The organism is Bacteroides sp. 1_1_14 (genome assembly GCF_000162515.1).
In the GTDB taxonomy this organism is placed as follows: Bacteria; Bacteroidota; Bacteroidia; order Bacteroidales; family Bacteroidaceae; genus Bacteroides; species Bacteroides thetaiotaomicron.
This window is the reverse complement of sequence record NZ_GG774705.1, coordinates 524,447-566,614: the sequence shown is the minus strand read 5'-3', so window position 1 is coordinate 566,614 and position 42,168 is coordinate 524,447. Positions and strand designations below refer to the sequence as shown.

The 42,168-nt window shown below is 42.1% G+C and carries 33 protein-coding genes and 2 pseudogenes; 28 read left to right on the top strand and 7 right to left on the bottom strand.

Translation table 11 applies throughout. The annotated features are described in order from the left end of the window. The 11 genes from HMPREF9007_RS12700 to HMPREF9007_RS12740 all read left to right on the top strand — a co-directional run. Positions 1 to 591 (top strand): HAMP domain-containing sensor histidine kinase (locus HMPREF9007_RS12700; RefSeq protein WP_032850397.1); only part of this gene is annotated, 591 nt, incomplete at its 5' end. A gap of 120 nt (positions 592 to 711) precedes the next feature. Then, a complete protein-coding gene (gene mgtA / locus HMPREF9007_RS12705; RefSeq protein WP_008761636.1) occupies positions 712 to 3,363 on the top strand; it encodes a magnesium-translocating P-type ATPase in 2,652 nt (883 codons plus the stop codon). A 164-nt stretch (positions 3,364 to 3,527) separates the two neighbouring features. Next, positions 3,528 to 5,051 carry a TlpA disulfide reductase family protein gene (locus HMPREF9007_RS12710; protein WP_008761635.1) on the top strand — a complete coding sequence of 508 codons (1,524 nt, stop codon included), beginning with the start codon at positions 3,528 to 3,530 and terminating at the stop codon, positions 5,049 to 5,051. Between the two features lie 956 nt (positions 5,052 to 6,007). Further along, complete coding sequence (locus HMPREF9007_RS27695; RefSeq protein WP_008761634.1) at positions 6,008 to 6,856, top strand: phage integrase N-terminal SAM-like domain-containing protein; 849 nt, start codon at positions 6,008 to 6,010, stop codon at positions 6,854 to 6,856. Between the two features lie 61 nt (positions 6,857 to 6,917). Then, the gene (locus tag HMPREF9007_RS26170) at positions 6,918 to 7,790 is read left to right on the top strand and encodes a hypothetical protein (protein ID WP_128567834.1); all 873 of its coding nucleotides are present in this window, start codon (positions 6,918 to 6,920) and stop codon (positions 7,788 to 7,790) included. A gap of 68 nt (positions 7,791 to 7,858) precedes the next feature. Continuing rightward, a complete protein-coding gene (locus HMPREF9007_RS12715) occupies positions 7,859 to 8,173 on the top strand; it encodes a hypothetical protein (RefSeq protein ID WP_008761633.1) in 315 nt (104 codons plus the stop codon). Between the two features lie 71 nt (positions 8,174 to 8,244). Next, complete coding sequence (locus HMPREF9007_RS12720) at positions 8,245 to 8,565, top strand: hypothetical protein (protein ID WP_008761632.1); 321 nt, start codon at positions 8,245 to 8,247, stop codon at positions 8,563 to 8,565. 51 nt (positions 8,566 to 8,616) lie between these two features. Next, positions 8,617 to 9,144 carry a hypothetical protein gene (locus HMPREF9007_RS12725; protein ID WP_008761631.1) on the top strand — a complete coding sequence of 176 codons (528 nt, stop codon included), beginning with the start codon at positions 8,617 to 8,619 and terminating at the stop codon, positions 9,142 to 9,144. 80 nt (positions 9,145 to 9,224) lie between these two features. After that, complete coding sequence (locus HMPREF9007_RS12730; RefSeq protein WP_008761630.1) at positions 9,225 to 9,602, top strand: Imm10 family immunity protein; 378 nt, start codon at positions 9,225 to 9,227, stop codon at positions 9,600 to 9,602. 63 nt (positions 9,603 to 9,665) lie between these two features. Beyond that, entirely contained in the window at positions 9,666 to 10,292 is a 627-nt protein-coding gene (locus HMPREF9007_RS12735) for a hypothetical protein (RefSeq protein WP_008761629.1), read from the top strand. Between the two features lie 69 nt (positions 10,293 to 10,361). Next, the gene (locus HMPREF9007_RS12740; RefSeq protein WP_008761628.1) at positions 10,362 to 10,793 is read left to right on the top strand and encodes a hypothetical protein; all 432 of its coding nucleotides are present in this window, start codon (positions 10,362 to 10,364) and stop codon (positions 10,791 to 10,793) included. A 169-nt stretch (positions 10,794 to 10,962) separates the two neighbouring features. Here the strand turns inward: HMPREF9007_RS12740 and HMPREF9007_RS26165 are convergent, their stop codons facing one another. Then, positions 10,963 to 11,184 carry a hypothetical protein gene (locus tag HMPREF9007_RS26165; protein WP_008761627.1) on the bottom strand — a complete coding sequence of 74 codons (222 nt, stop codon included), beginning with the start codon at positions 11,182 to 11,184 and terminating at the stop codon, positions 10,963 to 10,965. Positions 11,185 to 11,313: 129 nt separating this feature from the next. On the opposite strand from HMPREF9007_RS26165, the gene HMPREF9007_RS12745 reads away from it, so the two are divergent. Both HMPREF9007_RS12745 and HMPREF9007_RS12750 read left to right on the top strand, forming a co-directional pair. Then, entirely contained in the window at positions 11,314 to 11,748 is a 435-nt protein-coding gene (locus HMPREF9007_RS12745; RefSeq protein ID WP_008761626.1) for a hypothetical protein, read from the top strand. A gap of 6 nt (positions 11,749 to 11,754) precedes the next feature. After that, the gene (locus tag HMPREF9007_RS12750; RefSeq protein ID WP_008761625.1) at positions 11,755 to 12,243 is read left to right on the top strand and encodes a hypothetical protein; all 489 of its coding nucleotides are present in this window, start codon (positions 11,755 to 11,757) and stop codon (positions 12,241 to 12,243) included. On the opposite strand, the gene HMPREF9007_RS12755 is transcribed toward HMPREF9007_RS12750, so the two are convergent. The 3 genes from HMPREF9007_RS12755 to HMPREF9007_RS12765 are packed head-to-tail and all read right to left on the bottom strand — an operon-like array spanning position 12,226 to position 13,734. After that, positions 12,226 to 12,771, bottom strand: a complete 546-nt coding sequence (locus HMPREF9007_RS12755) for a hypothetical protein (RefSeq protein WP_032850373.1) — start codon at positions 12,769 to 12,771, stop codon at positions 12,226 to 12,228. The two genes, HMPREF9007_RS12750 and HMPREF9007_RS12755, sit on opposite strands and share 18 nt — an antisense overlap. A 6-nt stretch (positions 12,772 to 12,777) precedes the next feature. Next, complete coding sequence (locus tag HMPREF9007_RS12760) at positions 12,778 to 13,164, bottom strand: hypothetical protein (protein WP_008761623.1); 387 nt, start codon at positions 13,162 to 13,164, stop codon at positions 12,778 to 12,780. 15 nt (positions 13,165 to 13,179) lie between these two features. Next, positions 13,180 to 13,734 carry a hypothetical protein gene (locus tag HMPREF9007_RS12765; RefSeq protein WP_008761622.1) on the bottom strand — a complete coding sequence of 185 codons (555 nt, stop codon included), beginning with the start codon at positions 13,732 to 13,734 and terminating at the stop codon, positions 13,180 to 13,182. Positions 13,735 to 13,991: 257 nt separating this feature from the next. Here HMPREF9007_RS12765 and HMPREF9007_RS12770 point away from each other — a divergent pair, with 257 nt between their 5' ends. From HMPREF9007_RS12770 to HMPREF9007_RS12815, 10 genes and pseudogenes are all read left to right on the top strand, one after another. Continuing rightward, entirely contained in the window at positions 13,992 to 14,231 is a 240-nt protein-coding gene (locus tag HMPREF9007_RS12770) for a hypothetical protein (protein ID WP_008761621.1), read from the top strand. A gap of 125 nt (positions 14,232 to 14,356) precedes the next feature. Further along, entirely contained in the window at positions 14,357 to 17,674 is a 3,318-nt protein-coding gene (locus HMPREF9007_RS12775; protein WP_008761620.1) for a glycosyl hydrolase, read from the top strand. A gap of 2 nt (positions 17,675 to 17,676) precedes the next feature. After that, positions 17,677 to 19,110, top strand: coding sequence for a sialate O-acetylesterase (locus HMPREF9007_RS12780; RefSeq protein WP_008761619.1), 1,434 nt, complete (start codon positions 17,677 to 17,679; stop codon positions 19,108 to 19,110). Between the two features lie 9 nt (positions 19,111 to 19,119). Beyond that, a complete protein-coding gene (locus HMPREF9007_RS12785) occupies positions 19,120 to 21,531 on the top strand; it encodes a DUF5703 domain-containing protein (RefSeq protein WP_032850371.1) in 2,412 nt (803 codons plus the stop codon). A gap of 35 nt (positions 21,532 to 21,566) precedes the next feature. Beyond that, a complete protein-coding gene (locus tag HMPREF9007_RS12790) occupies positions 21,567 to 24,215 on the top strand; it encodes a glycoside hydrolase family 2 (RefSeq protein ID WP_008761617.1) in 2,649 nt (882 codons plus the stop codon). A 135-nt stretch (positions 24,216 to 24,350) separates the two neighbouring features. After that, positions 24,351 to 28,768, top strand: a pseudogene (locus HMPREF9007_RS12795) (two-component regulator propeller domain-containing protein). Positions 28,769 to 28,831: 63 nt separating this feature from the next. Then, the gene (locus HMPREF9007_RS12800) at positions 28,832 to 30,514 is read left to right on the top strand and encodes a polysaccharide lyase (protein ID WP_008761616.1); all 1,683 of its coding nucleotides are present in this window, start codon (positions 28,832 to 28,834) and stop codon (positions 30,512 to 30,514) included. Positions 30,515 to 30,580: 66 nt separating this feature from the next. Beyond that, positions 30,581 to 33,676 (top strand): DUF6298 domain-containing protein, encoded by a 3,096-nt coding sequence (locus HMPREF9007_RS12805; protein WP_008761615.1) that lies wholly within the window; start codon positions 30,581 to 30,583, stop codon positions 33,674 to 33,676. A 176-nt stretch (positions 33,677 to 33,852) separates the two neighbouring features. Further along, a complete protein-coding gene (locus tag HMPREF9007_RS12810) occupies positions 33,853 to 34,404 on the top strand; it encodes an RNA polymerase sigma factor (RefSeq protein WP_008761614.1) in 552 nt (183 codons plus the stop codon). An 82-nt stretch (positions 34,405 to 34,486) separates the two neighbouring features. Then, positions 34,487 to 34,738: a hypothetical protein gene (locus HMPREF9007_RS12815; protein ID WP_008761613.1), complete on the top strand. Its 252-nt coding sequence runs from the start codon at positions 34,487 to 34,489 to the stop codon at positions 34,736 to 34,738. Positions 34,739 to 34,844: 106 nt separating this feature from the next. Here HMPREF9007_RS12815 and HMPREF9007_RS12820 read toward each other — a convergent pair. Continuing rightward, positions 34,845 to 36,097, bottom strand: a pseudogene (locus HMPREF9007_RS12820) (MFS transporter). A 105-nt stretch (positions 36,098 to 36,202) separates the two neighbouring features. Here HMPREF9007_RS12820 and HMPREF9007_RS12825 point away from each other — a divergent pair. From HMPREF9007_RS12825 to HMPREF9007_RS12835, 3 genes are read left to right on the top strand one after another with little or no spacing between them, the layout of a single operon-like run. Further along, entirely contained in the window at positions 36,203 to 36,970 is a 768-nt protein-coding gene (locus HMPREF9007_RS12825; RefSeq protein WP_008761612.1) for a threonine/serine exporter family protein, read from the top strand. A gap of 1 nt (position 36,971) precedes the next feature. Next, complete coding sequence (locus HMPREF9007_RS12830; protein WP_008761611.1) at positions 36,972 to 37,466, top strand: threonine/serine exporter family protein; 495 nt, start codon at positions 36,972 to 36,974, stop codon at positions 37,464 to 37,466. 13 nt (positions 37,467 to 37,479) lie between these two features. Beyond that, entirely contained in the window at positions 37,480 to 38,208 is a 729-nt protein-coding gene (locus tag HMPREF9007_RS12835) for a DUF6064 family protein (RefSeq protein ID WP_008761610.1), read from the top strand. A gap of 113 nt (positions 38,209 to 38,321) precedes the next feature. Here the strand turns inward: HMPREF9007_RS12835 and HMPREF9007_RS12840 are convergent, their stop codons facing one another. Further along, on the bottom strand, positions 38,322 to 39,131 hold the full coding sequence (locus tag HMPREF9007_RS12840; protein ID WP_008761609.1) for an SDR family oxidoreductase: 810 nt from the start codon (positions 39,129 to 39,131) through the stop codon (positions 38,322 to 38,324). A 146-nt stretch (positions 39,132 to 39,277) separates the two neighbouring features. Here HMPREF9007_RS12840 and HMPREF9007_RS12845 point away from each other — a divergent pair, with 146 nt between their 5' ends. Next, positions 39,278 to 40,075 carry a DUF4846 domain-containing protein gene (locus HMPREF9007_RS12845; RefSeq protein WP_008761608.1) on the top strand — a complete coding sequence of 266 codons (798 nt, stop codon included), beginning with the start codon at positions 39,278 to 39,280 and terminating at the stop codon, positions 40,073 to 40,075. Between the two features lie 72 nt (positions 40,076 to 40,147). Here the strand turns inward: HMPREF9007_RS12845 and HMPREF9007_RS12850 are convergent, their stop codons facing one another. Then, on the bottom strand, positions 40,148 to 40,768 hold the full coding sequence (locus tag HMPREF9007_RS12850; RefSeq protein WP_008761607.1) for an HAD family phosphatase: 621 nt from the start codon (positions 40,766 to 40,768) through the stop codon (positions 40,148 to 40,150). Positions 40,769 to 41,069: 301 nt separating this feature from the next. Between HMPREF9007_RS12850 and HMPREF9007_RS12855 the strand changes: the two genes are divergently transcribed. Next, positions 41,070 to 42,158 (top strand): hypothetical protein, encoded by a 1,089-nt coding sequence (locus HMPREF9007_RS12855; RefSeq protein WP_008761606.1) that lies wholly within the window; start codon positions 41,070 to 41,072, stop codon positions 42,156 to 42,158. Positions 42,159 to 42,168: the final 10 nt, after the last annotated feature.

Genomic DNA, 42,168 nt, shown 5'->3' with positions numbered 1-42,168 from the left:
TTGAAAGAACGAACCTCCGGACAATATCAGGTAGCCATCAGCAATGCACTGCAAGATTCCCGACGGATCATAAACCTGATCGACGGATTGCTGAATCTTGCAAAAGCCGACTATCAGTCGGAACAGATTACAATGGAAGAGGTCCGGTTGGATGAACTGTTGCTGGATGCCAGAGAACTAGTCCTAAAAGCCCATCCGGATTATCATATCGAATTAGTATTTGAGCAGGAAGCCGAGGAAGATAACGTGCTGACCGTAATCGGAAACAGCTATCTGTTGACTACTGCCTTTGTGAATCTGGTAGAGAACAACTGCAAGTACTCTTCCAACCGGACTTCATCCGTCCTGATAGCTTATTGGGAACAATGGGCTATTATCCGCTTGTCTGATAATGGCGTAGGAATGTCCGATGCAGACAAAGAAAACCTGTTTAAACTGTTTTATCGGGGAGAAAACAAGAATATAGCTCCCGGAAATGGTATAGGTATGGTTTTGACACAGAAAATCATCCACCTTCATAAAGGCGAACTTACCGTAGCTTCTCATAAGGACGAGGGAACTACCTTTGTGGTAAAACTTCCGCATATCTAAAAAATTCTAATAGTTTTCTAATACCACTCTAATCATTCTCTAACGGTTTCCTCCCGAAGTCCTCTTTACTTTTGCATCGAATTAATAAATGCAGTTAGTAACTTAAAAAAATTAGAGAGTATGGTATGGAAGAAAAAACTGCGTTCATCACAGTACACATTCAATTCAGAGAGAGTATTTTTGGTTGCCACGCAACCCGGTAAGTCAATTTATTCCTGTTTGCAGACTACAAAGCTTGGACTAACGCTGAGAGAAGTACAGGAGCGACAATCCATTTATGGAAAAAACGAAGTCATCCACGAACAGAAAAAGAATCCGTTTATACTGTTTGTCAGAACGTTTATCAATCCTTTCATAGGCGTTCTGACAGGACTTGCCATTATATCCTTGTTTCTGGATGTATTGATGGCTGAACCCGGAGAGCAAGAATGGGCAGGGGTAATCATTATTTCGTCCATGGTATTATTCAGTGCTATCCTTCGTTTCTGGCAGGAATGGAGAGCAAGTGAAGCTACAGATTCTTTAATGAAGATGGTAAAAAACACTTGTCTGGCAAAACGTGCCGGAGAACAGGAAGAAGAGATCGATATAACAGAACTCGTTCCGGGAGATATTGTGTACCTGGCAGCCGGTGATATGGTTCCTGCCGATATACGTATCATCGATTCAAAAGACTTGTTTATCAGTCAGGCTTCACTGACGGGTGAGTCCGAACCGATAGAAAAGTTTCCGGAAGTACAGGGACAACAGTTTCGTAAAGGAAGTGTCATAGAGTTGGACAATATCTGCTATATGGGTTCCAATGTGATTAGCGGTGCGGCAAAAGGAATTGTTTTTGAGACGGGAAATAAAACCTATCTAGGTACAATAGCCAAAAGTCTGGTCGGACATCGTGCCACTACAGCCTTTGATAAAGGTATCAGCAAAGTCAGCTTTTTATTGATTCGTTTTATGCTGGTTATGGTTCCATTCGTGTTTTTCGTGAATGGTTTTACGAAAGGTGACTGGTTCGAAGCCTTCATTTTTGCCGTATCTGTGGCGGTCGGTCTTACTCCCGAAATGTTACCTATGATTGTGACGGCTAACCTGTCTAAAGGAGCAATCGCCATGTCCAAAAAGAAAACAATCGTAAAGAACCTCAATGCCATTCAGAATTTTGGAGCAATGGATATACTTTGTACTGATAAAACCGGTACATTGACTTGCGATAAAATTGTGTTGGAGAAGTATATCAATGCAGATGGCAGTGATGACAACAGTAAACGTATTCTTCGTCACGCGTACTTCAACAGTTATTTTCAGACCGGCTTGAGAAACCTGATGGATAAGGCAATCCTCTCTCATGTAAGAGAGTTGAATCTGGAACATTTGAAGAATGCCTATACCAAAGTCGATGAAATTCCTTTCGATTTTACACGCAGAAGGATGTCTGTCGTTATAGAAGACAGGCAAGGGAAGCGGCAAATTATTACCAAAGGAGCGGTAGAAGAGATTCTTGATGTCTGTTCGTATGCCGAGTTCGACGGAGAGATACATCCTTTGACTGACTCCTTGAAAATAAAAGCGCAAAAGATCAGTGAGGAAATGAACCGGCAAGGTATGAGAGTATTGGCGGTTTCCCAGAAAAGTTTCATCGAAAAGGACTGTAATTTTGCCATCGAAGATGAAAAGGAAATGGTGTTGATCGGATATCTTGCTTTTCTTGATCCTCCCAAACCTTCTGCCGCCGAAGCCATCGAACAATTATATATGCATGGAGTAGCGGTCAAAATATTGTCGGGAGACAATGATACCGTAGTGAAAGCTATTGCCCGTCAGGTGGGGATTGATACCGGGCACTCCCTTACCGGAATAGAAATGGAGGAAATGGATGAAACAACATTGAAAGAAGCAGTAAAAGACACTACGTTATTCTCCAAACTCACTCCCTTGCAAAAGACCCAAATCATCTCTCTATTGCAGGAGCAAGGTAATACAGTTGGTTTTCTGGGAGATGGCATCAATGATGCAGGCGCCTTGCGTCAGTCAGATATTGGCATATCTGTCGATTCGGCGGTAGATATAGCAAAAGAAAGTGCGGATATCATCTTGCTGGAGAAGGATTTGATGGTATTGGAAGACGGCGTACTTGAAGGTAGAAAGACATTTGGTAATATCAATAAGTATATAAAGATGACTGCCAGTTCCAATTTTGGCAATATGTTCAGCGTGATGTTTGCAAGCGCCTTTCTGCCATTCCTGCCCATGATGCCGATACATTTGCTGATTCAGAACCTATTATATGATATATCACAGACAACCATACCATTCGACCGTATGGACCCGGAATTTCTGAAGAAACCGCGCAAATGGGATGCATCTGACCTGAGTCGCTTTATGATTTATATAGGACCTATCAGTTCTATCTTTGATATTGCTACCTATCTGGTCATGTGGTATGTGTTCAGTTGTAACAGTCCCGAACATCAGACTTTGTTTCAGACCGGATGGTTTGTAGAAGGTTTGTTATCCCAGACATTGATTGTCCACATGATACGTACCCGTAAAATACCATTTATACAAAGCCGGGCCACGTGGCCTGTTATGGGACTGACGTTCTTAATTATGGCAGTAGGCATTCTTATTCCTTTCACAGCTTTCGGACGTTCCATCGGCCTGACAGCTCTTCCTTTGGGTTATTTCCCCTGGCTGATTGGCATTTTGCTTTCCTATTGTATCCTGACGCAATTGGTAAAGAACTGGTATATCAGGAAGTTTGTACGTTGGCTATAGCATTCGGCCTGTTTTATCCCATAAATTAATTATATATAATGTGAAATATCTAAAATTGAGACAGATAACCTGTCAAAAGTTCTTGCCTCTAAAAATAATTTCATACATTTAGAGGCAAGAACTCTTAAATGTTAGATTTACGAACATACTAATATTCAAACACAATGAAACACAGTTTATCCTTTCTGATAATAATTACCTTGTTGTTTGCCGGATGCCGTCAAAAAGCCCAGAGTAATTTCCAGTCTGAATCTTCTGTACAAACAGAGGAGAGTAATCCCTCATTGGAAGAGTATGCTGAAGAAGCAGTCATCACAGGCAAAGTTCTAAACCGGGATTTCTATCCTCAGGAAAAGGAACTGACTCTCATTATCCCATTTTTCAGAGATATGGGAAATCAGTATCGTTCGCCCATACAAAAAGATGGTTCATTCTCTTTCCGCTTTCCGGTTTATGCCAAATTAAGGGAGGTTTCTATCCGCAACTATGCAGAACATCTTTATATCCACCCGGGAGACAGCATACATATAGAAATAGACTTCAAAGATCTTTTTCATCCTAAAGTGACAGGTGATGCCGAAAAGCTTAATCAAGAGATATTAGCGTTCACTGAAAGTGCATATTACTATATACAGAATTACAATATGAAACCGGAATCAGACGTTAAGGATTTTGAGGCTGAATTAAAAAAGGATTATAATTTTCGTTTGGAACGTAGGAATGAGTATCTAGTAAAGTACAAGCCAATGGAAGATGTAGTACTATTTACTGAAGAATTGCTGAAGCAGGATTATTATTATGCGCTGTTATTCAATGGTATGTCATACTTGTTTAAAACGAGAAAAGAGATGGACCGTTATCATACACTTTTACCTGAAATCAATAAACTATATACTAAAGGCATACTCTCGGCACGCTTATACGATGTTGCTGATGAAGCAGAAAGATATATTGCTTATGGGATCGCTTTCAGAGATAAAAAGAATCCTTCGATAGAAGAGATCATGGCTGCAATGGGGGAGAGTGAGATGAATCAGTATTTATATACTAAGTTGATAGCCGGTTCTTTGTGTACTAACGACACACTTGCTTTTCACGAAAAACGTACACAGTTTGACTCAATCGTTATAATGTCGCATCTACGTGCACAGGTGATGCAGATCTATAATCAGACCAAATCATATCTAAAAAATCCACAGCCTGTTTCCGACAATTTATTATATGGCGAATTCCATGAGAACTCAAAGCATACAACACGTATGCCATACATGAAACCTGTCTATGATGTGCTCGAAAAGAATCGTGGAAAAGTGATTTATTTCGATTTTTGGGCCAGATGGTGTCCTCCTTGTCTGGCAGAAATGGAACCTTTAAAACAATTGCGCAGCAAATTCTCTACGGATGATTTGATTATATATTCCATTTGTGTGAGTGAACCCAAAGAACAATGGGAGGAATGTCTGAATGAGTATTCATTGAGAAACCGGGGAATTGAATGTGTTCATGTGACTGATTATTTGGGAATAGATAACTATCAGAAAATTCGTAAGCAATGGAAAATAGACAGGATGCCTTACTATATATTAATAAATAGACAGGGGCAGATTATTGATTTCGGAACTGCGGCACGTCCCAGTAATCCGCAGTTAGTATCCCGAATAGAAGAAGCGGTGAAAAGGAGAGAGTAATGTGGATGATACGATATTCATAAGGTAATGGTAACCTAACTGCAATCATATAATTTGTAAATAAATAGCACATCCATCGAACCGCTTCGAATCATGAATTTTGTTTTGTTTGTTAAAAAAAATATCCGCAAATGATAGGGATGGGAATCTGCTTTTACAAGAAGTTGAAATTCAATCAGTTACAAATGCCTATTTTTGGTTTAAAACCAAAGCGTCATTCCTTTAAAACCAACGCCCTGTTTCTTTAAAACCAAGAGGGTATTTCTCGGTGAAAAACGGAAACATTAGTTAAAACCAAGGTGTAAACTAGGGTGAATATTTGCATTTTTCAAAAAAACAAAAAACTCATTCAATAATTACATGTAAGGAAATGAGACTTATTCATTAGCAATTAGATTTGCGCGTATATACGTAGAAAGCGATGTCAATGCATTGCACGAATATTCCAAACTAAAAAAATGAACAGATGAAAACAATCAAACTAGGTTATGAGGGTGATGAAACCGCCCTCCTGCACCAGCCTTTTCAACTGCTATATAATTGAGGTGATTTGCAGGAATTGGGGACGGTTATAGTTACAATAGGTAGCAATGGGAAGGTTGGTACATTCTGGTGCGGTATCTATACCTGCCAGTTTAAGTTTACGAGCAATCTCTAATCCTTATTATAGCTGTACAGTAATACATTTCGTAGTTACAAATCATGTAACAGATCATTGTGCGATTGACTGTAAGGGATGCTTTTTTATAGGATAGAGGAAAAAACTAACAGATTCCTTTGTGGGTGATTAGACAAAACCGTATTTTTAGAGGCATAATACTAATATTGATGAATTATCAGAATGTATGTGATAAAAATCAGAATAGAGGATAGAAGGAAATAGCGTAAATTTGCCCAATGTTGTCATTAAGTAGATAAGAAAATGAATTTGTAATCGCCATCTAACATAAGACATTATGCCTGACGAAATAAAGAATATAAAAACATACCGGAAAAAAGAACGAATGATTCTCTCCCGCTCCATACGGAGAAGGAGAAGGTATATTGAGGTAGCTTTCGGAAATAACGATGCTGCAAGGCTATTGTTGTCAATGGAGAAGGGGGTGCTGTTTGAAAGCAACAAGGCATACCTGCCAGCAGAAGACTTTGTTTTGGCAGAGTTCTTCGACCGTTATGTGAATCTTGCATTTATTGACTATTCCAAAGTAACAGACACTACAAATAAACCGGAGAAAGAAAAGACCATCCGCCCGGAACTGCCTGCGGGCTTTTTGGAAAAGCTGAAACAGATGCGTTACAGCGATCATACAATACGGGTATATACTACCTATATCGGAGATTTTCAACAGTATTTTGCCGGAAGCAACCTGAAAAGGATTTCGCCTGACGAAATAAATGCCTACCTGCTTTATCTGATAGACAAGAAAAATATCTCTTCCTGCCAACAGAACCAACGTATCAACGCGATCAATATGATTTGCAAAAGACCTAAGATGTATTTTGAAAATCCAACCATAAACAATATGTTTCGTTTTTTGGATGGCTATTATATGTCTGAAGTCATTCACACTCCAGAAGAAGAAAGAATGAAGTGCGAAAAACGAGAGGAATTGTTTTGGAATAGTTTCTACAAATTTCTTGCCAATAAATATAATAAAGAAATAGTAAATAAAAATATATCCTCATATTACATCATCGAAGACATGTTAAAAGAAATCTCAGCAAATAAAGAGGATAATTTTGAGTTATTTGTAGATAACTTCAATGAATTTTATCGCAAGAACATCAATCTAAGAGAAATATAATGCTAACACCCACTTGCGCCGCCTAATAGCGGCAAACTGCAACCCATTAGTTATTAAGGAAATGATTGAAATTTATAACATAGAGAATCTTGATGAACTGTCTGTTCATTTAAGTAAACAGGAACAGGGAAAAGCCAGAAATTGGCTTTTTAGTCAGTTTGATAAGTTATACCACTACGCAAACATTAAAGAATGGAATGAACTTGTGAGAGTATGTGAGGCTTTAAAAATTATTGGCTGGGGAGATAGAGAACCTTTGGAAGCGAAAGTTCAACGCTGGATAAATGGTAGTTTCTATACTTCATTGATGAACCAATATTTTGAAATTAAGGATGAGCAAGGATGGAGTAAATTAAAAGATTCCTATGTTTTGGAAAATGGTAGTGATAAAACCTATTATACTGGTTATAAATTTCAGTCGCAACGAAATTTATTGCCCAAATCACCTATTCGGTGGCAGAAGTCAGGAAACTATCAAAAATCAGTTCAACCGTTCTATGAAAGTCTTGATAGACTAAAAAATTTGGTCGTGCATGAACTTCGACCGGAAGAATATGGCGATAGCTTTTCTTATCTTGGCATTTCAATGTTTTTCAGTCATCACGATGACGAAAATGAATCTGTCAGGTATGAATACTTTCATTCTCAAAATGAAGTGCCAGAAGGATTTAATGGTAAATATTATATTCGTCCTAAGTATAAATGGGGGCGTTTGGTAAATCAAAACGGAGTGTATCATATAAAGGTCGAATGTCATTTTAGCCGTAAATTCGGTGAATTACCGCTGTTGGAGCAGAAGAAAATAATCATAAGCGATTTCTTGTATTATATACAATATGTTTCTGATAAATTGCAGAAAAAGAAAATCGAATATGATTGCAACCTCTTAAAAAGCGATTTGGAACTAATTTTAATGAAATGGGAAGATAGCTAACAAATGAATAAACAGCTTAAAAAGACAGTTATTCACAACACCATTAGCAATCACTAAACAAATTATGAATGAAAGTAAAACAACAGATAATAAACTTCTATCAGATACTTAAAGAGTTACCTGATAATGAAGAATATAATGTAGAAGGTATTAGAAATAGAATTTCGATGAAAGCTGATAATCTATTATTTGCTTTGGATAACAAGGATAATCAAGGTATAGATATAGATGCAGAAATATTCTCTTTCTTATCTTTTGTAAAAGGCTATGATATGCCAAGATTTGAGGACAATTATTACCTATTCACAAAAGAAGATTTGGACAGGGAATATAAAGCATTAGGAGATATAGAATTATTAAACGGAAATGAATTAGATTGCTAACAAACAGATAAAGTACCTTAATAGTCGATTATCTGCCGGACATTACCAGCTATCAGAAATAAGTTAAGAACATGAACGTGATTGAACTAATAAGAATGATAAAAGACAGACCTGCAATGCATATAGGAAGACATAGCATATTCTGTTTGAAAGCCTTTATAGATGGTTGGCACTCTCGCAATATGGATGAAGATGTTCAAATGCAAATATTGAACGACTTTAGTCTATGGATAGATACTTCGTTCTTTAATAGTAGTGAACGTACTTGTAGTTGGTGTGAATTTCTATATTGGATGTCTGCCAACGATGAAAGCAAGGCTTTAGATAAGTTCTTTATCTTATTTGAGCAATTCTTAACTGAAAAAGCTGATAACAACCACCTAAACTGCTAAATGTAGTTAGTTGCAAACCCATTATCGGTCAAAGAATAAAAACAAGAAATTATGAAACTAAGAGAAGAAATAAAACCTAAGATTGTTCAAGCAGAAGAAATATATCCGCAAGTGTTGAATCTGATACATGAGTATGATGATGCTTGTGATAATGAAGATGATGATAAGTGCGAGGAAATTGCCCGGCAATTATCTGAATTGACTGGCAAAGAAATTACAGAAGATGATTTGTTTGAGCATTGGGAGGTAGATGGTGACGACCAGATAGCCTTTGGTTTCTCACTTGCAGAACCAGCAATTCTCTCCATCCCTTTATCGAAAGATGAGTTGTTTGAGATTATTCAGAGAATAAAAAATCCCAAACATGATGATTTGAAAGATATAGATGAAAATGCTCCATTTCCAAAAGAATTGATATGGTGGAGACTGAACGATTACTATTTAGATTTATTGGAGTTGAATTTAAAACTACCTAAGAAGTTTTCTATTGCAAGCCTATTCAATAGGCAAAAGGTAAATGGGAAATATATAGAATTTACATCAGAGGAAATACTTGAAAAGATATTAGGTGCAATTTAATAGACCGATAACAAGCGAATTAGCTGCCTTAAAATTCAGCTATTCGCGCAACATTAGCAACTGAGTAAAACAAGTCAAATATGGAAATAAATTTTATAGCAAATGACGTAGTATATGAAGTAACAGTCGACAATTCTTATTTAATTGGTTTCGCAGATAATAAGAATGAACCCAATGAATATGTAATTATCGAAAGAGCATTAGAGTTTGATGAACAGGATATTAAATTGGGAATGGATTCATACTATTTTGAATATTCAGACCAATCTAATTCTGGTTATGGCTTATGCAGCAAAGTCGTCTTACGTCAAAATGAAATTGTCTTTTCGATAAAACATAAACGAATGGATGATATTACTTCAATAATTGTATCATATAAGGAACATATAATTGAAGACATAAAAGAGTATAGAAAAATACTTTCAAATATCTTCGGAGATATTTTGGTTATTGAATAAGTTGCTAACAAACAGCACTATCGCTTAAAGCGGAACGCTGCCGAACATTATTCGCAATAACAAATGGAGAAAGAAGAAAACTACATATCAAATCTTGATTGCTCGCTTTGGCGAGTTGATGATTTGGGGCTATATGCCGCCAAATCCCCTATCCATATCAATTCTTTGGGCGGTAACTTCGATGCGTGGTTTGATATGGATGGCGAGAGTTTTCCTACCGACAAACAGCTTACTGCATGGACGGAATTTTGCAATGTAAATTCAATGGATATGAAAGAAATGATAATGAATGGTCTTATAAAATTGGCAGATAAAATGGATGCTCTGCCCAATGATGTAGAACTGGAGTATGGTCCAATATATAAGCCAATAGTAATTTCAAGAAATGTCAAACGCTCTGTTGAAGTCATTAAGCATAGTGAAAGACCATTAGGAAAAATGGCAAAATCCACCTTAAAATGCAGTTCGGTTGTTGTGCCGTTACAAGATAAAGCACCAGTTAGATTCATTGTAATGAACTTTGAAATTGGTCATCGTCCTTATGAAATGGAAGCTGTTTTTTGTAATGAAAAGATGCTTATGGTTGGTGAAAACTCTGGCGTTTGGACTCGCCTTGAATGGATAAATGAGTTTAATATTCCAAAGTTTAATATTGAAACGGCATTACATCCATATTGGCGACCTGAATAATATGCGAATAACAAGCACCTGTTCCGCCTACGGCGGCAAGCTGCAAACCATTATCAACAGAGTAAAAAAATGAAAGTATTTAGAATAGCAATAAATATGATTAAGCAAACCAAGATTTTAAAATTTATAATCCTTATTGTAGTATTCATTCTATTGTATGCTGTCTCAACAATTAGAAACAACAATGTAAAAAAGGATGGCATATATTCTATCGTAACTCTTATTAAATACGGTTCTGCTTATAGAGGGCAAAGTGCAAAATATGAGTTTGTATATAATAAGACTTTATATGAAGGAAGTTTTTTTATATCATTTGCCGAGAGTAAAAACACTCCAATCGGAACCCGTTACTTTGTAACATTCTTAGCCAAAGCCCCCGACCGACATCTTATATTAGACAGCGTACCATCTTGGTTTACTCTAAAAGCGCCAGATAAAGGGTGGAAAACATTACCTACACAAAAACAACTACGAATAATGATGAAAGATAGCTTGAATTAAAATGCTGCCACCGGACATTAACTTGATAAATAAACGGAAAATGAAACAGAAATACTATATAATCAAACTATTATTGAAAATATGGTTTGGAATATTATGTATTAGCCTATTGTGTACTACGGGTATTCTTTGGCTAAGGACTCAAAATATAAAACCTGTACCAGACTTCTTATAGAGGTATGGCATTGGCTTGGTCAATTTTGGGAATTTTGGCATTATCTACCGGAGCAATCACTTTGTTCTTGAACTGCTTTGCAAGAGTTAGAAATAGCATACTGTATAGTTCCCTATCATTTTTTCTTATTCCTATTTTGATGATTTTATTTTCTGGAGAAATGTGCTTGTATGATACTACAATACCATTTTTACTTTGTTTATTGGTGTCATACATATTGTTTAGAAATAAAAGAATAATGATAAAATGAGAGATAAGGATTCCGGGAAAAAGACATTCTGGATTTACCCTACAAATAAGTTTGTTTGGGCAGGAGTTGTCATATGTAGTATATTCTGTGCATTTATGATCTACTTTTTATGTGTAGCCAATTTAGGTGAGAATAAAGTCCTCCTTATTTTCCTGTTGCCCATATCTTTGTCTATCCTGTTAATCTGTTGGGCACTACCCAGTAAAATTTTGCTTGGTGAGGATAGAATAGAAGCACGAAGCCTGTTCGGGAAAAGAAGCATCCGGGTGGATGAGATTAATTCGTGGGGAGTTGTGCAAATGTATAAACCTTACCGTTGTAAAGAGGGTATTTATTCTTACATACCTGCCAAGTCATTCAAACCTTCCCGTAAAATAGTGGAGAACATGATTTTCTCGTATAGCCTGTTTTTATCCAATATTCCGCACTATGACGGGAAAAAGAAAAGTTCGTCCCAAACAGATAAAACTATTTTTGTCAGTTATCGGAAAGAAGTGTATATTGCATTGGAAAAGCATCTGAAAAAATAAAAGACAATGAATAAAAGAATCATTTCATTTATATATGCAGGATTGGTCGCAATAAGTTGCGTATCCTCACTCTGTTTCTATGATTATTTTGCCAACGATGGCACTACCAGCAATCTCATCTATTGGATTTTCGACTTTTTCCAGTTATCCATACTGCTGGGACAAGCCGGAATAGGCGTTTATGCTATCAATGCGCTTCTACGGCAGAGGAAAGAAGCCGTTTCTTCTCTGGGATATTTTGCGGCTCACGTATTTCTGCAAAATATAACTCCTTTGCTCCAAGCATGGTCTGCGGCTGTCATAACGGAATATCCGCAATGGTTGCTGATGAGTCAGGTCGGTTTTAGCATTGCTCTTTTTATTACTTTGTTAATCATCCAGCCTGCCTCTTTATTCAGGAAGTCTGAATATATCCCCCGGCTGTTGATGGCTGCATTTTATATCAACTGCATATATACGGCGCTTACCGTCATCGGATTAATTATTACCTTGTAACGATTGCATATAAACAGAATCCAACACAGCACCTTCCCAATGAATAGCAGGCGGGTATTGTTTCCAACCTTTTTCCGGTGGGGACAGTACCCATGTGGGGACAAACTCGTCCCCGAAAGCCTTATTGTATTCAGGGTTGTTGACGGCATACCTCACTATGATGCGCAAAGGATTGCTAACACCCAAGAATTTGGGGTATGTCGTCGTAGTATTATATTTCACCCCATCCACATAAAAACCGAACTGGCGTACCTTGTGCCCCCCTTTAATGACACCCGACACTTTTTCATAAGTGGCTAAAGTGTATCGGTTGCCTTCCGCCAACGCACGGGCTTTGTGTATGCTATCATACCATGTCCAGCCGGAACCTGCCATTGCAATCAGGCATAAAAGATAAGTGAATAGCGAAGTCTTTTTCCCCTCCGTAGCCCATTGCATTTTCAATAGCGAGCCTACTATCATGGCAAAGGCTCCCGCACCCAACAGGGAGACACAGACCAAAGCCGGAATGTTCATGTACTCTATCATACTGCCTTAGGATATTCTTTTCTTCAAATAATATACCCAGAAATCAACAGCTTTGCCGATAGCGACACCAAAAACACTGAGTGCCAACGCTATGTAAGCAGCGACGATGAACGGTTGTTCGTCTATCCACCTATTGACAAGTGCAGACATCCGGGCAAAGACGCCCCCCGCAACAGTCATGACGATGGTCAGGACAATATGTATCTCCAGCAGCTTGTCCTGCCTGTCTGAATCCATCCTGTCATCTTTTAAATATCTGACAAGCCACAGGCACGGAACAAACAGAAATAACATGAAAAATGCCATAACAGCCACTTCGTCTCCGGGAATGTCGTGCAATCCCCTGCCGAAAAAGCGAAAACCGGATATTCTTATCAAATAGGGAGTTATCATTTATATCGTTCTCTTTTAATTCTTATTTTTAATCGCCCATTCTTTCTCGATAGCCCGGCGGATCGTTTCCCGGTTATCCCAATTCCTGCCACCGGAAGCGTGCCAACGGCGAGTGGGATTACACCGGCTATTGTAAGCCATATCCGGATTTCCGTAAATGACGGTTACACGCACACGCCAGCGCATACAAATGTCATCGGCTACGAATTGCTGTTTGTTGCACAGTATTATTTCCCACTGATTTTCCTTAGCCAGCCGTATCAGGACTTTTTGCTGCTCTTGGGGGGGGAGTGCCGTACTGATGTAATGCAGTTTGAGCGTGTTCTTCTTGTTCAGATAGGTAATGTAACCCACCGTAGCGGAAATAACCGGAAACAATACGACAGTCCATACAAATTCCGGTTCTATCAGTTCACTCTTAATCTTTGCCATCACAAGACAAAACAGTAAGGCGGCAGAAGTAAACAGAAGCATGAAAAGAGGTTCTTTAGGATAGTAATCCTTTTTCTCCTGCTCCGTCAGTTCTATGCTGCGGTTCTTTAGCGTGCGCTTTAATAATTCCTGATTCATATCGGATTCTTTGATTTACAAAGTTACGGATATGACGGGGAAAGGGCAAATTTCAATCGGGAAAAGATAATGGACGGAGCTTGTTTTTACCCTTAACGTGTTAAACTGACGTTAATAAACAAGACGGGAACTGGTTTTCCGCATAATTGATAACAATAAACAGGCGGATATGCGGCATTGATAGCAATAGCAAACAGCATAAAGCAGAACAGAATGAAATAAAGTCCATATTACTTTTTCCATTTAAAACCGAATATATGAAAAAGACTTTGAATCAGATTTTAATGGATGAAGCCCGACAAACAGAGTTGCACGAGTGGATGAAAACGGTACAGGTCGCCGTGCGGCAGACGGATATAAAGAATCCGGCTACGTGGACGGCACTGGAAAAATTGTCTTGGGACGAGGATAATATGCCCTGTCTGGTGAATCTGTTGAAGGAATATTGCCCTTGCCCTTCGTTAAAAACACCGGAAGAAGCGGCTTACCTGATATAGACAGGCTTATCAATTCAAGTCTGCCTGACAAATTAAATTGCTTAATTTAATTTGAGCAAGGAGAATACAGTGAGTACAAAACAGGCCGTTTTTCGTCTTATCTATAAGTAAAAATATAGATTAGAATGAAAAGCCGACTGAAACAACAAATATTTGCAATCTCATTATTGGCGTGTACTGCTATATCTCCTGCCAATGCTCTGCAAACACATTCACTTCGCGAACAATTCCAAAATCCGTCTAACGAAGCAAAGCCTTGGACTTTTTGGTACTGGATGTTTGGAGCCGTATCCAAAGAAGGGATTACGGCTGATTTGGAAGCAATGAAACGTGCTGGGCTGGGAGGCACTTATCTGATGCCTATCAAAGGTATCAAAGAAGGACCACAATACAATGGAAAGGCGCAACAACTAACACCCGAATGGTGGGAAATGGTTCGTTTCAGCATGGAAGAAGCCGACCGCTTGGGATTAAAGTTAGGAATGCATATTTGTGATGGTTTTGCATTGGCTGGTGGTCCGTGGATGACTCCGAAAGAATCGATGCAAAAGGTAGTCTGGAGTGATACAATCGTTGATGGTGGCAAAATCAAAGGACTACACTTGCCGCAACCGGAGGCATACGAAGGTTTTTATGAAGATATTTCTTTATTTGCCCTGCCTGTAAAAGAGGAAGCGGCAGACGTTATGCCGGCCCAAATAACCTGTGCCAATATAGCCACAGGAAATCATATTGACATCAAGAAGACTGTGAACATGGATGATGCCGGAGTAATCCGTTCATCATATCCCTGCTATATCCAATATGAATACGAACAGCCTTTCACCTGCCGCAATATTGAAATCATTCTGAGTGGCAATAATTATCAGGCGCACCGCTTGAAAGTGATGGCAAGTGATGATGGGGTTAACTACCGTTTGGTGAAACAGCTCGTCCCTGCACGTCAGGGATGGCAGAATACAGATGAAAATTCCACTCATGCAATTCCTGCTACAACTGCCCGTTATTTCCGCTTCTACTGGACACCCGAAGGCAGTGAACCGGGAAGTGAAGACATGGATGCCGCAAAATGGAAACCAAATCTGAAAATCAAGGAACTGCGTCTGCACCGGGAAGCCCGACTGGATCAGTGGGAAGGCAAAGCCGGACTGGTATGGCGTGTAGCTTCCTCCACGAAGAAGGAGGAAATAGGGGAGCAAGATTGCTATGCCCTTTCACAGATTATCAACCTGACAGATCCCTTTAAAAATAGTTCGAGCGACAATTTTAAAGAGAGAACACTGACAGCTACTCTCCCCAAAGGAAAGTGGAAACTACTCCGCATGGGACATACCGCCACCGGACATACGAACGCAACTGCCGGAGGAGGAAAAGGACTGGAATGTGATAAATTTAATCCAAAAGCTGTTCGCAAGCAGTTCGACAACTGGTTTGCGCAAGCATTTGTAAAGACAAATCCAGACGTTGCCCGCCGCGTATTAAAATACATGCACGTGGATAGTTGGGAATGCGGAAGCCAGAACTGGAGCGATACTTTTGCCGCAGAATTCCGGAAACGCCGTGGATACGACCTGATGCCTTATTTACCATTGTTGGCAGGTATTCCGATGGAGAGTGCCGAACGAAGCGAAAAGATTCTGCGTGATGTCCGCACAACGATAGGTGAACTGGTCGTCGATGTTTTCTATCAAGTCTTGGCCGACTGTGCGAAAGAATATGATTGCCAGTTCTCAGCCGAATGCGTAGCGCCTACCATGGTAAGTGACGGATTACTGCATTATCAGAAAGTAGACCTTCCCATGGGAGAATTCTGGCTGAACAGCCCAACCCACGACAAACCGAATGATATGCTGGATGCTATCAGCGGAGCGCATATCTACGGCAAGAATATCATCCAGGCAGAAGGTTTCACAGAAGTACGCGGAACATGGGACGAACATCCGGGAATGTTGAAAGCCTTACTGGACCGCAACTATGCTTTAGGCATCAACCGCCTTTTCTTCCATGTATATGTCCATAATCCTTGGCTGGACCGCAAACCGGGAATGACTCTGGATGGTATCGGCCTTTTCTTCCAGCGTGACCAGACGTGGTGGAATAAAGGTGCAAAGGCTTTCTGTGAATACATCACCCGTTGCCAGTCATTGCTGCAATACGGGCATCCAGTGGTAGATATTGCAGTTTTTACAGGAGAAGAGATGCCAAGACGTTCGATATTGCCGGAACGTTTAGTTCCTTCTTTACCGGGCATCTTCGGTACAGAGCGGGTGGAAAGCGAACGAATCCGCTTGGCAAACGAAGGACAACCCTTACGTGTGCGTCCTGTAGGCGTAACACATTCTGCCAATATGGCCGATCCTGAAAAGTGGGTAAATCCACTTCGAGGATATGCCTATGACAGCTTTAACAAAGACGCGTTACTCCGTTTGGCGAAAGCTGAAAATGGTAGGATGACATTACCGGGTGGAGCCAGTTACAAAGTATTAGTATTGCCACTTCCACGTCCGATGAATCCAGACCCCACAGAACTATCTCCGGAAGTAAAACAAAAGATAAATGAACTGAAAGAAGCAGGCATACTAATTCCTTCTCTTCCATATAATGAAGATGATTTCTCCTCATACGGTCTGGAACGTGATCTGATCGTACCGGAAGACATTGCATGGACACATCGGCAAGGAGAACAGGGGGACATTTATTTTATCGCCAACCAACAGGAGGAAACACGTACATTTACCGCCAGTATGCGCATCGACGGCAGAAAGCCGGAATGCTGGAATCCGGTGACGGGTGAGATTAACGCTGACATTCCTTACGAACAAAAAAGCCATCGTACGGAAATCACTTTAACGTTGGCTCCGAATGAGTCTGTCTTCATCGTATACTCTGCAGAAGAAGATGATAAGGAAACTTCGGAAAAAGAGCGCAAGGAAAAGAAGGATTCGGTAAAAGAACCTTCGGAGACAGGCTTGGAAGCAACAGAATATACCGTGACTTTTACAGCAAACGGTAAGACTATCCAAAGACAGGAACTCTTTGACTGGAGCAAAGAAGAAGATGAGCAAATACGCTATTACTCCGGAACAGCAGTGTATAAAACAACATTCCGCTGGAAAAGTAAAGTGAAAGAAGGCCAACAAGTATATCTGAATCTGGGAAAAGTATGTGATCTGGCTACTGTCCGTGTGAACGGCATAGATTGCGGAACGATATGGACAGCACCTCATCGGGCTGATATTACGGCAGCCTTAAAGAAAGGTGTGAATGAACTGGAAATCGAAGTGACCAATACTTGGGCGAATGCACTCAAAGGAGCCGATGAAGGAAAAGCTCCTTTCGATGGAATATGGACGAATGCCAAATACCGGAAAGCAGAAAACACCCTGCTTCCTGCAGGATTGCTCGGACCTTTGAATTTTGAAGTAGCGAATAAAAACAAATAAGAATGAAAAGTTCAAGAATTAAAACAAGCACAGTATTAGCAAGCTTTCTGCTCGCTGCCTGCCTGTCAATGCGTGCGGAAGTGAAACTTCCCGCTATTTTCTCTGACGGCATGGTGATGCAGCAACAAACCAATGCCAACCTTTGGGGAACGGCAACTCCGAATAAGAAAGTAACAGTCACTACCGGCTGGAACGGAAAACAATATGCAGTAACAGCAGACAAGAACGGCTCATGGAAACTTTCAGTCTCCACTCCGGAAGCCGGCGGACCGTATACTGTCACTTTCGACGATGGAACCCAAAAGACACTGAATAATATTCTGATAGGCGAATTATGGCTGTGCTCCGGTCAAAGCAACATGGAAATGCCGATGAAAGGATTCAAGAACCAACCTGTAGAGAATGCCAATATGGATATTCTTCGCAGCAAAAATCCTCATATCCGCCTGTTTACGGTAAAACGAACTTCTACCATTACCCCTCAGAACGACGTAGTCGGTTCATGGAAAGAAGCGGCTCCGGTCAGTGTCCGTGATTTCAGTGCGACGGCCTATTATTTCGGAAGACTGGTCAATGAAATATTAGAAGTTCCGGTAGGACTCGTAGTAGCAGCATGGGGCGGTTCTGCTTGTGAGGCATGGATGACTGCCGATTGGCTGAAAGCATTTCCGGATGCAAAGATACCTCAATCGGAAGCTGATATCAAATCGAAAAACCGTACCCCGACCGTACTCTATAATGGTATGTTGCATCCATTGATCGGCATGACCATGAAAGGAGTGATCTGGTATCAGGGAGAAGATAACTGGAATCGTGCCCATACCTATGCGGATATGTTTACCACATTGATTAACGGTTGGCGTGCCGAATGGAAACAAGGTGATTTTCCTTTCTACTATTGTCAGATAGCTCCTTATGACTATGGTATTATCACTGAAAAAGGTAAAGAGGTGATTAATTCTGCTTATCTACGGGAAGCACAGGCAAAGGTTGAACATCGTGTGTCTAACAGCGGCATGGCTGTACTGCTGGATGCTGGAATGGAAAAGGGAATTCATCCCGCAAAGAAACAGGCTGCCGGAGAACGTCTGGCACTCCTTGCACTGACAAAGACGTACGGAGTAGAGGGGGTGAACGGAGAAAGTCCTTATTACAAAAGTATTGAAATCAAGAATGATACTGTCGTCGTCAGCTTTGAACGTGCGAATATGTGGATCAGCGGTAAAAACTGTTTTGAATCGAAAAACTTTCAGGTGGCAGGTGAAGACAAGGTGTTTTATCCGGCGAAAGCATGGATCGAACGCAGCAAAATGCTAGTAAAAAGTGATAAAGTTCCGCATCCGGTAGCTGTCCGCTATGGATTTGAGAATTATGTGGAAGGAGATGTATATTGTGATGGGCTACCGTTGGGGTCTTTCCGTTCGGACGATTGGTAATTTGAAAATATGAAGAGATTTTATCTGGCTATAGCAATGATATTCGTTGGCGTGTCGGTTCTTTGGAGCCAGCATGCCAATGTCGTTTGGGATACTCCCAGCCGGAATTCCTCCGAATCGATGCCATGCGGCGGGGGAGATATCGGCATGAACATATGGGTAGAAGAGGGGGATATACTATTTTATCTGAGCAGAAGCGGTACGTTCGATGAAAACAACTGTCAGTTGAAACAGGGACGTTTTCGTCTCCGGTTATCTCCCAATCCTTTTGGAGACGCAAAGGATTTCCGGCAGGAATTAAAGTTGAACGACGGCTATGTTGAAATCTCCGCCGGAGGGACACAAGTACAACTCTGGGCGGATGTTTTTCATCCGGTTGTACACATTGAAGTGGTTAATGACCGGCCTTTGCAGGCGGAAATATTTTATGAAAACTGGAGATACCAGGATCGGCTGATCAGAAAAGGAGAGGGGCAGCAATGTTCCTATAAGTGGGCTCCTCCGAAAGGTACGGTAACATATGCCGACTTCATTTCATTAGAGAATTTATCCGAAAAGGACAGCAAACGCCTTTTGTTTTATCATCGTAATGCGGAAGAGACAGTATTTGACATAGCAGTTGCCCAACAAGGGATGAATGAAGTGAAGTCGCAGATGATGAATCCTCTTAAAAATCTGACTTTCGGAGGGTATCTGTCAGGAGAGAATCTGGAATATACAGGCACTTCAGACAGTGTATATGCCGGGACCGATTACCGCACTTGGGGATTTCGTTCTTTGAAAGCTTCTAAAAAGCATCATTTCTCAGTTGTGTTACACACAGAACAGACGGAAACCGTCACCCAATGGGAGCAAGGTCTGAAAACAGCCTGGCAACGAATTGCCCCACAAGGAAAGATATCGTCTAAAGTGGTATCACAGGATAAAAAACAAACCCGCCTGTGGTGGAATGCTTTCTGGCAACGGAGTTTTATCGAAACGATCGGTGAAACCGAAAACAAGGAGAACAGCAAAGTAGAAAAAGAAGCCGGAAATAAAGAAAAGAGCGATGCGAAAGATGCATTGAAAGAAATCACCCGAAACTACACTCTTTTCCGTTATATGCTGGGCTGCAATGCTTACGGCAGTGTCCCCACCAAGTTCAACGGTGGTTTGTTCACCTTCGATCCCTGCCACATAGACGAGAAGCAGGCATTCACTCCTGACTACCGAAAGTGGGGAGGAGGAACGATGACTGCACAGAATCAGCGTCTTGTCTACTGGCCGATGCTGAAAAGCGGTGACTTCGACATGATGCCTTCCCAATTCAATTTCTATAACCGGATGTTGAAGAATGCGGAACTCCGCAGCCGTGTATATTGGCAACACGAGGGAGCCTGTTTCTCCGAACAGATAGAAAACTTCGGCTTACCCAATCCCGCAGAATATGGTTTCAAACGTCCGGATTGGTTTGACAAAGGACTGGAATACAATGCGTGGCTGGAATATGAATGGGACACTATTCTTGAATTTTGCCAGATGATTTTGGAAACGAAGAATTATGCCGATGCCGACATAACCCCGTATTTGCCTTTGATTGAAAGCTCGCTGACCTTTTTCGACGAACATTATCGGCTACTCGCTTCCCGTCGGGGACGTAAAGCACTGGATGGCGACGGACACCTGATACTGTTCCCCGGCTCTGCCTGCGAAACCTACAAGATGACCAACAACGCCAGCAGCACCATCGCCGCACTGCGAACTGTATTGGAGACTTACATCAAAATTTGCAACAATGAAAAGTGGCAAAAGATGCTGGAAACAATTCCTCCGGTTCCATTACGCTATATCGAAGTCAAGGATTCTCTTAATCGTCAGACTTCTACCATGATTCCAGTATGGAAACAAACGATTTCTCCCGCCAAAAGCTGGGAACGAATCAACAATATAGAGACACCACAACTCTACCCGGTATTTCCCTGGCGCATCTACGGAGTAGGCAAGGAAAATCTGGAAATAGCTCGTGATACCTATTTCTATGATCCTGACGCACTCAAATTCCGCTCCCACACCGGATGGAAGCAAGACAACATCTGGGCGGCCTGTCTGGGACTGACCGAAGAAGCCAAAAGCCTTTCTCTGGCAAAGCTATCGGATGGTCCCCACCGTTTTCCTGCCTTCTGGGGACCGGGATATGACTGGACACCCGACCACAACTGGGGAGGTAGCGGCATGATAGGACTTCAGGAGATGCTCTTACAAACGAATGGAGCACAAATACTTCTGTTCCCCGCCTGGCCCAAAGAATGGAACGTCCATTTCAAGCTCCACGCTCCGGGTAATACGACGGTAGAAGCAACTTTAAAAGACGGGAAAGTGACAGACCTAAAGGTATCACCGGAAAACAGAAAGAAAGACATTATTATAATGATAGAAAAATAGAAAAAATAAGCACAAATTACATAAATGAAAAAACTATGAATAAAAGACCGTTTTTAATTTTGTTCCTATTTCTGCTGCTATTCTCCTTCGGTGGGCAGGCAGCAGATACTTACCGTCCCGAAACATCGGTTGCCGGATTTATTCCGCTTCCCGATTGCGGGCGACAAGTATATAACTTCAATCCGGGATGGCGATTCTGCAAAGGCGATATCCGGGGGGCGGAAGCTGTAAATTTTGACGATCGTTCCTGGGAGGTCGTTTCTACTCCTCACACAGTAGAGTTGATGCCTGCCGAAGGTAGTGGTTGCCGCAATTATCAGGGCCCTGCGTGGTATCGCAAGTATTTCGTAGTTCCCACCGCAACGAAAGGACAGCGTGTACTCCTTCATTTTGAAGCGGCAATGGGAAAGCAAGTACTTTACCTGAACGGCAAACGTGTTCAGGAACATCTCGGAGGTTATCTGCCTTTCACGCTGGACTTGACGGCAAACGGCGTACAAGCCGGAGACTCCTGCCTCCTTGCCGTCTATACCGACAACAGCAACGATAAATCATACCCTCCCGGAAAGCCACAATACACATTGGATTTTGCTTATCATGGAGGTATCTATCGTGATGTATGGATGATTGCCAAGTCTCCGGTCGCCATTACCGATGCCATCGACTCCTGGACAGTTGGCGGTGGCGGCGTATTTGTTCACTTCGACAAGATCAGCGAAAAGAGCGCACAAGTATACGTAGAAACAGAGATTCAGAACAATAATACTCGTTCGGAATCCGTCACAGTAGAAACGACCCTTACAGATGCCGAAGGCAAGGTTATCAAACGTACGTCTAGCAAACTCTCTTTGAACTCCGGAGAAAAGAAATCAATCCGCCAGCAGATGGATGTGAGGAATCCGAAACTTTGGTCACCGGATGCACCATATCTATACAGAGTACAATCCCGTATAAAGAAAGGAAACCGTTCCATCGACGGAGGAACTACCCGTATCGGTATCCGCCTGGCGGAATTTCGTGGCAAAGAGGGCTTTTGGCTGAATGGAAAACCTTTCGGACAATTAGTTGGAGCCAATCGTCATCAGGATTTCGCATACGTAGGCAATGCTCTTCCCAATTCACAGCAATGGCGTGACGCAAAACGCCTGCGTGATGCAGGATGTACCATCATCCGTGTAGCGCATTATCCACAGGACCCATCCTTTATGGATGCCTGTGACGAACTCGGCATGTTTGTCATCGTCGCTACTCCGGGCTGGCAATACTGGAACAAAGACCCGAAATTCGGAGAACTGGTTCATCAGAATACCCGTGAAATGATTCGTCGTGATCGCAATCATCCTTCCGTGCTGATGTGGGAGCCTATTCTGAATGAGACCCGTTATCCACTCGACTTTGCACTGAAGGCACTTGAAATAACGAAGGAAGAATATCCATATCCGGGACGTCCGATAGCCGCTGCCGATGTGCATTCTGCCGGTGTAAAGGAACATTACGATGTAGTCTACGGCTGGCCGGGTGATGACGAAAAGGAGGACAAACCGGAACAATGCATCTTCACCCGTGAATTCGGAGAAAACGTGGATGACTGGTATGCCCACAACAACAATAACCGTGCAAGCCGCAGTTGGGGTGAACGTCCGTTGCTGATACAGGCACTTTCTTTAGCTAAAAGTTATGATGAGATGTACCGCACTACCGGTCAGTTTATCGGTGGCACACAGTGGCATCCATTCGATCACCAGCGCGGTTATCACCCCGATCCATACTGGGGAGGTATTTATGACGCTTTTCGTCAGAAAAAGTATGCGTATGAAATGTTCCGCAGCCAATCTTCGGCAAGCCTCCAACATCCGTTGGCAGAATGCGGACCGATGATATTCCTTGCCCATGAAATGTCACAGTTCTCCGATAAGGATGTCGTGATATTCAGCAACTGTGACTCCATCCGCCTTTCTATCTATGATGGGACAAAAACATGGACCAAACCTGTGGTACATGCCAAAGGTCACCTGCCGAACGCACCTGTTGTCTTTGAAAATGTATGGGATTTTTGGGAAGCACGCGGATACAGTTATACTCAAAAGAACTGGCAGAAGGTAAATATGGTTGCCGAAGGTATTATCGATGGGAAAGTAGTATGTACACAAAAGAAAATGCCTTCCCGGCGGTCTACCAAACTTCGCTTGTATGCAGATACTCAAAAAGTAAATCTGGTAGCGGATGGGTCGGATTTCATAGTGGTAGTTGCCGAAGTAACGGATGATAGCGGAAATGTACGTCGTCTAGCAAAGGAAAATATCGTATTCACGGTAGAAGGTGAAGGAGAAATCATTGGCGATGCAAGGATTGGCGCCAATCCCCGTGCCGTAGAATTCGGATCGGCTCCTCTGCTGATCCGTTCCACACGAAAAGCCGGGAAGATTAGAGTGAAAGCCCACGTGCAATTTGAAGGAACTCAGGCTCCGACTGCAACTGAAATGGAATTTGAAAGTGTTCCTGCGGAACTTCCTTTCTGTTATGACGAGAAGTACTGTATTGGTCAGAAAACATCCACATTAACTGTAAAAGCCGGTTCGTCCGAGAGTGCAACTGAAGGCAAAGTGCAACTGACGGAAGAAGAACGGCAACGGGTGTTGGATGAAGTGGAACGGCAACAGACTGAATTTGGAATAGAAAAGTAAATTTGAAAAACTTGACCGCAGATTTGTGCATGGCAAAACAAGGTTATCAATCTGGATTTATTATCTGCTAATTTGAATTTTACCCGAAAAATAGTATCTTTGATGCAAGATTCATTTCCACTAATATAATATACAATGAAGAAACACTTCTTTTTGATATTTATGTTTCTCTTGATGACGAGAATCTGTGCTTTTGCCTACCCTAACATGATCGTTGAACATTATACGGCTGAACGAGGCTTACCCAATAACATTGTCAATTGTACACTGAAAGGGCAGGACGGATTTGTATGGTTCGGCACCTGGTACGGACTATGCAGTTTCGACGGTACCAAATTCCGTTCCTATGATAATCATGACGGATTTTACTCAGCAGATATTCCTCCCCGTAAGATTCAGCGTATTGTAGAAGACCGGAACGGATACCTTTGGATCAAGACTATCGACCGCAAACTCTATCTGTTTGATAAGAAACATGAAAGTTTCCACGCAGTGTATGACGATGTAAAAGAGTACTCTGAAAATATTCAGATTATCAAGATACAGACGACAGATGACGGAGACGTACTGCTGCTGACCAAAGATAAAAGCCTGCTGCGTGCAAATACAGACCAGAACGGTAAAATCACCATGAAGCAGTTGCACGATTCGCGTCCCAATGTCAACGTCTACGACTTACGCCTCAAGCATAATGTGTTTGCGAAACTGCCGAGTTTATCAATTGGATCGGTATGGACTATCAGATTCTTTCATTAAGAAAAGGAGAGGCTTTGAAAGATAAACCTGTCGATTTCATTCAAAAGAAGGTTTCTGCCGATCCGGACCAGTTCACTTGTGCTTCCTACAGTTCCAAATTTTTATGGCTGGGAGATAAGAACGGACATATTTATAGCGTCGATCCGCAAAATGGAGTAGTCAACCGTTACGAAATACCGGAAATTGATCAACCGATTTCCAATATACTGGTCACTGAATCAGGATTAATGTATATCACCACCGTTGATGGTGCGTATGAATATAACATCGGCTACAAACAACTGACCAAACTACCGTTCTCCATCGCAGGGAAAAAAGTAGGAATGATATTCAATGACAAGTATGACAAAATTTGGTTTCAGGAAGGTAATGAGGCATTGACGTACTATGATCCTCTGAACAAAAGCAATCATCGCTTTCCTTTCCCCAAACAAAATGCCATCGGTAACTTTGAAAAGCAGGATGCCGGTGAACAGGGTATGTTTTTCCTCACCCCCGGTGGAGAAATTCTGCTCTTCGACAGGGAGAAACTGGAAATGACCCGTATCAATCAACTGAAACCTTTTTCCGACGACCTTCCCGATCAGCTCTTCTTTCATCTGCTGCTGGATAAAGACGGTATTCTTTGGCTGGCATCTACAGGCAGCGGAGTATACAAAGTCAACTTTCCAAAGAAGCAATTTCAACTGCTGACAGAAGTTTCTCCTGTCCCTGTAGACACAGAAAGAGCGACCTCTTGGAATCAGGGGATACGTGCACTGTATCAGGCTAAGAATGGAGACATCTGGGTCGGTACCCGTTGGCAGGCACTTTATCGTCTGGATAGCAACGGACAGATAAAGCAGGTTTTTACGGATCAGAATTATCTGATAGGCGCCGTATATCATATCATGGAAGATAAAGAAGGAAACTTATGGTTTTCCACTAAGGGAAACGGACTTGTCAAAGCCGAACCGGATATGAACTCACCGCACGGTCTGCGCTTTACCCGTTATAAAAATGATCCTAAGAATCCGAATACTATCAGTAACAATGATGTATATTTCACATATCAGGATAGTCAGGAGCGTATCTGGGTCGGTCTGTTGGGCGGCGGGCTGAACTTGATTTCCGAAGAAAATGGAACGCTTGTATTCAAGCATAAGTACAACGGACTGAAACAGTATCCCGCTTATGGTCTGTATATGGAAGTCCGCACAATGACGGAAGATGAAGACGGGCGTATCTGGGTAGGTACGATGGATGGTCTGATGTCTTTTGACGGACATTTTACGACTCCCGAACAGATTCAGTTTGAGACGTACCGACAGATCAGCGATCGTTCCAATGTGGCAGACAATGACATTTATGTACTATATAAAGACAGTGATTCGCAAATTTGGGTGAGTGTATTCGGCGGAGGTCTGAATAAGCTGGTCCGCTATGACAAAGAAAAACGTGAACCGATATTCAAGTCATATGGCATACGTGAAGGAATGAATAACGATGTGGTCAAGTCCATCGTGGAAGATAAAAACGGAAATTTGTGGTTTACTACCGAGATTGGTCTGTCCTGCTTTAATAAGGCGACAGAGCAGTTCCGTAACTACGACAAATACGATGGTTTCCTGAATGTTGAACTGGAAGAAGGCAGTGCGTTGCGTGCATTGAACGGAGATTTATGGCTTGGTTCGCGACAGGGGATTCTGACATTCTCTCCTGATAAACTGGAGACACAACATACCAACTATGACACCCGTATCGTAGACTTTAAAGTATCCAATCGTAATCTGCGAAGTTTGAACGACTGTCCGATTCAAAAGTCTATCACATACACCGATGCACTTCAATTGAAGTATAATCAGTCTATGTTCACAATCGAATTTGCCGCATTAAATTTCTACAATCAGAATCGCGTATCTTATCGTTACATACTCGAAGGGTATGAGAAGGAATGGCACTATAACGGCAAAAACCGTATTGCTTCTTATACCAATGTTCCTCCCGGAGACTACGTATTCCGTGTAGAAACGATGGATGAAGCTAATCCGGAACTTGTATCCACACGTACATTAGCTGTCACCATTCTCCCGCCATGGTGGCTGAGCTGGTGGGCTACTCTTATCTATGTAATCCTTGGCATTGCGGCCCTCTATTTCGGTCTGCGCCTGGCCTTCTTCATGATTAAGATGAAGAACGATATTTATATCGAACAGAAAGTCTCGGAAATGAAAATCAAGTTCTTCACCAATATTTCCCATGAGCTTCGTACTCCTCTGACACTGATAAAAGGGCCGATACAAGAACTGAAGGAAAGGGAAGAGCTGTCTCCGAAAGGATTGCAATATGTGGACCTGATGGAAAAAAATACAAATCAAATGTTACAACTGGTCAATCAGATTCTTGATTTCCGAAAGATTCAGAATGGCAAGATGCGCCTGCATGTATCATTGATCGATTTCAATGAAATGATAGCCTCCTTCCAAAAAGAATTCCGTGTACTTTCGGAGGAAAATGAAATCAGTTTCACCTTCCAGCTACCGGACGAACCGATTATGGTATGGGCAGATAAGGATAAATTGAGCATTGTTATCCGCAACGTCATATCGAATGCGTTCAAATTTACCCCTTCCGGTGGAAGTATTTATGTAACTACCGGATTGACGGATGACGGAAAATCCTGCTATGTACGAGTAGAAGACAACGGTGTCGGCATTCCGCAAAATAAGCTGAGTGAGATTTTCGAGCGTTTCTCACAAGGAGAGAATGCGAATAATCCACATTATCAGGGTACAGGCATCGGGTTGGCACTTTCCAAAGAAATAGTAAATCTGCATCATGGTATCATCCGTGCCGAAAGTCCGGAAGGGCAGGGGGCCGTGTTTATTGTAGAGCTATTATTGGGCAAGGATCATTATCGTCCGTCGGAAGTAGATTTCTATGTCAGCGATACGGAAACTGCTCCTGCCGCTACAGACAAGGAGATGGTTATCGATTCCGAAAAGGAACCGGAGGAGGAACTGGAAATTGACGCTTCATTACCGACTCTTCTGCTGGTAGAGGATAATAAAGACCTTTGCCAGTTAATAAAACTGCAATTGGAAGATAAATTCAACATCCATATAGCCAATAACGGCGTAGAAGGTCTGAAGAAAGTGCATCTGTATCACCCGGACATCGTAGTGACCGATCAGATGATGCCGGAAATGGATGGACTGGAAATGCTGCAATCTATCCGGAAGGATTTTCAGATCAGCCATATCCCTGTCATTATTCTGACAGCCAAGAACGACGAAGGTGCCAAGACCAAAGCGATCACTCTGGGGGCGAATGCATATATAACCAAGCCATTCAGCAAAGAGTATCTGTTGGCACGAATCGATCAGTTGCTTGGCGAACGGAAACTGTTCCGCGAACGTATCCGCCAGCAGATGGAGAACCAGACGACAACGGAAGAAGACAGCTACGAACAATATCTGGTAAAGAAAGATGTGCAGTTTCTTGAAAAGATACATCAGGTGATCGAGGAAAACATGGACGACAGTGATTTCAATATTGATACGATCGCATCCGGCATCGGACTGAGCCGTTCGGCATTCTTCAAAAAGCTGAAAAGCCTTACCGGACTGGCACCTGTCGATCTGGTAAAGGAGATTCGCCTGAATAAATCGATCGAACTGATTAAAAATACGGATTTGAGTGTTTCGGAAGTGGCGTTTGCTGTCGGATTCAAAGATTCAGGCTACTATAGCAAGTGTTTCCGCAAGAAATATAATCAGACTCCCCGTGAATATATGAATGAATGGCGGAAAGGATAGAAAGACCGATTACAAAATACTTTCTTAATCGTCTTTTTTAAAAACCTATTAAGATTCGGAAGAATGAACAAGATTAAGAAAGTATTATCAGTATGGATGTTGGTTGCCTGTGTACTACCTGTGGCAGCCCAATATCCGGTGATCCCCGACTCGGTAAAAGAAAGAGGAGCAAAACAAGAAGCAGAGTTCGAACAGAAATCCAATGCGGCATGGGAAAAAGCCTTGCCAACAGTTTTGGAAGAAGCAAAGTTAGGAAGACCTTACAAACCTTGGGCTTCCAAACCGGAGGATTTGATCAAAAGTAATATTCCGGCCTTCCCCGGTGCGGAAGGCGGTGGTATGTACACTCCCGGTGGTCGTGGAGGCAAAGTGATTGTGGTTACTTCCCTGGAAGATTCCGGTCCCGGCACATTCCGCGAAGCCTGTGAAACCGGTGGCGCACGTGTTATTGTATTTAATGTGTCAGGTATTATTCGCCTGAAAAGCCCGATCAGTGTACGTGCCCCTTATGTAACGATTGCCGGACAGACAGCACCGGGAGACGGTATCTGCGTGACCGGGCATTCTTTTCTGATCGATACTCATGATGTAGTGATTCGTCATATGCGTTTCCGTCGGGGGGCACAGGATGTTGCTTTCCGGGATGATGCAGTGGGAGGAAATGCAGTCGGCAATATTATAATAGACCACTGTTCGGCAAGCTGGGGACTGGATGAAAATATGTCTATCTATCGCCACGTCTACAACAGGGATGAAACCGGGCACGGACTGAAGTTGCCTACTGTGAACATTACCATTCAGAATTCGATATTCTCGGAAGCATTGGATACTTATAATCATGCATTTGGCGCCACTATCGGAGGACATAATAGTATGTTCTGCCGTAATCTTTTCGCTTCCAATATCAGTCGTAACAGTTCGGTGGGTATGGACGGAGACTTTAACTTCGTAAACAATGTTGTTTTCAACTGGTGGAACCGTTCTATCGATGGAGGAGACAATAAGAGTTTTTATAATATAATCAATAACTATTTTAAGCCCGGTCCTATCACCCCGCTGGATAAACCTATTTCCTATCGTATATTGAAACCGGAAGCCGGACGCGATAAAAGCAAACCGATGTCCTTCGGAAAGGCTTATGTAAACGGTAACATCGTTCACGGAAATGCTAAAGTGACAAAAGATAACTGGAATGGCGGAGTTCAGCTTGCCAGTGAAGTGGATGAGGGAAAGTTCTTACCGCAAATCAGAGTGGACAAAGCATTCAAAATGTCGCCTGTAACGATTATGGATACCCAAAAAGCTTATAACTTTGTATTGGATAATGTAGGTGCTACTCTCCCGAAACGGGATGCGGTAGACGCTCGCGTCATCAAGACTGTACAAACAGGAAAAGCGATTTATGCGAAAGATGCTCCGGAATTTATCTCTCCTTACGTGAAAAGACGCTTGCCGGCAGACTCCTACAAACAAGGTATCATCACCGATATCCGTCAGGTGGGCGGACTTCCTGAATACAAAGGAGAAGCATATCTTGATTCGGATGGTGACGGTATGCCGGACGCATGGGAAATTGCCAACGGACTGAATCCGAACGATCCGACTGATGCAAAGGAGGACTGTAATGGAGACGGCTATACCAATATCGAGAAATATATCAATGGGTTGGATACAAAGAAGAAAGTAGACTGGACAGATCTGAAGAACAACTACGATACCTTGTCCAAACGGAAAAGTCTGTTTTAATCGTATGATTTGCTTATGGTCAAATGATCTTTCAGGATTGAATAATTAGAAACAACGTTTATTGTAATGAATATACAATTAAGAACTATCCTTTTAGGATTATTGAGCATAGGGTTTGCGCAGGGATATGCGCAAACCTTTGCTTTACAGGTTAAGGATGACCGGATCACTTACTTGAATGACGAACAGGGAAACCGGATTCTTGATTTCTCGTACTGTGGCTACAAGGGCTCCGAACAGGATATTCCTTCTGTCCGCAATGCCGTGTTTGTACCTTGGACAGCAGGAGATAATACATCACGTATTCAACGCGCCATTGACTATGTCGCCTCATTAGTACCTGATGCTTCCGGTTTCAGGGGAGCCGTGTTATTGGATCAGGGAGAATTTTCTTTATCCGGAAGCCTTCGTATAAATGCCTCCGGCATCGTACTGCGCGGAGTGGATAAAGAGAAAACGATACTTCTAAAAAAAGGAGTAGACAGAGGTGCCCTTATCTACATGGAAGGGACAGACGATCTGAAGATACAGGATACATTGCAGGTACTCTCGAAATATGTTCCGGTAAATGCGAGGACATTGGAAGTTGCTTCAGGTACTTCGTTGAGAAAGGGAGATCGGATACTGGTGAACCGTCCGTCCGGCAAAGAATGGATTGCTTCGTTAGGATGTGATATCTTTGGAGGAGGAATCAGTGCACTGGGCTGGAAAGAAGGAGATATGGATCTTACCTGGGATAGAACCGTGACAGAAGTAAACGGTAATCAGATAACGTTGGACGCTCCGCTGACAGTGGCGCTGGATGCCAAATACGGTACTTCTTCCGTGATTACTTATCAGTGGAACGGGCGCATCCGGGAGTGCGGAGTAGAAAATATGACTCTGATTTCCGACTATGACAAACGGTACCCTAAAGATGAAGATCATTGCTGGACAGGTATTTCTATCGAAGATGCGGAAGATTGCTGGGTACGCAGGGTGAGCTTTAAACACTTTGCAGGAAGTGCAATCCTTGTTCAGCGTACCGGTTCCCAAATCACGGTTGAGGACTGTATCTCACGGGAACCTGTTTCTGAAATCGGAGGAATGCGCCGCTGTACTTTCTATACCTTAGGACAACAGACACTTTTCCAGCGCTGCTATTCGGAACAGGGTATTCATGACTTTGCAGCCGGATATTGTGCTGCCGGACCGAATGCTTTCGTACAATGTGATTCGTATGAATCTTTAGGTTTCAGCGGATCTATTGATGCATGGGCATGTGGCCTATTGTTTGACGTGGTTAATATAGACGGGCATAATCTGAGTTTCAAGAATCTGGGACAGGACAAGAACGGAGCGGGATGGAATACGGCAAATAGTCTGTTCTGGCAATGTACCGCTGCCGAAATAGACTGTTATGCTCCGGCAAAGGATGCCATGAACCGTGCGTACGGATGCTGGGCACAATTCTCCGGTGACGGCGAATGGGCACAATCAAACAATCATGTGCAGCCCCGAAGCATTTTCTATGCTCAATTAGAAGATCGTTTGCAGAAGAAATGTGCAGAACGTGCCCGTATCCTGCCAAGGAATACAAGTGCCACCAGCAGTCCGACCGTTGAAGTTGCTATGGAACTGGCCAAAGAGGCTTACAATCCCCGCCTGACATTGGAACACTGGATTGAACGAGGAGCCTTTGCGCCTTCAATAGCTATGTCCGGAGTAAAATCAATCGATGATATTAAAGAAAAGAAGATAACTCCGAACAAGACATCGGCACAACCGGAAGTAACTATTGCAAACGGACGTATCCAGATGAACAGTACTTTGTTGGTAGGAAGTAGCCATACCACCCCTTGGTGGAATGGAAAACTTAAAACCAACTTTCTGAAAAAAGCAAGCCCTGCCATCACCCGCTTTGTTCCCGGACGTGAAGGATTAGGACTGACAGATCGCATCGATTCCGTAATCGGCTATATGAAACAAAAGAACATATTGGTATTTGACCAAAACTACGGACTTTGGTATGATCGCCGCCGGGATGATCATGAACGAGTGCGCCGTCGTGACGGAGATGTATGGGGGCCTTTCTACGAACAACCTTTCGGACGTAGCGGTCAGGGTACTGCCTGGGAAGGACTGAGCAAATATGATCTGAATCGCCCTAATGCATGGTATTGGTCGCGATTGAAAGAGTTTGCCGAAAAAGGAAATAAAGACGGACTATTGCTATTCCATGAGAACTATTTCCAGCACAATATCCTGGAAGCAGGTGCGCACTGGGTAGATTGTCCGTGGAGAAGCACCAACAATATCAACCAGACCGGATTTCCGGAACCTGCTCCGTTTGCAGGAGACAAACGAATCTTTGTTGCAGATATGTTTTATGACATCACTCATCCGGTTCGCCGTGAGTTACACAGACAATACATCCGCCAGTGTCTGAACAACTTTGCAGATAACCCGAATGTCATTCAGCTGACAAGTGCCGAATTTACAGGTCCACTACATTTTGTACAGTTTTGGCTGGACGTGATCGCCGAATGGGAAACTGAAACCGGAAAGAAGGCCAAAGTAGCATTAAGTACCACAAAAGATGTACAGGACGCCATCCTTGCCGATCCGAAGCGTGCAGCTGTGGTGGATATTATTGATATCCGCTACTGGCACTATAAAACAGATGGAATCTTTGCACCGGAAGGAGGGAAGAATATGGCTCCCCGCCAACACATGCGTAAGATGAAAGTCGGAAAGGTTACTTTCACCGAAGCCTACAAGGCTGTCCACGAATATCGTCAGAAGTTCCCGGAGAAAGCCGTAACCTTCTACGCACAGAATTATCCGGCTATGGGATGGGCTGTATTCATGGCCGGCGGTTCATGTCCTGTAATTCCGTGCACAGATAAAGCATTCCTGAAGGATGCAGCGGCTATGGAAGTGGAAGAAACCGATACCGACAACTATAAGAAAATGGTAAAATCTGATATCGGCAGTATCATTTATTCCAAGTCCGGAACAGAAATTCCTGTTCAATTATCGTCCGGAAAGTATATCTTAAAGTACATACATCCCGGTTCAGGGAAGATGAGTGTTATAGATAAATCATTGAAAATTAATGGGGTATACAAATTAAAGGTACCGGATAAAAAAGAAGGTATTTATTGGTTCCATAAACTCTGAAACAAAAAATCCCGCTGATGACTGATCAGCGGGATTTTTCCATTTTATAGGTAATTTCTAACAAAAGAGTGTTATAAAACATGATACTTATTTTTTCAACCTACAAACCAGATTTTACCGGTGGTTGAGGTCAGTTCTGCTTAGCTTTGCAACATCAAATCAATCGAATTAATGCTATGATGGAACAGACTAATAATTCAACCGACACTTTACTCGCTTCTTTTCAAGCGGGAAATATGGCAGCTTTTTCGCAGCTATATGATTTGCACATCAACATTCTTTTTAATTACGGATTGAAGTTGACCATTGATAAAGAGTTACTGAAAGATTGCATCCACGATATTTTCGTTAAGCTCTACACTAAAAAGGATGAATTAGGAACTATTGATAATTTGAAGTCTTATTTGTTCATCTCATTAAAGAACAAACTCTGCGATGAACTCCGCAAACGTATGTATATGTCTGATACAGCCATAGAAGATGTAAATGCAGTAGCTCCCACAGATATAGAAGATGACTATATGGAAGAAGAGCAACGCAAAAATGAGTTCTCGCTGGTGAAGCGTCTACTGGACCAGCTTTCTCCCCGGCAGCGTGAAGCACTAACATTATATTATATAGAAGAAAAGAAGTACGAGGATATTTGTGAGATTATGAACATGAACTATCAGTCTGTACGCAACCTGATGCACCGTGGATTGACAAAATTGCGTAGTCTGGCAAGTTAATTTTAGTAAAAAGGATATTTAGTTGAGTACATACACAGAGTAACAGCGTCCTATCTATGTAAACGCTTAAAAAGGATGCGATATGTGCTCTAAGGTAAAGGATTTTTTGACGGATGATGATTTCATCAATTATGCACTGGGTGTAACTCCGGAAGCAGCTTCCCAATGGGAAACTTATTTCAGAGAGCACCCGGAACAGATAGCAGATGCAGAAGAAGCTAAGGCCGTATTATTGGCTCCGGCAGATGTTGCCTGCGACTTTTCACTGGTTGAGAACCAAGATTTAAAGGATAGAATTATTAGTAGTATAAAAGATTTTTCGAACATTTTGTAGTTAGATTAGATAGAAGTTAGGTTAGTTAAGGTTAGTAAAAAGATTGATGCAGTCTTTCACAGACACTTGAATGATCAAGTACTGTGAGAGACTGCGTTTTGTATATCTACAATTTGTTTTCTTCCTGAATATCGAATGCTTTGCAGAAACTGACGATAAGTACGATACAACCTCCCAATATACCTGTAATCATGTAAGCAATACGAATATCAAATGCCTGTGTAATAGCGCCTATTAGCAAAGGAGCGATCAGCGAACCAATAAAACTGATACTCGACAGGATAGTGAGCGCAATGCTGACGGGCGTCTTTGACTTGGCCCCTACAAAGCTATATAAAGTAGGTACGATACATGAGATACCTAGTCCGACCAGCATAAAGCCTAAGGAATTGATGATCACTTTCATTCCCAGTGAGTCAAACGCATTGCCCAACAATGCGGAAATGAAGAAGCCGATACAAATAAGGCTGCCTGCCAGTTGCAGTACTTTTTCTTTCCCCAAAGCTGGTATGCATAATTCGTCAGGAATCGTCCCGTAGCCATCATGACCATAAATACAAGGAAGCCGATTTGCAATGATTTAGGCACATGGACAATCGATTCAAAATAAACAGCACTCCAGTCGAACATAGCACTCTCTACGATGAGCGCGAATAATCCGACTAAACCTAATTGTAAAAGGAGTATTTCCGGCTTTTGAAATAACAGACGGAATCCATTCGGAGCTTTATCAGCCGCTTTGTCTGTTGTCTCAAGGCTTGGCTTCGGATGTTCGCCTATAGGAAGCGTTGTTTCTTGCAGATATTTTCGTCCTGCCAATACTATGATAAGGATAATAGCGGCTATTAGCATATAATGCCAAACAGGAAAGGTGCCCGTCAGAATCATCACGAAGCCGATAAGTGCTCCGGTACAGGCTCCCAAGCTCCATCCTCCATGAAAAGTTGCCATGATTGTCTTACCATACAAACGCTCCACTTCGATCCCTTGCGTATTGAACGATATATCGCACAAGTTCCAGAACACTCCGAAACAAAAAAGCAGGAATCCCAGCAAATAGACTTCATGAGCCAATCCGACACAAAGTAAGGACATGGCATATCCCAAAATGCTGACCTGTACCATTGTGCGACTCCCTAATTTAGATACAAGATAACCCGCCAAAGGAATTGCTACAAACTTGCCGACTGGTATCATAAATAAAATCAGACCCCAATAAAATGCATAATTGGCAGCAAATACATCTTTGAAATCCGGGATACGGCTTGCCCAGCTTGCCATACAGAGTCCTTGGGCAAAGAAGAAAGTCAGGATGGCAAAACGTATTTTCTCTTTCGGATATGTAAATTGGTTGTTCATGAGTCATTCTTTTTATGCAGGCAAAGGTATTTATTTTTTGTGTTTTACCTTTCCTGCTATTACTCTTTTTTGTACTTTTGCAGCCGATTTAAAAATATCACATACATGAAGACAAGCGAATCTTTATTATCTATAGGTAAATTCATAGCCGAATATTCAGCCCATCTAATGGGAGCGGGGGTACATACCTCCCGTGTTGTACGCAATTCCAAACGTATCGGAGAAGCTTTTGGCTTAGATGTCAAACTGGGCGTATTTCATAAAAATATCATTCTTACTATCATCGATAAGGAGACAAACGAAGCCTGCAACGAGGTTATAGATATTCCTGCACATCCCATCAGCTTTGAGCATAACTCCGAACTAAGCGCTTTGAGTTGGGAAGCAGTAGACAAACAGTTATCGTTGGAAGAACTGAAAGAGAAATACAAAAAGATAGTCTCTGCTCCGATGATACATCCTCTGTTCGTTTTGATATTGGTAGGCTTTGCCAATGCGTCATTCTGCAAACTGTTTGGCGGTGACTTAATCTCAATGGGAATCGTTTTCTCCGCCACTATTACAGGATTATACCTGAAACAGCAGATGCAAAAGAAGAAAATGAATCATTATATTATATTCATTGTTTCGGCCTTCGTCGCGTCGCTCTGTGCTTCTACCGCCTTGATTTTCGACACAACTTCCGAAATCGCACTGGCAACCAGCGTTCTATATCTTGTACCCGGTGTTCCTTTGATTAATGGAGTGATTGATGTTGTCGAAGGATACGTTTTGACAGGATTTGCCCGTTTGACAGAAGCCTCTTTGCTGATTGTCAGCATTGCCATCGGCCTTTCCTTTACATTATTAATGGTAAAAAACAGTTTAATTTGATATGGTAGCACTTGATATTCTTTCTGATGGTTTCTTTGCAGCGATAGCGGGTATCGGATTTGGAGCAATTTCCGATCCTCCGTTGCGTGCATTTAAAATGATTGCAATATTGGCGGCATTGGGACATGCGTGCCGTTTCTGTCTGATGACTTACTTGGGTGTAGATATTGCTACGGCTTCTTTATTCGGTGGATTAGTAATCGGATTCGGCAGTTTATGGCTCGGAAAACGGGTATATTGCCCGATGACAGTGCTGTATATTCCTGCGTTGCTCCCGATGATTCCGGGAAAGTTTGCGTACAACATGGTATTCTCTCTTATTATGTGCTTGCAGACAGCGAATAAACCGGAACTGCATGATAAGTATATAAAGATGCAGGAGATGTTCTTCTCCAACACTTTGGTGGCAAGTACAGTAATTTTCATGCTTGCGGTCGGAGCTACATTCCCGATGTTCCTGTTCCCGCACAGAGCCTTTTCTTTAACAAGACATTAATTAAACTACTTTTATGGAGATTTTTTGGAGAACAATTGCGTATTATAATTCAGCCACCTGGCTTTTGCAGATTATTGTCATTCTGATCGGTATTGTGCTGACCGCATTGCTGATCAGCAAACCACGTCCGTGGGTGAAGATGGGAATGAAGATTTATATGATAGGTCTTTATTCGTGGATTTCCATTGTCTATTACTTTATCTACTGCGAAGAACGCAGCTATAACGGGGTGATGGCGATGTTCTGGGGAGTGATGGCTATTATCTGGATATGGGATGCGATCACCGGATATACGACTTTCGAACGTACACACAAATATGATCTGCTATCTTATGTGTTGCTGGCCATGCCTTTCATTTATCCTATGGTGTCGTTGGCACGCGGGCTATCTTTCCCGGAAATGACTTCTCCAGTGATGCCTTGTTCTGTAGTGGTATTTACCATCGGACTGCTGTTGCTGTTTGCACACAAGGTAAATATGTTTCTGGTATTGTTCCTTTGCCACTGGTCATTGATCGGATTATCCAAGACTTACTTCTTTCAGATTCCGGAAGACTTCCTTTTGGCAAGTGCGACTATTCCGGGACTTTATCTCTTCTTCAGAGAATACTTCCTGAATAATCTGCACGCAGATACCAAGCCCAAAGCTAAATATATCAACTGGTTATTGATAACAGTCTGCATCGGGCTGGCTATATTATTGACGACTACTATGTTTTTGGAATTAGTTCCGAAGAACTGATTGCCGTACTATTACACGCTATTAGTTTCACGCCTTGAAACGATTAGTTTCATTGCTTGAAACAAAAAGTTTCAACCGTTGAAACCAACAGTTTCAAGGCATGAAACTTTTTTTTATCTGATAGCATAAAATATTCGGAGAGCATATTGCATCATACTATCCGGTAGCCAGCTCTTGCTTTTAGCAAACAGAACTTGCACCAACGGACCTACTTTAGTCCGGAAAGGAGGATTTTTACGCGCTACTATTTTACAGATTGCAGCACCCAGCTTGCGGGGATCGCATCCGTTACGCTCTTCTTTTTCAATAATCTTTAATGATCTCAGAAAACTGTCAGCATAATCTTCATTCTGTCCGGTCAGTTCAGAGATATTCCGGTTGTCGGTAAATCCGGTATTAAAATCCCCTGGCTGCACCAGACAGACTTTGATATGAAACGGATGAACTTCCAGCGCCAAGGCCTCGCTATATCCTTCTACTGCAAACTTGGATGCAGAATAAAATCCCTGATAGGGGATACCCATCACTCCACCAATAGAGCTGATATTGATAATCTTTCCCCGACGTGCCTTGCGCATATAAGGGAGCACTGCTTTGCACATATTGACCACGCCAAAGAAATTTGTATTCATCTGCATGCTCACTTCTTCTTCGGTAGCCAGCTCCAATGCTCCGCCAATTCCCATACCGGCATTATTAATCAATACATCCATCCGTCCCTGCTCGGATATTATTTGTTCTACAGCCTGACGAACAGAAATACTATTCGTTACATCAACGACAAGCATTCGGACCTTACCTATATTCTCTGAAGGTTTCCGGCTCGTACCGTAAACGATATGACCTTGTTCTGATAACATTTGCGCAGTGATCTTTCCAAATCCGGAAGAAGCTCCGGTAATGAGTATGATTTGTGGTTGCATATTCTTTTATTTGCAGCAAAGATAAAGAGAATATCCGAAAATTCTGTTTTTGCCGAATAGTATTCTGATTAGACGGTTTCAGAAGCTTCCTCCTGCAAAACTTGGTTTTCTGCAAAAGATATCCTATCTTCGGGAAAAATAACGATATGAAAAGAATACTTATATTCAGCATAGTATGTCTGACTTCAATTATAGTGTCGCTGGGACAGTCAGTGGAAAGCACCATTCTTCCTCCTACGGGCTACACTCGTGAAGTATGCGATGAACATTCATTTGCCGCCTATCTGCGTCAACTCCCATTATTGCCCAAAGGGAGTAAGGTTTTACTTTACAACGGACAGGAGAAAAGGAATCAGGCAGCCGCATTCGCCGTAGTAGATATGGAAATAGGCAATCGCGATTTACAGCAATGTGCGGATGCAGTCATGCGCTTGCGGGCAGAATACCTATGGGCACAGAAAAGATACGGAGAAATCAAATTTAACTTTACCAATGGCTTTCCGGCAGAATATAAAAAATGGGCGGAAGGAAACCGTATCAAAGTAACCGGAAATAAGGTAGAATGGTATGCTGCAGGAGGCAAAGACTATTCATATAAGACTTTTCGTAAATACTTGAATATGGTATTTATGTATGCCGGCACTGCTTCTCTTTCAAAAGAGCTTCGTACGGTTCCTTATACTTCACTGCAAGCAGGAGATGTGTTTATCAAAGGAGGTTCACCGGGCCATGCCGTGATAGTAGTAGATGTGGCAATTCACCCGAAAACAAAAAAGAAAGTTTTTTTATTGGCGCAAAGTTATATGCCCGCCCAGCAAATACATATCCTCGTCAATCCTGCCAACCGAAATCTGTCACCTTGGTATGAACTGACAGATACAGACAGTGGCAGATTGTATACACCGGAGTGGACATTTGAAAAGAAAGAGCTGAAAAGGTTTTAGAAATTGCTTACCTGGCACTTTTCCTTCCGGGGTCCCCTCCTGTAGGTGGGAGGAGCATAAAGATACCTCTTCTCAACTATTTAGTATAACGGTCAACTCTTGCCGCCAATCAGCACCGTTTTCCGGTTGGAAGGTTTCGAAACCAAGTTCTTTGCCTATGTGGATATTCGAACTTCCATCGTCAACGAAGAGCGTTTCGGAAGGTATGACATGACTGTCTTTTATCATAAAGTCGAATATTTCGGGAGCCGGTTTGGTATGTCCCAACTGGTAAGATAAATATAGTTTGTCGCAATAATCGTTCAGCGGTTTCCCTTCGGATGAAAACTCCGGACTGCATGCCCATGACATAACAAAAGGATTGGTATTACTCAAGAGATACACATGATATGATTTACGAAGTCCCAATATATAATCGAGCTTTCGCAAGTCCACTTCATTGAAAAAGCCTAACCACGCCTGTTTGGTTTCTTCCATCGTCAGTTCGCGACCGCACAGATCTCCTAATTGCTTCCGAAATTCATCGGCACTCAACTTTCCTTCTTCCAGTTCTTGGAAGATTCCGGTCTGATGGTATTTGTCCAAACGAGTATCGGCATCCGCCAATCCCAGTTTGATAAACGCCTGAACAGCTTTATCGCGATCAATGTCTACAATCACTCCGCCAAAATCAAATACAATGTTCTTAATCATGATATATACAATTTTTATTTGTTACAAAGATACGGCTAATCTTCTTAATAAACAGCCCGTCATCGCTTGATCTTTGTCAAAAAAAAACATGAGGGCAATCTGCGATATGCATAATAATAGGAGCATAAATAATATAGTGACACTATCCTGCCGTGATGGTGTAACTATGATCACAGTATAGTGTCACTATGAGAGGAGGATAGTGACACCATTTTTTGTATGGTTTATAGAGGTGTATGTATCATATTATTTTTTATATTTGCAAATCCAATCGTTTGTATACAAAGATAAAAGCAGAGTTATGAATAATCTTCGAATCTTATTATACGTGGTTGTCCTTTCACTGGCTGCATGCCATCCGGAAGGGACTAATGTAAAACAGGGATTAGACAAAGCCGCACAGCTAATGGGGCAGGACCCGGATACAGCATCTATTATTCTCGAAAATATCCAGATCAACCAGATGAACGAAGCACAGCTGGCAGAATATAATCTGTTGTGTACCCAGCTGAATGAAGATAAAAATATCGCCCATACGTCTGATAAGCAAATCCGTCAGGCAGTTTCATACTTTGACCAACACGGCAATGAACTTCAGAAATCAAAGGCTTATTTTTATCTGGCATGCGTAGAGAGTGATCTTGACCAGAAAAAGGAAGCGGAGACCCACTTCAAGGAAGCAATAAAGCTTGCTGCTCTTACAGAGAAGTACGATTATGTAGCCAAGGTGTGCAGACGTTGCAGCCTTTATTATCAGAAATATGGTCATTTCGACGAAGCATTGGAAATGGAAAGAAAAGCCTATGCCAGCCAGCTAATGCTGAACGATCAGACAGGCGATACGAAGATTATTCTTTCTTCTGCATTGGGAGTCTTTGGTGTGATGTCCTTATTACTCGGGCTGCTCTGGAAGAAGAATAAGTTTGTATATTCTCAACTGACTACTTTTAAAGATGAAATGTTGCGAAAAGAGGCAGAGTCGGATAAACTGATGTTGCAATGTAACTATCTGGAAGAAAAATATCAGTCGCTTCAACAGCATATTTATGAAAGTTCTTCGGTAGTATCGAAAGTCCGGCAAATAAAAGAACGGTCTGTTTCCCCTTCCAAGGTTGTTTCTTTTTCAGAGAAAGACTGGAGTGAATTATTAAGACTACAGGAAGGAGTATATGGACTTGTTTCCAAATTGAAAGAGATAAGTCCTAAACTTACAGAAGAAGATTTGAAAGTATGTGCTTTCCTGCGCGAAGGTATCCAGCCTGCTTGCTTTGCAGATCTAATGAAACTGACTGTAGAAACTCTTACCCGAAGAATATCCAGAATAAAAACGGAGAAACTTATGCTTGTAAGTTCCAAAGAATCACTGGAAGACTACATCAAATCATTGTAGTCCGCATTTG

What these genes read in the sequence shown, in the direction of transcription:
- mgtA (WP_008761636.1), top strand. Translation starts at nt 712, where the DNA reads ATGGTATGGAAGAAAAAACTGCGTTCATCACAGTACACATTCAATTCA.
- HMPREF9007_RS12710 (WP_008761635.1), top strand. Translation starts at nt 3,528, where the DNA reads ATGAAACACAGTTTATCCTTTCTGATAATAATTACCTTGTTGTTTGCC.
- HMPREF9007_RS27695 (WP_008761634.1), top strand. Translation starts at nt 6,008, where the DNA reads ATGCCTGACGAAATAAAGAATATAAAAACATACCGGAAAAAAGAACGA.
- HMPREF9007_RS26170 (WP_128567834.1), top strand. Translation starts at nt 6,918, where the DNA reads ATGATTGAAATTTATAACATAGAGAATCTTGATGAACTGTCTGTTCAT.
- HMPREF9007_RS12715 (WP_008761633.1), top strand. Translation starts at nt 7,859, where the DNA reads ATGAAAGTAAAACAACAGATAATAAACTTCTATCAGATACTTAAAGAG.
- HMPREF9007_RS12720 (WP_008761632.1), top strand. Translation starts at nt 8,245, where the DNA reads ATGAACGTGATTGAACTAATAAGAATGATAAAAGACAGACCTGCAATG.
- HMPREF9007_RS12725 (WP_008761631.1), top strand. Translation starts at nt 8,617, where the DNA reads ATGAAACTAAGAGAAGAAATAAAACCTAAGATTGTTCAAGCAGAAGAA.
- HMPREF9007_RS12730 (WP_008761630.1), top strand. Translation starts at nt 9,225, where the DNA reads ATGGAAATAAATTTTATAGCAAATGACGTAGTATATGAAGTAACAGTC.
- HMPREF9007_RS12735 (WP_008761629.1), top strand. Translation starts at nt 9,666, where the DNA reads ATGGAGAAAGAAGAAAACTACATATCAAATCTTGATTGCTCGCTTTGG.
- HMPREF9007_RS12740 (WP_008761628.1), top strand. Translation starts at nt 10,362, where the DNA reads ATGAAAGTATTTAGAATAGCAATAAATATGATTAAGCAAACCAAGATT.
- HMPREF9007_RS26165 (WP_008761627.1), bottom strand. Translation starts at nt 11,184, where the DNA reads ATGTATGACACCAATAAACAAAGTAAAAATGGTATTGTAGTATCATAC.
- HMPREF9007_RS12745 (WP_008761626.1), top strand. Translation starts at nt 11,314, where the DNA reads ATGATCTACTTTTTATGTGTAGCCAATTTAGGTGAGAATAAAGTCCTC.
- HMPREF9007_RS12750 (WP_008761625.1), top strand. Translation starts at nt 11,755, where the DNA reads ATGAATAAAAGAATCATTTCATTTATATATGCAGGATTGGTCGCAATA.
- HMPREF9007_RS12755 (WP_032850373.1), bottom strand. Translation starts at nt 12,771, where the DNA reads ATGATAGAGTACATGAACATTCCGGCTTTGGTCTGTGTCTCCCTGTTG.
- HMPREF9007_RS12760 (WP_008761623.1), bottom strand. Translation starts at nt 13,164, where the DNA reads ATGATAACTCCCTATTTGATAAGAATATCCGGTTTTCGCTTTTTCGGC.
- HMPREF9007_RS12765 (WP_008761622.1), bottom strand. Translation starts at nt 13,734, where the DNA reads ATGAATCAGGAATTATTAAAGCGCACGCTAAAGAACCGCAGCATAGAA.
- HMPREF9007_RS12770 (WP_008761621.1), top strand. Translation starts at nt 13,992, where the DNA reads ATGAAAAAGACTTTGAATCAGATTTTAATGGATGAAGCCCGACAAACA.
- HMPREF9007_RS12775 (WP_008761620.1), top strand. Translation starts at nt 14,357, where the DNA reads ATGAAAAGCCGACTGAAACAACAAATATTTGCAATCTCATTATTGGCG.
- HMPREF9007_RS12780 (WP_008761619.1), top strand. Translation starts at nt 17,677, where the DNA reads ATGAAAAGTTCAAGAATTAAAACAAGCACAGTATTAGCAAGCTTTCTG.
- HMPREF9007_RS12785 (WP_032850371.1), top strand. Translation starts at nt 19,120, where the DNA reads ATGAAGAGATTTTATCTGGCTATAGCAATGATATTCGTTGGCGTGTCG.
- HMPREF9007_RS12790 (WP_008761617.1), top strand. Translation starts at nt 21,567, where the DNA reads ATGAATAAAAGACCGTTTTTAATTTTGTTCCTATTTCTGCTGCTATTC.
- HMPREF9007_RS12800 (WP_008761616.1), top strand. Translation starts at nt 28,832, where the DNA reads ATGAACAAGATTAAGAAAGTATTATCAGTATGGATGTTGGTTGCCTGT.
- HMPREF9007_RS12805 (WP_008761615.1), top strand. Translation starts at nt 30,581, where the DNA reads ATGAATATACAATTAAGAACTATCCTTTTAGGATTATTGAGCATAGGG.
- HMPREF9007_RS12810 (WP_008761614.1), top strand. Translation starts at nt 33,853, where the DNA reads ATGATGGAACAGACTAATAATTCAACCGACACTTTACTCGCTTCTTTT.
- HMPREF9007_RS12815 (WP_008761613.1), top strand. Translation starts at nt 34,487, where the DNA reads ATGTGCTCTAAGGTAAAGGATTTTTTGACGGATGATGATTTCATCAAT.
- HMPREF9007_RS12825 (WP_008761612.1), top strand. Translation starts at nt 36,203, where the DNA reads ATGAAGACAAGCGAATCTTTATTATCTATAGGTAAATTCATAGCCGAA.
- HMPREF9007_RS12830 (WP_008761611.1), top strand. Translation starts at nt 36,972, where the DNA reads ATGGTAGCACTTGATATTCTTTCTGATGGTTTCTTTGCAGCGATAGCG.
- HMPREF9007_RS12835 (WP_008761610.1), top strand. Translation starts at nt 37,480, where the DNA reads ATGGAGATTTTTTGGAGAACAATTGCGTATTATAATTCAGCCACCTGG.
- HMPREF9007_RS12840 (WP_008761609.1), bottom strand. Translation starts at nt 39,131, where the DNA reads ATGCAACCACAAATCATACTCATTACCGGAGCTTCTTCCGGATTTGGA.
- HMPREF9007_RS12845 (WP_008761608.1), top strand. Translation starts at nt 39,278, where the DNA reads ATGAAAAGAATACTTATATTCAGCATAGTATGTCTGACTTCAATTATA.
- HMPREF9007_RS12850 (WP_008761607.1), bottom strand. Translation starts at nt 40,768, where the DNA reads ATGATTAAGAACATTGTATTTGATTTTGGCGGAGTGATTGTAGACATT.
- HMPREF9007_RS12855 (WP_008761606.1), top strand. Translation starts at nt 41,070, where the DNA reads ATGAATAATCTTCGAATCTTATTATACGTGGTTGTCCTTTCACTGGCT.